The organism is Streptomyces blastmyceticus, from assembly GCF_039521185.1.
In the GTDB taxonomy this organism is placed as follows: domain Bacteria; phylum Actinomycetota; class Actinomycetes; order Streptomycetales; family Streptomycetaceae; genus Streptomyces; species Streptomyces blastmyceticus.
The window spans coordinates 1-41,550 of record NZ_BAAABW010000005.1 but is presented as its reverse complement, the minus strand read 5'-3'; the positions used below and the strand labels follow the sequence as shown (position 1 = coordinate 41,550).

Below are 41,550 nucleotides of genomic sequence, written 5' to 3'. Positions count from 1 at the left end.
CCCTTATGTCCGATTTAGTGGACTGGTTGCGTATCCCGACTGTGGCGTACGCCACAAATTAGGGCTTCTGTTTGCCGTTCGAAAGTGGCGGCGTCTAGCGTCAGGGCGGCTGCCCGTCAGATGTGAGTCGCATCCGCGGCCCCGGACAGTCATCGCCGAGTCCCCGTACGGCGCGAGCCAGGGGAGCCGGGGACCCACATGTCCCTGGGGTGAATCGGGCCCCTCTCCGGAGGGATCCGTAGGAGACCTTCCTGCTCCGAACCCGTCAGCTAACCCGGTAGGCGAGAAGGAAGGAAAGGATCAGCCGTACCCATGGCGTTCACTCGTCCCACCGGTAAGCACCGCCGTCCGAGCCGCGCCGTCCGCGCCGGGGCGAACGCAGCGGGCATAGCCACCCTCGCGGCCACCGGTGTCATGGCGGGATTCGCCGCTCCGGCACTCGCCGCCACCGACGACGCCCCGCGCGTCGAGGACACCGGCCTCACCCAGGCCATCGTCATCGGTGACGACACGGCCGACCGCGTCGGCGAGCAGGCCGAGATCCAGCGCAGCTCCGCGGACGAGACCGCCGCCCGCCTGCAGGCCGAGGCCGCCGCCAAGAAGCAGGCCGCCGAGGTCAAGCAGAAGGCCGACGAGGCCCAGCGCAAGCTGGACGCCGAGCGCAAGGAGCAGGAGCGCGCCGCCCGCGAGCAGGAGCGCAAGCGCCTCAACGCCTACGTCGCGCCGATCGACGGCTCCTACGTCTCCACCGCCTACAAGGCCTCCAGCGGCCTGTGGTCCTCCGGCAGCCACACCGGCATCGACTTCCACGCCGAGTCGGGCACCTCGGTGCACGCCGTGGGCGCGGGCACCATCGTCGAGGCGGGCTGGGGCGGCGCCTACGGCAACAACGTCGTCATCCAGCACAGCGACGGCACCTACACGCAGTACGGCCACCTGTCGTCCATCGACGTCAGCGTCGGTCAGACGGTCACCCCGGGCCAGCAGATCGGCCTCTCCGGCGCCACCGGCAACGTCACCGGCCCGCACCTGCACTTCGAGGCCCGCACCGGCCCGGCGTACGGCTCCGACATCGACCCGGTCGAGTACCTGCGGTCGCACGGCGTCAACGTCTGACGCACCGTACGGCCCGTCTTTCACGGCCGTATCGCGGAGTTCCTCCGCAACCGGGCCCCGGTCACCGACCGGGGCCTTCGTGTTGGCCAAAAAATACCGATGACTTCACCGGCGCCATCGGAAATTCCCGGCGCCTGCAATAGAGTCGCCCGACAGGCGTCAATCGGCCGCGTTTCGCGGGGGTCAATGCGGAGGTTCACCCATGCGGGGCCGTACGTGAACGGCTATGACAACCCGGTGCCGGACAGCCGCGGAATTCCCACGCAGGCCGTGTGCACCGCGATCCGTGACGACATCGTCTCCGGCGCGTTCCCGCCCGGCAGCAGGCTCATCGAGGAGCTGCTCGCCCGTCGCTACGGCGTCTCCCGCGTGCCCGTGCGCGAAGCCCTGCGCACCCTCGCCTCCGAGGGGTTCGTGACCACGCGCCGCCACGCGGGCGCCTGCGTGGCGGAACCCACCGAACACGAGGCCGCCGACCTGCTCGACGTCCGCGCCCTGCTGGAGCCGCTGGGCGCCGCGCGCGCCGCGCAGCGCCGCACCGAGGCGCACCTCAAGGTGCTCCGTGGCCTGGTCAGACTCGGCCTGGAGCGCGCACGGGCCGGCCGGACCGGCGAACTGCGGCCCCTGGACGACTGGTTCGACGAGACGCTCGCCCAGGCCACCGGCAGCCCCAGCCTCGCCGCGCTGCTCACCCAGCTGCGGCTCAAGATCGCCTGGGTGTACGTGGCGGAGCCGCCCCTGCGGCCGGTGCGCACCTGGGAGGCGCACGGCGCCCTCGTCGACGCGATCGCCCGGGGCGACGCCGACCGCGCGCGGGCGCTCGCCGCGACGCGCGCCGACCGCGCGCCGGGCGAATACCGGCTGCGCAGGCCCGCCCGCCAGGCCCGGGTGCGGAATCCGAAACAAACGGTGCGCACCGCGGCGGCCAGTTCCTGACAACAGGCCGATATTCGGGGTGTGTTGCCGTCTTGTTGCCGATGGAATTCACGCGGGGCGCGCACGGCGCGAAACCCGGCCCAAGGAGGCGCGATACCGGCCGCGCGGAAGTGCGGAAAGCGAAGGGGCCCGGGAAAACGAACAGCGGGGCCGCGGTGGCCCCAATCGGCCGCCGCGGCCCCGCCGTGCGGGATCGCTGACGAATCAGACGGTCTCCGGGAGCTCCTCGAGACCCTCGGCGACCAGCTTCGCCAGACGGTCGAGAGCCGCCTCGGCACCCTCGGCGTCCGAGGCCAGCACGATCTCCTCGCCACCCTGGGCGCCCAGGCCCAGCACGGCCAGCATGGACGCGGCGTTGACGGGGTTGCCGTCGGCCTTGGCGATCGTCATCGGGACGCCCGCGGCCGTCGCCGCACGGACGAAGATCGACGCGGGACGAGCGTGCAGGCCCTCGGCCCAGCCGACATTGACGCGGCGCTCAGCCATGGTGTTGCCCTTCAAGTCGTTATTGGTTGTCTAGACCAGTGTCTCACGGGGTCCGCGGTGCTCCGGCTGCCCCCACCTTCCCCGGTCCCGCCCACCCGCGCGAGCCGGGCCGGTTGTCGGTGCCCGGCCTTACGCTGGCCCCATGCAGACGCCGTCCGAGCACGCGTACCCGACCCACTGGGAAGCCGATGTCGTGCTGCGCGACGGCGGCACCGCACAGATCCGTCCCATCACCCCCGACGACGCGCAGCGCCTGGTCAGCTTCTACGAGCAGGTCTCGGACGAGTCGAAGTACTACCGCTTCTTCGCCCCCTACCCCCGCCTCTCCGACCGTGACGTGCACCGCTTCACCCATCACGACTACGTCGACCGGGTGGGCCTCGCCGCCACCGTCGGCGGCGAGTTCATCGCCACCGTCCGCTACGACCGCATCGGCCCCCGCGGCCTGCCGTCCTCCGGCCCGGACGACGAGGCGGAGGTCGCCTTCCTCGTCCAGGACGCCCACCAGGGCCGCGGCGTGGCCTCCGCCCTGCTCGAGCACCTGGCCGCCGTCGCCCGCGAGCGCTCCATCCGCCGCTTCGCCGCCGAGGTGCTGCCCGCCAACACCAAGATGATCAAGGTGTTCACGGACGCGGGCTACACACAGAAGCGCAGCTTCGAGGACGGCGTCGTCCGCCTGGAGCTCGACCTGGAGCCCACCGACCGCTCCCTCGCCGTCCAGCGCGCCCGTGAGCAGCGCGCCGAGGCCCGCTCCGTGCACCGCCTCATCGCCCCCGGCTCCGTCGCCGTCATCGGCACCGGCCGCGAGCCCGGCGGCATGGGCCGCGCCGTGCTGAGCAATCTGCTGGCGGGCGGCTTCACGGGCCGGGTGTACGCGATCAACCGGGCCTTCCCCGAGGGCCCTTCACGGCTCCAGCCCGAAGGGGTGCCCGCCCACCGCTCCGTTCTCGACATCGACGAGCCCGTCGACCTCGCGGTCGTCGCCGTCCCCGCCGAGCAGGTGCCCTCCGTCGTCGCCGAGTGCGGCGAGCACGGCGTGCAGGGCCTGGTCGTCCTCGCCGCGGGCTACGCGGAGAGCGGCGCCGACGGCCGCGACCGGCAGCGCGAGCTGGTGCGGCAGGCCCGCTCGTACGGCATGCGCATCATCGGGCCCAACGCGTTCGGCCTGATAAACACCGCCGCCGGGGTCCGGCTCAACGCCTCCCTCTCGCCCGAGCTGCCCAGCGGGGGGCGGCTGGGCCTCTTCAGCCAGTCCGGGGCCATCGGCATCGCCCTGCTGTCCGGGCTGCACCGGAGGGCCGCCGGGCTCGTCGGCATCTCCACCTTCGTCTCCGCGGGCAACCGCGCCGACGTCTCCGGCAACGACTTCCTCCAGTACTGGCACGACGACCCCGACACCGACGTCGTCCTCATGTACCTGGAGTCCATCGGCAACCCCCGGAAGTTCACCCGGCTCGCCCGGCGCACCGCGGTCCGCAAGCCGGTCGTCGTCGTCAAGGGCGCCCGCCACGGCGGCGCCGCCCCCACCGGGCACGCCGTGCCCACGACCCGGATCCCCGACGCCACCGTCTCCGACCTGCTGCGACAGGCGGGCGTCATCCGCGTCGACACCGTCACCGAGCTGGCCGACACCGGCCTCCTCCTCGCCTCCCAGCCACTGCCCGCCGGGCCGCGCGTCGCCATCCTCGGCAACTCCGAGTCCCTCGCCCTCCTCACCTACGACGCCTGCCTCACGGACGGCCTGCGCCCCCAGCCGCCGTACGACCTCACCACCGCCGCAGAACCCGCCGACTTCCGCGTCGCCCTCGACGACGCCCTGGCCGACGACGAGTGCGACGCCGTCGTCGTCACCGCCATCCCCTGGGTCGGCGACGCCTCCGCGGCGGACCTCGCCGGCGCGCTGCGGGAGGCGGTGGCCGCGTCCCCGGCCGTGAAGCCGGTCACCGTCGTCCACCTGGAGATCCCGGGCCTGGCGGAGTCCCTGGCGGCGCCCGAAGAGGGCGCTCCCGCTTCCGGTACGGCTCCCGCCACGGGTGACGCCCCCGCCGACCGGACTCCCGCCGTGCGGATCCCCGCCTACCCCGCCGCCGAGCGGGCCGTGCGGGCGCTCGCCGAGGCGGCGCGGTACGCCCGGTGGCGGCGGCAGGCCGCCGAGCCCGGCCGGGTGCCGGAGTACGACGACATCGACGAGGCGGGCGCCGCCGCCGACATCGACGTGCTGCTGGCCGCCCACGGCGCGACCCCCGCGCCGCTCACCGGCCCGCGGGCCGTCACTCTCTCCGCCCCCGACACCCAGCGGCTGCTCGCCCGCTACGGGATCGCCGTGCTGCCCGCGCTGCCCGCCCCCGACCCCGACAGCGCCGTCCGCGCAGCCCACCGGCTCGGCTTCCCCGTCGCCCTCAAGCCCACCGCCCCGCACCTGCGCCACCGCGCCGACCTCGGCGGCGTCCGGCTCGACCTGGGCGGCGAAGCGGAACTGCTGCGCGCCTACGCCGAGTTGACCGAGCTGCTCGGCAAGCCCGAGGAGACCCGGTTCGTGGTCCAGTCGATGGCCCCCCGCGGCGTCCACACCGTCGTCCGGGCCGCCATCGACCCCGCGGCGGGCGCCGTGCTCTCCTTCGGCCTGGCCGGCGCGCCCTCCCTGCTGCTCGGCGACACCGCGCACCGCCTGGTCCCCGTCACCGACCGCGACGCCGCGGAGCAGATCCGCTCCATCCGGACCGCCCCGCTGCTCTTCGGCTGGCGGGGCACGACCCCGGTGGACACCAGGGCCCTGGAGGAGCTGCTGCTGCGCGTCTCCCGGCTGGTGGACGACCATCCCGAGGTCGTGGGCGCCGACCTGGAGCCGGTGATCGTCGCCCCCCACGGCGTCCACGTCCTGGGCGCGTCGATACGCCTGGCCCCGCCGCCGGTGCGTACGGATCTGGGGCCGCGCAGCCTGCCGGTGGTCTGACCGGGCAGACCACCGGGCTCTTCGGCATGGGCCGGCCTCGGGCCCCTCCCACCCCTGGCCCTGCGGGCCGCCGCTTTCGGGTGCGGGTCCGCTTGCGCCTGCGGCGGGCGGTCTCAAACTCCGGCCGGGCTGGATTTGCCGCACGTGATCCTCGACCCATGGCACGCGCGGGCGGGCCTGTCGCGCCCCGTAGGATGGGCGTATGGCGAAGACCGGTACGACGACCCAAGGGCTCCGCGCGGCTATCGAGCGCAGCGGCTATTACCCGGCCCTTGTGGCCGAGGCGGTGGAGGCCGCCGTGGGCGGGGAGCCGGTCGCGTCGTACCTGGTGCACCAGGAGACGACGTTCGACTCCAACGAGGTCCGCCGGCACGTCACGGTCCTCGTCCTGACGGAGAACCGCTTCATCGTCAGCCACACCGACGAGCAGGCCGCCGACGGCACCTCCCCCTCGCCGTACGCCACGACGTCCACGGAGTCCGTGAAGATCGACCGGATCTCCTCCGTCGTCCTCAGCCGCGTCGTCGCCAACCCCGAGGCCTACACCCCGGGCACCCTGCCCCGCGAGGTCGTCCTCACCATCGGCTGGGGCGCGGTGTCCCGGATCGACCTGGAGCCCGCGGCCTGCGGCGACCCCAACTGCGACGCCGACCACGGCTATACGGGCTCGTCCACCGCCGACGACCTGAGCCTGCGCGTCAGCGAGGCGGGCGACGGACCGGACACCGTCCGGCAGACCCTCGCCTTCGCCCAGGCGCTCTCCGAGGCGACCGCGGCGACCGCCCGCTGATGCCCCAGGTGACCACCGCGGGCCAGGCCTGGCACGACCCCGCCCCGCTCGACCCCCGCTCCGCGCCCCTCCCGCGCTACGGCACCGGCTCGCTCGCCGACCTGCTGCCGTCCGTCGCGGCCGGCCTGGGCGTCCCCGGCATGAGCACCGGCCTGGAGCTCGCCCCCGCCGACCGGGTCTGCGTCTTCCTCATCGACGGCCTCGGCTGGGAGCTGCTGAAGGCCCACCCCGCGGAGGCGCCCTTCCTGCACTCCCTGCTGGGCACGTCGATGAACGGCACCGGGCAGCCGATGACCGCCGGGTTCCCCTCGACCACCGCGACCTCCCTCGCCTCGGTCGGTACGGGCCTGCCGCCGGGCGCCCACGGCCTGCCCGGCTATACGGTCGCCGACCCCGCCACCGGCCGGCTGATGAACCAGCTCCGCTGGCGCCCCTGGACCGACCCGCACGTCTGGCAGCCCTACCCGACGGTTTTCCAGCTCGCCGACGCGGCCGGGGTCCACACCTGCCAGGTGTCCGCCCCCGACTTCCAGCACACCCCGCTGACGAAGATCGCGCTGAGCGGCGGCACCTTCCACGGCCGGCTCTCCGGCGAGGACCGGATGGACCTCGCCGCCGACCGGCTCGCCGCCGATGACCGCGCGCTGGTCTACACCTACTACAGCGACGTGGACGGCAAGGGACACCGCTTCGGCGTCGATTCCGACGAGTGGCGCGGTCAGTTGATGTACGTCGACCGGCTCGCCCAGCGGCTCGCCGAGCAACTGCCGCCCCGCTCGGCGCTGTATGTCACCGCCGACCACGGCATGATCGACATCCCCTTCGACCCGGAGTCGCGCATCGACTTCGACGAGGACTGGGAGCTGCGCGCGGGCGTCGCGCTCCTCGGCGGCGAGGCCCGTGCCCGCCACGTCTACGCCGTGCCCGGCGCCGCCGCCGATGTGCTGGCGGTCTGGCGCGAGGTGCTCGGCGAGCAGATGTGGGTCGCGGGGCGTGACGAGGCCATCGAGGCGGGCTGGTTCGGCCGGCCCGGCGACGGCGTGGACGGCCGGGTGTACGGGCGGATCGGCGACGTGGTCGCCGCGGCCCGTGACGACATCGCGATCGTCGCCACCGAGACCGAGCCGAACGAGTCCGCGATGGTCGGCCTGCACGGCTCCATGACGCCGGTGGAGCAGCTGGTCCCGCTCCTCGAAGTGCGCTCCTGACCCGCCCGCCCCTGTTTCCCCCCTCCTACGTACGAAAGGCATTGGCTTCCCCATGCCCGAGCTGGTGTTCTTCTCCGGAACCATGGACTGCGGAAAGAGCACCCTCGCTCTTCAGATCGAGCACAACCGCTCGGCCCGCGGCCTCCGCGGTGTGATCTTCACGCGTGACGACCGGGCCGGGGAGGGGCGGCTGTCCTCGCGGCTGGGGCTGGTCACGGACGCGGTCGAGGCCACCGAGGGCATGGACATGTACGGCTACCTCGTCGACCTGCTGTCGAAGGGCGGCAAGGCGGACTACGTGATCGTGGACGAGGCGCAGTTCCTGGCGCCGGAGCAGATCGACCAGCTCGCCCGCGTCGTGGACGACCTTGGCCTGGACGTGTTCGCCTTCGGCATCACGACGGACTTCCGCACGAAGCTGTTCCCGGGCTCGCAGCGGCTGATCGAGCTGGCCGACCGCATAGAGGCCCTGCAGGTCGAGGCCCTGTGCTGGTGCGGCGCCCGGGCCACGCACAACGCGCGCACGGTCGGTGGCGAGATGGTCGTCGAGGGCGCCCAGGTGGTCGTCGGCGACGTCAACCGCCCCGCGGAGGAGACCGGTTACGAGGTCCTGTGCCGTCGCCACCACCGCCGCCGCATGACGAGTGCCGCCGCCCATGCCGGTGCCCTCTCCCCGGACGTCCTGCCCGCGCTCGACGTCAGCTGAGCTGCCGGCGGACCAGCTCGTGGAAGAGCCCGCCCGTGGCGGCGAGCAGTTCGGCGGGCGGGCCCTGCTGGACGATCCGGCCGTCCGCCATGGCGATCACCCGGTCGGCGTCCATGATCGTGGACAGCCGGTGGGCGATCACGACGCGGGTGGCGCGCAGGGCGCGGGTGGACTCGATGACCACGCGCTGCGTTTCGTTGTCCAGCGCGCTGGTGGCCTCGTCCAGGAAGAGGACGCGCGGTTTGCGGACGAGGGCCTGGGCGATCATCAGCCGCTGGCGCTGGCCGCCCGAGACGGTGCCGCCGCCGTCGGACAGCATGGTGTGCATGCCCATGGGCATGGCCTTGATGTCCTCGGCCAGGCCCGCCATCGCGGCGGCTTCCCACGCCTCGTCGAGTGAGAACAGCTCGGCGCCGCGGATGCAGTCGAGGACGGAGCCCGAGAAGGGCTGGGCGTTCTGCAGTACGACGCCGCACTGGCGGCGTACGGCCGCCTGATCGAGCGCCGCCAGGTCCTGACCGTCGTACAGCACGCTGCCCGAAGCCGGCTTGTCGAAGCCGATGAGCAGGCGCAGCAGTGTCGACTTGCCGCAGCCGCTGGCCCCGACGACCGCGACGAACTCGCCCGGGCGGATCCGGAACGACACGTCGCTGAGGACCGGCGGGCCGTCGTCGGTGTAGCGGTACGACAGGTTCCGGGCCTCGATGTCACCACCCAGCCCCCCGGGTTGGACGCTGGAGCCACCCACCTCGGGGTTCTCCTGGAACACCGGCTTGATCTGCTCGAACATCGGCTGCACGGCGGCGGCCGAAACGAGCGCGCCGGTCAGCTGGGTGACCGAGGACAGCAGCATCGTCACGGCGGTGCTGAACGTGAGGAACCCACTGGCCGACATGCTGCCCCGGGCCGGGCCGGCCAGCAGCATGAACATCACCAGCGTGCACAGCGGCAGACAGACCGCGTTGAGCACCGCGACGACGTTCTTGATCCTGCCGATGCGCTGCTGCAGCTCGCGGGTACGGGCGAACTCCCGCGCCCAGGCGGCGTAGGCGAAGCTCTCGGCCGCGGCCACGCGCAGCTTGGGCAGCCCGCGCAGGGTCTGGAACGCCTGGTTGTCGAGCCTGTTGCCCAGCTCGATCAACTGCCGCTGGTAGCGCAGCTGCCACAGCCCGAGCCCCAGGAACACCGCGCCGACGACGAGCAGCATGGCGACCGCCGCCATCGCCAGAGGCACGCTGTGGACGAGCAGCAGTGCGAGGTTCACCGCGCCGACGGTGCCGGCCTGGAGGACGACCGAGCCGATGCCGGACAGCACCCGTCGGATCGAGCTGATGCCCATGGCCGCGCCGGCCAGTTCGCCCGTGGAGCGGCCTGCGAAGAATGTCGTGGGCAGCCGCAGCAGCCGGTCCCACACGGCCGGTTGCAGGGTGGCCTCGATGCGCCCCTCCATGCGCAGGACGGAGATGTTCTGCAGCAGCATGAAGGCGGCCGAGACGACGCCGGTCGCGATGAGCGCCAGGGCGGTCTGCACGATGAGGCCGTTCTCGGCGGCCGGTACGTACGCGCCGAGCACCCTGCCGGTGGCGATCGGCACGAGCGAGCCCAGGCCGACCGCGACCAGTCCGCCCAGCACGAGGCCGCGCAGCTCCCTTCCGGTGCCCTGCACGCTGAAGCGCAGCACCGCCGACAGGCCCAGCTCGCGGTCGGGCAGGGGGCGGTAGAGCATGACGGCGCGCGGTTCGAAGGCGGCCTCGTTGCCCTTGCCCACGCGCTCGCGCGTGCCGGTGGCCGGGTCGACGGCCTCGTATCCGCCGCGCCGCCACAGCAGCGCGACCGGCGTCCCGTCCTCTTCGCGCCGGCCCACCAGGGGCCCGCTGTTCTCCCGCCACCAGCGCCCGCCGAGCCCGACGGTGCGGGTGCGGATCCGCGAGGCGAGCGCGATGCGTTCGACGGGGTCCGTCCGGCCGGAGTCGGTGCCCGCGCCGCCGGGCCGGGACAGGGTTATGCGGGCCTCGTCGGCGACCAGGCGGCACACGGCGAAGGCCGCGTCATCGCTCGTGCCGCGGCCGCGGCCGCGACGGGACGTCCTGCCGGACCGGCCGATGGAGGCCAGCAGCGCCCGGTCCGCCTGGGCGCGGGCGGCCTCGCCGGCCTCGATGCCGGCCGCCGTACGGTCCTCGTGGGCGCGTTCGAGCTGCTCGATCCAGAGGTCCAGGGCGTACAGCAGGCGGTGCTGCTGGTCGACCATGCCCTGCCACATCGTCGCGTCGACGAGGAGGGTGCCGGCCGGGTGTCCCTCGTAGGCGGCGCCGTACCGCACGCTGCCCGGGGCGATCTGTATCCAGAGGATGTCGTCGTCCGCCGCGCCCTGGCCGGTGGCGGTCCGGCTCTCCAGCGGTGCCTGGTACAGCACGCGCAGGCCGCGGCCGACGCCGAGCGCGAAGGCGTCCTCCAGGGGGCTCGGCGCCGGGTCGGCGGCGGCGTACCCCCACGGGTCCGCGCCGTACTCGGGGCGGTACAGCTCGCGCAGTTCGATGCGGCGCAGCAGGCAGCCCTGCAAGGGCCGGGCGATCAGGGTGTGTTCGGGGCCCTCGGCCGGGCCCAGCAGCAGCGTGCCCGCCGCCAGCCGGCCGAGGAAGTGCCAGTGCCCCGTCTGTGCGGCGTCGACGGCGAACAGGTCCAGCTCGCCGTCCACGACGAGCCACAGGACGAGCGGGCCTTCCAGGGACAGGCTGCGCATGCCCGCGCAGTCGACCGCCGAGCCGAGCCCGCCCAGGGCCGCCACGACGGAATCGGTGGCGGGGGCCGGGGCGTGGTACGGAGTCGTCACCTCAGTGCTCCTTGATCAGTTCGGCGTACGCGCCCTGCGCGGCGATCAGGTGCTCGTGCTGCCCGCGCTCCACGACCGTGCCCCGGTCGAGCACGAGGATCTCGTCGCTGTCCCGCACGGTGCTCAGCCGGTGGGCGATGACCACGCAGGCGCAGCCGCGGCGCCGCAGGTTGTCGATGACGATCCGCTCGGTCGCCGCGTCCAGGGCGCTGGTCACCTCGTCCAGGACCATGACGCTGGGGCGGCGCACCAGGGCCCGGGCGATCTCCAGGCGCTGGCGCTGGCCGCCGGAGAAGTTGCGGCCGTCCTGTTCGACGCGGCTGTGGATGCCGCCGGGGCGGCGGGCGATCACGTCGTACACGGCGGCGTCCTCCAGGGCGGCGACGACGGCCTCGTCCGGGATGGAGGGGTCCCACAGCGCGACGTTGTCGCGGACGGTGCCCTCGAAGAGGAAGACGTCCTGGTCGACGAAGGAGACGGAGGCCGCGAGCGCGCCGCGCGGGATGTCCTCGCGTCGCATCCCGTCGATGCGGACGGTGCCTTCCCAGGGGGCGTAGAGGCCGGATATCAGCCGGGAGACGGTGGACTTGCCGCTGCCGGAGCCGCCGACGAGCGCGATCTGCCGCCCGGGGCCGACCGAGAGCGAGAAGTCCTTCAGCAGTGGGGCGTCGAGGGGGCTGTAGCCGAAGGTGATGTTCTCCAGCTCCACGTGGCCCTTGAGACGGCGGGTGGCGGCGGGGGGCTCGCGCCGCGTGTGGAGCGGGTCGGCGGGGAAGTTCTCGACGTCCTTGAGGCGGGCGACGTCGGCAGCGAAGTCCTGGATCCGCCCGGCGACACCGTTGAGGCGGGTGATCGGCGCGGTGAAGCCGGTCACCAAAGCCTGGAAGGCGACGAGCAGTCCGACCGTGAGGTGGCCCTCGACCGCCCGCAGGCCGCCGATCATCAGGATCAGCGCGCTGTTGAGCGCGGCCAGCGTGGGCGCGGCGATCGCCAGCCAGGCGCTGGGCACGCCGAGCCGCTGCTGCACGTCGAGGGTGACCGCGTGCTGCCCCGCCCAGCGGCGGAAGAAGCCGTTCTCGCCGCCGGTGGCCTTCATCGTCTCGATGAGCGTCAGGCCGCTGTAGGAGGTGTTGGTGAGCCGGGCGCTCTCGGCGCGGAGCTTCTGGGTGCCGGTGGCCCGTACGCGGACCACGATCCGCATGGCCACCACGTTGAGCAGCGCGACCAGCACGCCGACGACGGTGAGTTGCGGGTCGTACGTCCACAGCAGCACCGCGTAGAGGACCACGACCACCGCGTCCACACCGGCGGCGGCGAGGTCCCTCGCCAGGGTCTCGGCGACCGCGTCGTTGGACCGGAGGCGCTGGACCAGGTCGGCCGGGTTGCGCTGGGAGTAGAAGGTGACCGGGAGCCTGAGCAGGTGCCGCAGGAAGCGGGCGCTGCTCAGGGTGGAGGAAATGATGCGCCCGCGCAGGAAGTTGGCCTGTTGCAGCGCCGTGAGCGCCGCGGTGAGCACCAGGGCGGCCGCCATCGACGCGAAGAGCACGCCCAGCGGGGCCGTCCGGTCGCCGGTCAGGAACATGTCGATGTACGTACGGCTCAGCGCGGGCACCGCCGCGCCGACCACCACCAGCAGGATGCTGGAGAGCACGGCGGCGAGCATGGTGCCCGACGTGCCGCGCAGGCGGGCGGGGACGGCGCCCATGACCCCGGGCCCGCGGCCGGTGCGGCGGAAGCCGTCGTCGGGCTCGAAGGTGAGCACGACGCCGGTGAAGCTCGTGTCGAACTCCTCCAGGGGGACGAACCGCCGCCCCTTGGCCGGGTCGTTGACGTACACGCCCCGGCGGCCGAAGCGGCGGCCCATCCCGTCGTGGACGACGTAGTGGTTGAACTCCCAGAAGAGGACGGCCGGAGGGCGCACTCCGGCGAGCGCGGCCAGGTCCATCTGCATGCCCTTGGCCCTCAGCCCGTAACCGCGGGCGGCCTTCAGGAGGTTGCCCGCGCGGGACCCGTCGCGGGAGACGCCGCAGGCGATGCGCAGTTCCTCCAGGGGGACGAAGCGGCCGTGGTGCCCGAGCACCATGGCCAATGCGGCGGCGCCGCACTCCACCGCCTCCATCTGCAGGACGGTGGGGGTGCGTACGGCCTTCTGCCTCCTGCCCCCGGGGGCGGGCGCGGGGCGGTGACGCCCGTTGTTCCTGCCGGCGGGTTCGGGGCGCCGGCGACGCGGCGCGCTCACGGGAGCAGCCAGTCGACGGGGCGCTGGGCGGCGAGGTGGACGGCCGCGGCGACCGGCGTCGTGGAGTCGACGGCGTACGGGGGCCCGTCCTTGGAGGACCACCGGTAGCCGGACCTGGTGGCGGAGGAGCGCTCCAGCTGTACGAGCACGGCGACGGGGTTCCCCCGCTCGGAGAACTGCGCGGCCAGCCGGCTGTCGCCGAGGAAGCCGCCGAGCTGTGCCTGCGTCTGCGGTGCGCGGCCGACCGCCTCGACGCGGCCGCGCAGCACGCCGAACCGCTGCTGGGGGACGGACTGGACGGTCAGGTCGACCTGGGCGCCCACGGGGATCGACCCGCTGCTCCCGCCGGGGACGTACAGCATGGCCACCATCGGGTCGTCCGGTTTCGTCGCGCGTTCGACGGTCGCCACGTCCGCGCCGGTCGTGACGACCGCACCCGTCCTGGCGGCCAGGGTCGTCACCCGCCCTCCGGCCACGGCGCGTACGGTCCGGTCGCCGCGGTCCGTGCTGACCTTGAGCAGGGGCGCGCCCGGGGACAGCACTTGGCCCTCTTCGGCGAGGACCGCGGTGACCTGTCCCGCGAACGGGCTCTGCAGCAGGTAACTGCCCTCGGCATGGGTGAGGATGCCGGGTGCGCTCAGCTTGGAGGACACGGATCCGGTGAATGCCCAGAAACCGGCGGCGGCCATGACGGCGACCGTGACGGCCAGGGCGAGCCGGCCCTGCGGGCGCGCGAAGCGTACGGGCAGATCGAGCTCTTCGGGCGATTGCAGCTTGGAAAGCGCCTTTTGGCGGAACTGCACGGACTATTCCTTCGCTGCATTCGTGAGGCGGGTGCTGAATTGTGCCGGTGAAACCCGCTGGGCATGTGGGCAGCCGTGAACCCCGGAACAGGGGAGATTCCGGGGTTCACGGGCTACGGATATCGGGTCAGAGGCCCGCGACGCCGACGTGGACGCCGACGATGCCCTCGACCTGACCGGCCACGGCGGGCACGGCCTGGACCGTCTGCAGGGAGGTCACCGTGCCGAGCACGTTGTGAACGTCGCCGGTCACAGCGCCGAGGAGGCCGCCGGAGATGCCGACGCCCCCGGACACGGCGTCCAGCTCGGTGTCGGTGATCTCGCGGGTCTCGATGTCGTTACGCATTGTTTTGCGCACCCTTCATTTGTCCGGTTGTTTCTGAATTGCATTGGGTGGACCGGGGGGAAACGGTCCGACCACTTCCCGCATTGGCCCGGTCGAAAACGACCGCCGTTCTGAGAACCGCCGCGGTGCGCAGATACAAGCACGTGATCGGGTGGCGCGGCCAACCGCGTCGACGTCTCCGAGGTGGTTCGAGCATCGCGCTTTCCGATTCATTTACCTGATCACCACAACTCCTTCACTGGAACGAGTAACAGAATCGACGGGTCCTTCGCCCTCGGGGGAGGTAGTCGGGCATAGGCCCATCAAGCGCGTCGGGCATAACCGGCATAACAAGGAGCGGCGGGGGAGACGCGTCCTCGGCGCACGCGGCTTGTGAAGATTTATTGAAGCGACGCTCGGCGACGAGGCCGCCACGGCGGGTGGCCTCAGGGTGCGGGCATGGTGGTGACCTTCTTGCCCTTGTCGTCGACGGCGAACCACAGCCCCTGCTTCCCCTGGCCGTTGACGTCCCCGGCCTTGCTGTCGCCGGTGAACCAGTACACGGGCCAGCAGTCGACGGCGAGCTGCTCGGTGCCGTCGGGGCGGGTCACGGTGGAGACGAGCTTTCCGGGGATGTCCCGCACCTTGCTCTTGTCCACGGGCTTCGCCGGCTTCCACGTGTCCAGGCACGCGTCGGTGCAGGCGAACTTCATCGGCCACGCGCTGTCCTTGTTGAAGCGGTACAGCGTCCGGCCCTGACCGTCCACGAGGATCCTGCCGAGCCCGGCGCTGTCGGAGACGGAAACCGGGGCGGCGGGCTGCTTCCCCTCGTCGGTCTTCCCGCTCGCCTTCTTCCCGTCGGGCGCGAGCGCGTTCCAGGTGCCGCCGACGCCCTGGCCCTTGGTGTCGCCGGGCGCCGTGTCCTTCACATAGCGGTAGACGGGCCAGCCGCCCAGGGTCAGTTGCCTGGAGCCGTCGGCCCGTACGACCTCGCCCAGGGCGGAGGCGGCGATCCCGGTGGAGGCCGAGGCGCTGCCCGCGGGGACGGGGGGCCACGCCTTCGCGCAGTCACCGTCGCAGTGGGAGGACGGCGGTTTCGCCGTGTCCTTGTCGAAGCGGTAGAGGGTGAAGCCCTTGTCGTCGGTGACGACCTGGCCGAGGTCCGCCGTCCGCCGCACGGCCAGCTTGCCGCCCGCCGCCCCCATGCCGTCCGCGCCCTTGCCCCCGCCGTAGCCGTCGGCGGACCCCGATCCGCTCCCGTAGCCCTTGCCCGCCTCCGAGCTGTTGGCCGCCGGCCGGGTGTCGTACCCCTGGTCCTTCGCCGAGGGGCTGCCGTCGCACGCCGTCGCCAGCACCATGACGGTGAACGCCGTACCTGCCAGGGAGATCTGTCGCCGCTTGTTCATGTCCGGGTGTTCCTTTCCACGGGGGGAGGGGTCGGCGGATGGTCCGCCGACGCCGGGAAGTACGGGAGGGGCTCCGCGAGCTCTCAGCGGGACCGGGAAATTGTCACGAGACGCCAAAAATCCGTCAGGAACCGTCAGTTGTCGCCTCGGTCGGCCGATTGGAGACGCAGCGCCAGGGCGGGGCAGCGCCGTACCGCGCGCAGGGCCCGCGGCCGCATCCGGGCGGGCACGGCGATGGCGGCCCGCTCCGGGTAGTTGTCCGGGCCCAGCCGCAGCAGACCGGGCAGCAGATCCGCGCACAGCCCGTGCCCCCGGCACAGCGTCCAGTCCACCAGGAGCCGCTCCTCGGGCAGCGCGCGACGGGCGCCCGCCGGGGCGGGTCCGCGCACGCCGCCGGGCAGCGGCAGCACTCCCAGGACCGGCCGCCCGCAGCCGGTGCCCAGCGCGTGCGCCTCGAAGTCCTCGGCGAAGACGGCCAGCGACGAGGCCACGAAGCGGGCGGTGCCGTCCGGGTGCGCGCAGGCCCCGCGCCGCTCCACCGCCCGCATCCGGGCCCGTACGCCCTCCAGGGCCCGGCGCCCGCCGCCGTGCGCGGCGTCGAAGAGGCACTCGGCGAGCGCGGGCAGCCCCACGAAGCACGGACCGCACTGCCCCGCCGACTCCGCCGCCAGCCACCGCGTCACCCGCGCCGTCTCCCCGACCGGACACGTCGACTCGGGAAGCGGCAGCAGCGCGCCCGCGCCGAGCGTCGCGCCCGCCGCCGCCAGGGAGTCGCGCGAGACCGTCGCCGTACGGGCGTCCGCCCCGGACAGCCAGGCGCCGTGGTATCCGCCGACCAGCACCCCCTGGCCCGGCCCGGTGCCGCACAACTCCAGCGCGTACGGCAGCGGAAGGCCGGTCGGCGTCTCCACCACGTGTGCCCCGGCGACGGTCAGCAGGACGGTGCCGGGCTCCTCCGGCAGGCCCAGTTCGCGGAAGGCCGGGGCGCCGAGCCGCGCCGCGACGGCCAGCTGCGCGTACGTCTCGGTGTTGGACACCAGGGTCGGCGCCCCGCCCAGCCCGCTCTCGCTGGAGCGGACCCCGCGCCCGGACGGCAGCGCGGGACCACCGCCCACGCCACGGACCAGAGCCGTGCCCTCGCCGGTGACGAACCGTTCCGGCAGCCGCACCACCCGCACCTCAGGCTCGCCCGCCCCGCGCTCGGCCACCGCCTGGCGCACCGACCGCTCCACGTCCGCCCGTGTCACCCCGACCACCACCTGCCGCGCACCGAGCGCACCGGCCGCCAACAGCGCCCCGTCGAGCACCAGATGCGGCACGTGCAGCAGCAGCGCCGTGTCCTTCAGGCAGCCCGGCTCGCCCTCGCTGCCGTTGACCACCACCTCCGCCGCGCCGCCGGTGTGCCGCGAGGAGGCGAGCACCGCGCGCAGTTTGCGGGCGAAGGGGAAGCCCGCCCCGCCCCGGCCGCGCAGCCCGACGCCCTCCGCCAGCGCGGCCAGATCACCGGCGGACAGCTCCGGCGGCGGGCCGTGCAGCGCCAGATGCGCCGCCCGGTCCAGCCACGGCCGCCGGTCCAGGCCCGTCAGCAGCCGGGGCGTGCCGACGGCCGACAGCGTCGGCACGGGCCCGGTCACGCGTTCACTCCGCCACCGTCGCGGGCCCCGCGCAGCCGCACCACCAGCGCGGCGGCCACGCCCGCCACGCACAGCGCGTACGCCGCCGTCACCCAGCCGCCCGCCGGGCGGCCCGAGTGCAGCCCGTGCAGCAGCGCCGCGCCCCAGGCCGGGTAGGCGCACATGTGCAGGGCCCGCCAGGCGCGCGACCGGCCGCCCGAGGCGAAGGCGCCGCGCACCGCACCGGTGACGGCGACCGTCACGAAGACATAGCCGGCGAGCGTGCCGAACCCGACGAGCAACGGCCGGGCCCGGTCGGTGAACGGCACGGCCGCGGCCGCGGCGCCGACGTGCCCCTCGGCCACCTTCACCCAGATGTGCAGCGCGAGGAAGCCGAGACCGGCCACGGCCAGGCCGCGGTGGACGCCCTGGGCGAGCAGCCGGTGCGCGGAGCGCAGCAGCATCCGGTCGGCGGCGGCCAGCCCCCACAGCACACTGGCGGTGAGCGAGACGAGCGCGAGCACTCCCGCACCGAAGTCCAGGAACTCCTGTGCGTGCTCCGCCACTTGGGAGCGGGCGGCGACGGCGAGCAGCAGCAGGATCGCCGCGGGCAGGGCCGGCCTGGGCGACGGCCCCCTCCTCGGACGGGAGCGCGCCCGTCGCCGGGAAAAGGCGAAGACCGAACGGGGGCCGGGCGGCGGTCCCGTGGGCGGGGGAGGGCCCGGGGGCGGGAACGTCGGCGGAGCCGTCGGTCGCGGCGGTGCCGCCGGGGATGTGTGTGACGCGGACATAGGAGCCTCCGGCGGGCGTCCCCGGCGGCCGGGGCGCGCCCGCGTTCCTGAGAAATCCGGAAATCCCGCGCATCGGCATAATTCGCCGGGCGGTCGAATGAACAGCAGGATCCTCGGACTTCGCAAGTCCTTCATAAGCTTTATCGCGCTGTGACAAATTCGCGCTTGGCTGTCCCCATGGCGGCGGCGGGCTGCTGATGATGCCCACTCAGGCGAGAGGTCCGAACGCCCGTCCCGATCCCCTTGTCCGGTGCAGATGTCCGGAGGTAGACGATGTGCGAAATGCTGAACCGCATCTGGTCACGACCACGTGGCGAATGGACTCGCATCCTGAGAAAGGAACTTCCCGCCGTCGCGGCCAAGGTGGTCGATGAACTACTGTGCAATACCCCGGTATTCGCGGATATCGTGGAGCGAATCGGGAAGGATGCGGCGCAAGCGGCGGTCGAGCAGGCGCTGTTGCTGGCACTGGGGCTCAGGAGCAAAGCGGACGGCATCCGCTCGTCCCTGTCGACGCCCGAGCCCCGGCCCGCGACCGGCCTGGCCGTCACCGCCCTGCCGGACGCCCGGGCACGGCAGGCGCTGTTCGCCGCGCTCGCCGACGACCGCTGCCTGCCCAAGGAGGTTCTGGCCGAGCTCGCGCGCCAGGCGGGCTGGCCGCTGCCCGACCGGGCCCGTGCCGTCGTCCTCGGCGCGGCCTCCTCCAACGAGGCGCCCCAACTGGCCCTCCAGCTCACGGCGGCGCTCGGCCAGGGGCTGCTGGGCACCGTCGACACCGACGTCTGCCTGATCGTCCCGGACCCGGGCCCCGAGGCGCGCTCCGAGCTGGTGACCGTGCTCGGCGGCCGGGTGGCCGCCATCGGCCACTCCGCTCCCGTGGCCGACGCCGCCTCCTCACTGCGCTGGGCGCGGCGGCTGCTCGCCCTGGCCCCGGCCGGCGCGGGCCCGAAGGAGCGGCTCGTCTTCGTCGACGACCACCTCTCGGACCTCCTGCTGCTCCAGGACGAATCCCTCGCCCGCGCCCTCTGCGCCCGCTGGCTGCGCCCGCTCGAAGCGCTCACGCCGCGGCAGAGCGAGCGCCTCGAAGCGACCCTCCTGGCCTGGCTGGAGAGCGGCGGCGCACCCGAGGCCGCCCGTGCGCTCCAGGTCCACCCGCAGACGATCCGCTACCGCCTGCGCCAGATGGAGAAGCTCTTCGGCCCGGCGCTGCGCGACCCGCGCATGCGCTTCGAGCTTGAACTGGCACTGCGCAGCCGGCGTCTGCTGGCCCAGTCGCGGAGGCTGCGCCGCCGCGTCCAGGGCCGGGGCCACGCCCTCGCCGCCGCCGTCCACCCGCTGGGACTCGCCAGGCAGGCGCGCGTCAACGGCCTGTGAACCCCCGCGGCACGCTGCGGCGGCCCCGGACCTCGAAGGTCCGGGGCCGCCGCGTTCCCGGCGCCGGGCGGCAGGTGCGGTTGGGGAGCACCCGGCGCCGGGGGCATGCGGGGCGCTCAGCAGCGCCGCCCGCCGTTGACGCAGGACACCGCCTTCGCCATCAGCGCGTCCGGCATGACGTTGATGAAGTCGCCGTGGTCCGTCACCGGCTTGTGCAGCTGCTCGGGGAAGCTGTCCACGGCGAACGGAGTGCCGGCCGGCACTGCGTAGGTGATGCGCTGGACGAGCTGCGGCACCGCCCGGAAGCCGCGCGGGCACGAGCCGTCCGCCCCGGCGAAGGCGACGTGGGTGCGGTGGTTGGCGCTGTCGACGGAACGGCCGTCCCAGCAGCTCTGGAAGGCCAGGGTGCGGACCACGTCCGAACCGCCCGGGCAGATCGGGTACTTGTCCTTCAGCTGCCGGTTCTCGAAACCGGTGCAGCTCCACGAGGCATTGGCATTGCCCGGACCGCTGGTGAACGCCTTCGCGTCACCGGTGATCACCCTCAGGAAGCGCGGCATCGCCGAGACCTTCGACACCGGGCTGCCGCGGAACTGGATCGCCACCGACGAAGGCCGCAGCACTTCGCCCATGTTGCCGTCGTGCCCGCCACCGGGGGCATGGGCGTCCGGCGCGGCCTTGCCGTCCAGAAGCCGCAGAACAGGCCAGTAGTGGGTGGAGAGATCACCATTGGTACAGGTCGTTCCGGCCGCGGCGAGTGACGCATTCGAGGAGAAGGCATTCGTCGACACATTGCCGACGTAGTCATGAGTGTGGTGGGCGCCATTGCTGACACCGGGGGTGACGATGACGTTGTCCGAGTTGAAATGGCCGTTCTCGTTGCGCCCGCAGGAAGAGGTGAACGTCCCGGCGGAGCCGCCGGAACCGACTGCCGGATTCTGCTTCGTGGGCGCGGTACGGATGTCGGCGAAGTCGGAAGGGGACGGACCGCCGGGCATGGCCCGCGTCAGGACGGCGGTGCCGGCGCCGGCACGCGCGTCCGCCGTACGGACCTGCCGGGCCGTGCAGCCGCTCAGCCCCGGCAGATCCGACGGCCGCGTCGACCGCTCCGCGATGGCGTCGGCCATCCGGCCGATCGTCGTGGAGCGGTGCTGCTTCAGCTCGCCGAGCACGGCACCGCTGTCGCCGCCGGGCGCCGACGCCTGCTCGTACGCCTGTGCCACCTGGGCGTCGAGTTCCGCGAGGCCCGCGGAGACCCGCTGCCGCGCCGGGTCGGGCACGTCCCGCAGCCGGTCGCCCACGTCCGGACAGGCGATGGTCATGGCCGTCGCCGGGTCCGCCGCGTGGTCCGCCGAGGAGGTGCCGGCCGGCCGGTGGGACCCTCCGGCCGAGGCGTGGGCGGCGACGAGCGCCGTCCCGCCGCCGCCCAGCAGCAGCGCCGCGACCGCGAGCAGCACCCGTATCTTCGTGGACGTGCGGCGCTTGTGGCCCTGTCGTGTCGTGGGGGTCATGGCATCACTTCATTTCCTCGTCGCTGTGCTGAGCCGTGCTCTGCTGATCCGGAGCCGGGGACGGCTGATCCGGAGCCGGGGACGGTGCGGGCATCCGGCCCCGCGTCCGGGGGATGCCGGTCGCTCCGGTGTCCTCCAGGACGGTGATGTGGTCGAGGACGACGGTGTTGGCGCGCGTCGCCAGCTCCCGGACCAGGGAGTTGCCGGTCCGGTCCCGCACGAGCGCCACCAGGCCGAACACCTTGCCGTGGGCGGCGCGGACCAGTTGGGCGAAGACCCGGTCGAACTCGGCGCCCCGGGCGGCGTCCATCCGGTCCAGCCATCCCTGCTGCTGCTCCGTGGGGCGGCCCGGCAGCGTGATGTCCAGGGACCTGGCGGCGTCGAGGGCGCGGCGGTCCAACTCACTGTGCCCGCCGACGAGATGCTCCCCGGCGGTCCGTACGCTGTCGCTGGTTCCGCGCTCCTGGGCCAGGCGGCCCGCGGGCTTCTCCCACAGGCCGGCGAGCCGGACCTTGCGCACGAAGTCCCGGTCCAGGGCCGTCAGCGGTCCGAACGCGGTGTTCCGCGTCCCCGCGCCGTCGTCCTTCCAGGCCGGGGCGTCGGCCGCCGCCGACCGGGCACCGCCGAACAGGGCCACCGGCACCAGCAGCGCCACCAGCGTCGCGGCCAGCGCGCCGACCACGAGCCAGGTGCCGAGCGCCCGCCCCGCCCCGGGCCGCCCGCCTTCGGGTCCGGCCCGCGGGGACAGGGGCCTCAGGAAACCCGCTCTCATGGCGCGGGCCGGTCGCACGGGACGCATGGCGCCGCCTCCCTCGATCCTCGACTGTCGGTCGAATGGCCAGCGACGCTAGCCGCACGGCCGACCCGGCGGAGGAGGGTTCTCCGCATCTGACAAAACGAGGACCACGGGATCGGGAGGCTGTTACCGTGCCCCGGGAGTCGCCCTTGACGGCCTCAAGGCGCATGCAGACATGGGGATTTGACGATGTGAGAACGGGACCTCGCCGTCGTGGGCGTCAACCGGCCCGGGACGGCGGTGGGTTACGAGGTGCTGCGTCAGCGGGCCGTCCGCAGCAGGGTGAAGACGGCGCCCTCCGGGTCCGCGACCGTGGCCACCCGCCCGGCCGGGCTCTCCCGCGGGGGCCGCAGCACCTGCCCGCCGAGCTCCGTCACGCGGCGCGCGGCGGCATCCGTGTCCGCCACCTCGAACGACGTCATCCAGTGCGGGCCCCGCGCGGGCGGCAGCGCCGTGCCGACCCCGTGGATCGCGGCCACCGGCCGCCCGCCCAGCCGCAGCGTGACGTAGTCGGAGCCGCCCGCCTTCGCGGGTTCGGTCTCATATCCGAAGAGCGCCTGGTAGAACGTGACGACCGAGGACGTCCGACGGGTCACCAGTTCGTGCCGGACCGGTGTACCCGGCGCCCCCACCAGCTGGGGACCCACCAGCCGCTGCCCCTGCCAGACCCCGAACGACGCCCCCGTCGGGTCCGTGGCGAGCACCAGCCGCCCCGCGTCCTCCGCGGACAGCGGGCCCACGCCGACCGTGCCGCAGGAGGAGCGGATACCCTCCGCGGTCCCGTCCGCGTCGTCGCTCGCGAGATAGGTGGTCCACGCGGTGGGCAGCCGCCGTCCGGGCCGCAGCCCGCCGATGCCCGCCACGTCCCGGCCGTCGATCGTGGCGCGCACGTACGGGCCGAGCCGGCGGGGTCCGGGGTTGTAGTAGGCCCAGCCGAACAGGCCGCTGTAGAAGTCCTTGATCGATTCCAGGTCGTGTGCCAGCAGGCCAGTCCAGCACGGAGTGCCCGGTGTCTGCCTGGCCTCCCCCGTGCTCTGCCGCCGGGGGGAGCCCCAAACCTCGGTCATCGCCACTCTCTCCTCGGACCATCGTGGTGGCCGCGCGTCCCGCGCCGGTCTGCGGCGCGCGGGTGGTACGGGACGGGGCACGTCCAGATGTTTGCACCACCTGCCGTGACGCGCCCCCCGGCCGCGCCGGGACCCACGGGTTCCCGCAGGAGAATGCCCGAATTGACGTTTCGGTTCCGTTTCGGCGCCGTTGCCGTCCGGTGTCAGGACCGCCGCCAGTATCGAGCAGGTGTACGCGGTCCCGCCAGAGGGCCCTCCGCGTACGACGGTTACGCCAGGATGGGGACCATGAAGCCCATCATCACCGCAGTCGAACTCATGAACGTGGCGGCCGGGGAGCGGCCGCCGGTCCTGCTGGACGTCCGCTATCAGCTGGGCGGCCCGCCCGGCCGCCCGCAGTACGAGGCCGGGCACATCCCCGGCGCGGCCTATGTGGACCTCGACGCCGAGCTCGCCGGCCCGCCGGGGGCGCGCGGCAGGCACCCGCTGCCGGCCGTCGAGGCGTTCGGGGCGGCGATGCGCCGGGCCGGGGTGCGGTCCGACCGCGAGGTCGTCACCTACGACGGCGGCACGGGCTGGGCGGCCGCCCGCGCGTGGTGGATGCTGCGCTGGGCCGGGCATTCCTCCGTACGGGTACTCGACGGCGGACTCGCCGCGTGGACCGCGCGGGGCGGGGCCCTCGCCACCGGGGCGCCGCCGGTCGAGGAAGGGGACTTCGCACCGGAGCCCGGGGCGCTGCCGCTGCTCGACGCCGACGGCGCGGCGGCGCTGGCGCGGCGCGGTGTGCTACTGGACGCCCGGGCGGGGGAGCGGTACCGCGGCGAGACCGAGCCGATCGACGCGGTCGCCGGGCACATCCCGGGCGCGGTCTCCGCGCCGACGACCGAGAACGTGACCGAGGACGGCCGCTTCCGGCCCGCCGAGGAGCTCGCCGCGCGCTTCGCCGGGCTCGGGGCGAGCGGCGAGGTGGGGGTCTACTGCGGCTCCGGCGTCTCCGCCGCGCACGAGGTGCTGGCTCTCGCGGTGGCGGGCATCCCGGCGGCCCTCTACGCGGGGTCGTGGAGCGAGTGGTCCGCCGACCGCGGCCGCCCTGTGGCGACGGGCCCTCAGCCGGGCTGACCGGTACGGCCGTTCGGTGGACGCGACAGCGCCCGGCCCCGACGGGCCGGGCGGTGCTGCCGGGTGCGACGGGCGCCGCGGGTGCCTGCGGAGAGAACGGGCGAGGCGTGCGCCACCGTGTCCCCGACGGCTGCCGGGGGCTGACGGATGGTTACTCCTCTTGTCGTTCTGTCGTCACTCCTGTTTCTTGCGCCGGGTGCCGAAGACGATCTCGTCCCAACTCGGCACCGCGGCCCGGCGGCCGGGCCGGACGCCGTCCGCCTCCGCCTGACGGTCCGTGGTCCCGGTGAGCCGGTCGCGGTGACCGGCCACGGAACGCGGCATCAGCACGTCCGCGTACGCGGCACCCGCACCCGCGCTCGCGGCCGGGGGCTCGACCGCCTCCGACTCCTCGTCCGTCTCCTCGCTCACCGGTGCCACCTGGGGCGGCTCCGGCACGACCATGTCGCCCCGGAAGCTGGGCACGGCCTCCAGCAGGCTCGTCAGGGAGTCCCGCTCCTTGGCCGTGTCCTCCGCCGCGGCGTCGGTGTCCGCCTCCGCCGGGGGAGCGGGCGGTGCGGGCGTGGGGCGGTCCAGCGTCCGGTCGAGGGGCCGGTCGCGCGGCAGCCGGGCGATGCGCGGCACAAAAGGAAAACTCGGCTCGGGCGTGTCGTCGGTCTCGCCGATGAGCGCCCGCGCCTCGTCGTCCATCGCCTGGACGATCCGCCTCGGCGGGTCGAACGTCCAGCTCGCGGCCCGCGGCTCGCCCGCGGCCCGGTAGACGAGCAGCACTTCCCAGGTGCCGTCGTCGCGGCGCCAGGAATCCCACTGGGAGCTGTCCTTCTCGGCACCGCGCAGCACCAGTCGCTCCGCGACCGCCTCGCCCAGCGGCGGGCCGGTGTTCTCACCGGGACGGCGCACGGGCGTCTTGCGGGCGCGCTCGGCCATGAAGGCGCGCTCGGCGAGCACCGGGCCCTCGAACCTGCGGACCCGCTCGACGGGGATGCCGGCCAGCTGCGCGACCTCCTCGGCGGAGGCACCTGCGCGTATACGTGCCTGGATGTCGCGGGGGCGGAGATGGCTCTCCACCTCGATCTCGATCTGGCCCAGGCGAGCACGGTCGTTGCGCACCGCGGCGCGCAACCGTTCGTCAATGGGAAGGGTGTACTCCGTGCTGTCCGCAGCCTTGAGCACCAGCCGTGTGCCGTCGTTGGAGACGGCCACGACACGCAGTTCGGGCATGGGGACCTCCCGGGTGGTGCCTGCCGACGTCACCTGCGTCGCTGCTTCCGCTAGTCGAGTGTGGCCTGCCCGGGTGCAGCCTGCCACAACATTGCCGAGTTGACGGGGCGAGAGCCGCCTGGCCCCTCCCGTTTGGGTCCGGGCAGCCGGACGGGAGAGCGGGACCAGGGCTCGCCACAGTACTCCATTCGGGCCACGGGGGGTGGATCGGCGCGCCATCGAAGTTCACGCGGGAGAAGGGAGTTGATCCAGGCCATCCGGGCGGACACCCACCGAACGGGTGTCGAGGTTCACACAATCGCCCGAATCGGAACTGTTCGTTACGCTCGAATGTCTCTTCTAGCTGCAAGAGGGATCGAAGGGCTACACAGAGGCGGGAGATGGACGGCAAAGGCGAAAGCGAGGCAAAACCGAAGAAGAAGCGTCTGGAGCTGAGCCTCGCGCAGGTCGCCGGGAGCGCCCTCGCGGCGGTCGTGGCCGCGCTGCTCGCGGGCAAGCTGGGGGTGTACGGCACCGTCCTCGGCGCCGGCGTGGTGAGTGTCGTGGCCACGTCGGGCGGCACGATCTTCCAGCACTTCTTCAAGCGCACGGGCGAACAGCTCCGCGAGGCGACCGCCCAGGCGGCCAAGCCGACGCTGCGCCAGGTTCCGGTGCGGGACGCCGGGCGCGCCGTGGGACGGCTCGGGCCGGACGCCACCCCCGACGCCGCCCGCACCCAGCTGCTCGGCCAGGTCGACGCGACGCAGATGCTGCCGGGTGTCGACGGGACACGGTCCTTGCCGGCCGAGGATGCGACACAGCTGTTGCACGGAGCGGGCCACGCGCCGGAGCTTCACTCGCACGCGGGCGCACACTCGGATCCGCACGCCGGTGCGTACTCAGAAGAACAGATCGGTGCTCCGAGCGACGAGTACACGCCGGGCATCACCCATGGCACACGGATGCGGGGCTGGAAGCGCCCGCTGCTCGCGGCGGGCGCGGTCTTCGCGCTCGCCATGGGCACCGTCACCGCGGTCGAGCTGGTCAGCGACAAGAGCACGGACGGCACGAAGGGCTCCACGACGTTCGGCCAGCTGGTCGGCGGTGGCGGGAAGTCGGAGAAGCAGCAGGAGCGGACGCCCTCGCAGAACCCCGACCCGGGCCGTTCGCAGGACGGCGGCCAGGAGCCGGGCAAGGGCGGGGACGGCGGCGCGTCGCCGGACCCGGGCTCGACCCCGCGGGGCGGCGGCGCGGACAAGCCCTCGCCGAACCCGTCGACCTCGCCCGGCACGGGCGGCACCTCCGGCGGCTCGACGCCCGACCCGAAGCCGAACCCGTCCAACCCCACGCAGACGCCCGACGGCGGCAAGGGCGGCACCGACGGCAAGGGCGGCACGACCACGGGCGGCCAGGGCACGACCGGCACGACCGGTCAGACCGACCCCAAGCCGCCGCAGGGCCAGAACGCGGCGGCCGGCACGGGCACGGTCACCCAGGGCACGCTGTCGTAGGGCTCTCGGCAAACGCCGGACGGGCCCGGGAGTACGCGACCGCGTACTCCCGGGCCCGTCCGGCGTTTGCCCGGAGGAATCTCAGCCCAGGACCCGGCGCAGATACGCGTTGCCGAACACCCGCTCCGGATCCAGCCGGTCCCGCAGGGATGTGAATTCCGCGAAGCGCGGGTACACCCCGGCCAAATAGGCCGCGTCGCGGCCGTGCAGCTTCCCCCAGTGCGGCCGCCCGCCGTGAGCCGTCATGATCCGCTCCGCGGCCGAGAAATACGCGTGGTGCGGCGTGCCCCGGTACATGTGCACGGCCACATAGGCCGTGTCCCGCCCGTACGCCGTCGACAGCGGTATGTCGTCCGCCGGAGCGGTCCGTACCTCCACCGGGAAGCTGATCCGCAGCCGCGACCGCTCGACCGCCGCCCGCAGCTCGCGCAGCGCCGCCACGGCGGCCTCGCGCGGCAGGGCGTACTCCATCTCCAGGAAGCGGACCCGGCGGGGGCTGGTGAAGACCTTGTACGCGACATCCGTATACGTACGGGCCGACAGGGCGCGGCCGGCGATCCGGGCGATGCCGGGGACCGCGGCGGGCACGGTGCGGCCCACGGAGCACACGGCCTGGAAGAGGCCGTTGGCTATCAGCTCGTCCTCGACCCAGGCGGCGGCCCGGCCGAGGGGAGCCGCGGGGCCCGCGCTGCGGTTGTTGCGCTTGGTGGTGCAGCCGGTGGTGTGCGGGAACCAGTAGAACTCGAAGTGCTCGTTCTCGGCGACGAACCGGTCGAACTCCGAGGTGACCCGGTCGAAGGACATCGGCTCCTCGCGCGCCCGCAGGAGGAACTCCGGCTCCACGGCGAGGGTGATCGCGCTGATCACGCCCAGCGCGCCCAGGCCCAGCCGGGCCGCCGTGAAGACCTCCGGGTTCTCCCGCGGCGAGCAGGTGAGCACCGAACCGTCCGCCGTCACCAGCTCCAGAGCCCGGACCTGGGCGGAGAGCGAGGCCGAGTCGCGGCCCGTGCCGTGGGTGCCGGTGCTGACCGCGCCCGAGACGGTCTGTTCCATGATGTCGCCCATGTTGGCCAGCGACAGGCCGTGCGCGGACAGCGTGGTGTTCAGCTGCCGGAGCGTGGTCCCGGCGGCCACGGTCACCGTCCCGGCCGCCCGGTCGACCGCCCGCAGTCCGGTGAGGCGCTCCGGGCGGATCAGCAGCCCGTCCGTGGCGGCCGCCGCGGTGAAGGAGTGGCCGGTGCCGGCCGCCTTGACCTTCAGGCCCTCCGCGGCGGCCCGCGCCACCGCCTCGGCGAGCTCCGCGGTGCTCGCCGGTGCCACGGTCCGCGCGGGGTGGGCGGTGACGTTCCCCGCCCAGTTACGCCACGCGCCCCTTGTCCCTGCCCTTGTCCCGGCCCTCGCGCTGCTCGTGGTTCCGGTCGTTCTCGTCATGTGCGTCGGACCCTCCCCTTGCCTGCGGCGCGGGTCCCCCCGGCCGCTGCGGCGCCGGCCTGCGCAGCCGGCGGTAGCCGAGGAACGCCACCACGGCCGAGAGCGCCCCCGCCACCATGCACACCACGTACCCCGCCGCCGCCCCGGACGCGTCGACCACCAGGCCGGCGGCGGACGACCCCAGCGCCACGCCGACCGCGAGCCCGGTGCTCGTCCAGGTCATGCCCTCGGTCAGCTGCGCGCGCGGTACGTGCTGTTCGACGAGGGCCATCGTCGTCACCATGGTCGGCGCGATGGACAGGCCCGCGACGAAGAGCGCCACGGCCAGGAACGGCAGGTTCCCGACCAATTGGAGGGGGATCATACTCACGGCCATCGCACAGACGCCCAGCAGGAAGCGGCGGGCGGGATCGCCCTTGAGCCGCAGCAGTCCGAAGACGACGCCCGCGAGGCACGAGCCCAGCGCGTACACCGAGAGCACCAGGCTCGCCGACGCCTTGTGGCCCTGCTCCTCGGCGAAGGCGACGGTCACCACGTCGACCGTCCCGAAGATCGCGCCCATCGCCACGAACGTCGCCACCAGCACCTGGAGCCCGGGCGAGCGCATGGCCGAGCCGCGCTGGTGCTGCTCGCGGGGGTGCGGCACCGGCTCGGTGGCGCGCTGCGCGGTCAGCCAGAGGACGCCGACGGCCAGGAAGCAGGCGGCCAGCAGCGGGCCCGCCTCGGGGAACCACGCCGTGGACAGCCCGATCGAGAGGATCGGGCCGAAGATGAAGCACACCTCGTCGGCCACGGACTCGAAGGCGTACGCGGTGTGCAGCTCGCGGCGGCCCCGGTAGATCGCCGCCCAGCGGGCCCGCACCATCGAGCCCACGCTGGGCACGCAACCGACGGCGGCCGCGAAGACGAAGAGCGTCCAGTCCGGCCAGCGCTGCTGCGCGCTGAGGAGCAGTCCCGCGACCGCGACCACGCAGACCAGCGTCGCCGGGCGCAGCACCCGGCGCTGCCCGTGCCGGTCGACGAGCCGGGATATCTGCGGGCCGAGCACGGCCGCGGAGATGGCCAGGGTCGCGGAGAGGGCGCCCGCCAGCCCGTACCGGCCGGTCAGCTGGGACACCATCGTCACGATGCCGATGCCCATCATCGACAGCGGCATCCGGCCGAGGAACCCGGCCGCGGAGAAGCCCTTGGAACCGGGGGCGGCGAATATTTCGCGGTAGGGACTGGGCAAGGGGGCCGCCAGGGGATCGGGGGGTGAACCGGGGAGGGTGACAGACAGTGAGGGTGCCGGTAAGGGATGTAAGTGGCCGATACAGCTTACGTGCGTACATGCGTGCGATGCACGGCCATTTCCTGCCTGTCAGTGGCGGGTGGCAGGATCGGACCATGTCGGATCAGCCAGCAGACCAGCGAGCAACAGCCCCCTACGACGCCCTGTTGCTGCTCTCGTTCGGCGGCCCCGAGGGCCCGGACGATGTCGTTCCGTTCCTGGAGAACGTCACCCGCGGCCGCGGGATCCCCCGCGAGCGCCTCAAGGAGGTCGGGCAGCACTACTTCCTCTTCGGCGGCGTCAGCCCGATCAACGACCAGAACCGCGAACTGCTGGCCGCGCTGCGCGAGGAGTTCGCCGCGCACGGCACCGACCTGCCGGTCCACTGGGGCAACCGCAACTGGGCCCCGTATCTGACCGACACGCTGCGCGAGCTGACCGCCGCCGGGCACCGCCGCATCCTCACGCTCGCCACCAGCGCGTACGCCTCGTACTCCGGCTGCCGGCAGTACCGCGAGAACCTCGCCGACGCGCTGGCCACCCTGGAGGGCGAGGGCCTCACGCCGCCGCGCGTCGACAAGCTGCGGCACTACTTCAACCACCCCGGGTTCGTCCGGCCCATGGTCGACTCGACCCTCGCGGCGCTCGCAGCCCTCCCCGAGGACGTCCGGGCCGGCGCGCACCTCGCCTTCACCACGCACTCCATCCCCACGGCCGCCGCGGACACCTCCGGCCCCGCCGAGGGCCACGGCGACGGCGGCGCCTACGTCGCCCAGCACCTCGACGTCGCCCGGCTGATCGCCGACGCCGTCCGCGAGGAGACCGGCACCGAGCACCCATGGCGGCTCGTCTACCAGTCCCGCAGCGGCGCCCCGCACATCCCCTGGCTCGAACCGGACATCTGTGACCACCTGGAGGCCGTCCAGGGCGAGGGTGCCAAGGCGGTGGTGATGGTCCCGATCGGCTTCGTCTCGGACCACATGGAGGTCAAGTACGACCTCGACACCGAGGCCACCGCCAAGGCCGCCGAGCTCGGCCTGCCGGTCGCCCGCGCGGCCACCGTCGGAGCCGACCCGCGCTTCGCCGCCGCCGTCCGCGAGCTGGTGCTGGAGCGCGCCGCCACCGAGCGCGGCCTCGCCCCGCAGCGGTGCGCGCTCGGCGCGCTCGGCCCCTCCCACGACCTCTGTCCCGTCGGCTGCTGCCCGGCGCGTGCCCCGCGCCCGGCCGCCGCCGGTGCCGACAGCCCGTACGCGTAAGGAGCACTGTGAGCGACATCCCGAAGGACGAACTCCTGGCCGTGGCCCTCGAGGCCGCCGACCGGGCCGGCGCCCTGCTCAGGGACGGCCGCCCGGCCGACCTGGGCGTCGCCGCGACCAAGACCAGCCCCATCGACGTCGTCACCGAGATGGACATCGCCGCCGAGAAGCTGATCACCGGCTTCCTCGCGGAGCGGCGCCCCGCCGACGGGGTGCTCGGCGAGGAGGGCGCGAGCAGCGCCGGCACCAGCGGCGTGCGCTGGATCATCGACCCGCTCGACGGCACGGTCAACTACCTCTACGGGCTGCCCTCCTGGGCCGTCTCCATCGCCGCCGAGGTGGACGGCGAGGCCGTCGTGGGCGTCGTGGCGGCGCCGATGCGGGGCGAGACGTACCGGGCGGTGCGCGGCTCCGGGGCCTTCCTCGGCGACCGGCGGCTGGGCGTGCGCCCCGCGCCGCCCCTCGCCCAGGCCCTGATCGGCACCGGCTTCGGCTATCTCACCTCCCGCCGGGCCGCCCAGGCGGAGGTCCTGCGCACCCTGCTCCCGGAGGTCCGCGACATCCGGCGCGGCGGGTCCGCCGCCATCGACCTGTGCGATGTGGCCTGCGGCCGGCTCGACGGCTACTACGAGCGGGGGCTCAACCCCTGGGACTACGCGGCAGGGGCCCTGATCGCCCGCGAGGCGGGCGCGCTGACGGGCGGCCGCCCCGGGGAGCAGGCATCCACGGAACTGACGGTGGCGGCCGCCCCCGGCCTCTTCGGGACCCTCCAGGACCGCCTGGAGACCCTGGGGGCCTGGCACGACTGACCCGATGGCCGGACACGGCGAACGCCCCCGCACCTTCCGGTGCGGGGGCGTTCGATGCGTGGATCGGCCGGTGCGGCTGCCGCTAGGCGGCGCTCACTTCGACGCCGTGCTCCGCCGCGAGGCGGTGCAGGTCCTCCAGCGCCGCCTGCTCCACCTCGGCGAGGAAGTCGTCGCCCGACCTGCGGGCCTGGTCCAGGTCGGACCGGGTGCTCTCTATGCGCTGCAGAATGCCAGCGGTGAACGCGTCCATAGTGCTGCGCCCCCTCCAGGGTCGGCTCACGGCGGCACGGGGGTGTGCCTGGGGGTCACCCCCGGCGGGACCGGGGGAGAGACGATCGCACCCTGCCCCTTCGGGCGGCGGCGGCTCGTGACGTGCCGCTGCTCGGGCGTGATCGCGGGTGTGCAGTCGTCTTCCCCACCGCCGTCCGCGGGGAAACCTGCGGCCGCCGGGCAATCCGGAATCACACCGGAACCACGCGGGAACCCCACGCCCGCCCACCGCTGCCGCCCATGCCCCTTACAGCCGGTTTACCGGCGGAGGAGGCAGGATGGATACACCCCACCGGGGAACCACATGCCTGCCCAGACCAAGGGCTCCAAGGGAAGGACCAACGCCGTGCGCGTACTCGTCGTCGAGGACGAGCAGCTGCTCGCCGATGCCGTCGCCACCGGATTGCGCCGGGAGGCCATGGCCGTCGACGTCGTGTACGACGGAGCGGCCGCGCTGGAGCGCGTCGCCGTCAACGACTACGACGTCATCGTCCTCGACCGCGACCTGCCCCTCGTCCACGGTGACGACGTGTGCCGCAAGGTCGTCGAGCTGGGCATGCCCACCCGCGTCCTGATGCTGACCGCCTCCGGCGACGTCAGCGACCGCGTGGAGGGCCTGGAGATCGGCGCCGACGACTACCTGCCCAAGCCCTTCGCCTTCAGCGAGCTCACCGCCCGCGTCCGCGCCCTCGGGCGCCGTACGACCGTGGCGCTGCCGCCCGTCCTGGAGCGGGCCGGCATCAAGCTGGACCCCAACCGCCGCGAGGTCTTCCGCGAGGGCCGGGAGGTGCAGCTGGCACCCAAGGAGTTCGCGGTGCTGGAGGTGCTGATGCGGAGCGAGGGGGCCGTGGTCTCGGCCGAGCAGCTGCTGGAGAAGGCCTGGGACGAGAACACCGACCCCTTCACCAACGTCGTCCGCGTCACGGTCATGACCCTGCGCCGCAAGCTCGGCGAGCCCGCGGTGATCGTCACCGTGCCCGGCTCCGGCTACCGGATCTGACGCCCGATGCCCGCCACCCCCGCGCCGCCGGCAGCCCCGCACACCCCGCCGAAGCCCACCTGGGACCCCCGCCAGCCCGTCGTACGGCCGTTCCCCTGGCTGCGCCCGACCATCCGCATACGGCTCACCCTGCTCTACGGCGGGATGTTCCTGATGGCGGGCGTCCTGCTGCTCACGATCATCTATCTGCTGGCCGCCCACGCGCTGGACGCCGGCAGCACGCCGCTGATCAAGCTGAACAATGGCAGCCAGGTCACCGTGCCCGACTCCAGCCTCTGTCCTGCCCTGCGCCCCGGCCTGACGGCCGACGAGGCGAACAACATCCTGAGCAACTGCACGAGCCACCTGCGCGCCCTCGCCCTCGACAGCCTCCTCAAGCGCTCCCTGCTCGCCCTCCTCGGCCTCGCCGTGATCGCCTTCGCCTTCGGCTACGCCATGGCGGGCCGGGTCCTCTCGCCGCTCGGCAAGATGACGCGCACGGCCCGCAGGGTCGCCGCGACCGACCTCTCGCGCCGTATCGAACTGGGTGGCCCGGAAGACGAGTTGAAGGAGCTCTCCGACACCTTCGACGAGATGCTCGACCGGCTGGAGCGGGCGTTCACCGCGCAGCAGCGCTTCGTGGCCAACGCCTCGCACGAGCTGCGCACCCCGCTGGCGATCAACCGCACGCTGCTGGAGGTCCACCTCTCCGACCCGGGCGCGTCCCCCGAGCTCCAGCAGCTCGGCAAGACCCTGCTGGCCACCAACGAGCGCAGCGAGCAGCTCGTGGAGGGCCTGCTGCTGCTCGCGCGCAGCGACAACGAGATCGTGGACCGCAAGCCCGTGGACCTCGCGGAGGTGGCCTCCCAGGCCATCGACCAGACCCGTGCGGAGGCCCAGGCCAAGGGCGTGGAGCTGCGCGGCACCCGGCAGCCCGCGGTCGTCCAGGGCAACGGCGTGCTCCTGGAGCGCATCGCGCTCAACCTCGTGCAGAACGCCGTGCGCTACAACACGGCCGACGGCTGGGTCGAGGTCACCACGGAGGCCCAGCCGGGCCGCGCGGTGCTGGTGGTGGAGAACACCGGCCCCATCGTCCCGGCGTACGAGGTGGACAACATCTTCGAGCCGTTCCGCCGCCTGCGCACCGAGCGGACCGGCAGCGACAAGGGCGTGGGCCTCGGTCTGTCGATCGTCCGCTCCGTCGCCCGCGCGCACGGCGGCAGGATCACCGCCGAACCCCGTGACGGGGGTGGATTGATCATGAGAGTGGTACTTCCCACCTGAGAATCTCTGCGAGAATGGGGCGGCCGCAGGTTCGCTTTGGGCGGAATTTTCATGGTCCGCCCCTCGCCGGTGGCGTGTGTGATCGCTCACATGCGCAAACTTTTGGCCATCCACTCTCCGTGATCATCGGGATCGACGGAACGCCGGGAAAATGGGGGTTTCCGGGGGTCCTGATCACGGGAAGTACACGTGATGGCGTATCCACATGCGGCATCCGGACCGTGTACGGTCCCGTTCGCCATCCATCCCCATCACCTCTTCAGGTGTGCGGTTGGGTGTCGATTGAGTAACAGACCTTGATGTGAGGCAAAATCTCCGCCTCGGGTCGGGCACAAGTCCGGCCTCTCACGCGTTACGTGCGCTGGAGACACCGCAGACACCCAGAGGGGGAGAGCGACATGGCAACGGACTACGACACCCCACGCAAGACCGACGATGACGTCAACGAGGACAGCATCGAGGAACTCAAGGCCCGGCGGAACGACAAGTCCGCTTCAACGGTCGACGTCGACGACTTCGAGGCCGCCGAGGGCCTCGAGCTGCCCGGCGCGGACCTCTCCAACGAGGAGCTGTCCGTCCGGGTCCTGCCGCGGCAGGCCGACGAGTTCACCTGCATGAGCTGCTTCCTCGTGCACCACCGCAGCCAGCTGGCCCGCGAGAAGAACGGCCAGCCGATCTGCCGCGACTGCGAGTGAGGAGCGGGTCTGCATGGCAGGCTCGATCCCGTTTCGCAAGCGGCGCTCCCGGCGGTCCGAACTGACCACCGGACCGGAGGGTGACGCCGCGCGGCAGAAGGGTGCCGACGACGCCGACGAGACCGTCGGCGCCGTGGACACCACCCCTGCCGCCGGGGCCGGCACAGACGTCGAGCGGGGCCGTGCGGCCTCGCTCGCCGCCGTTGTCGGCCGTGGCGCCAGGAAGGGCGGCCGGGGGGCGAAGGCGGGCCTGACCGCCGTGGCCGACCGGATCGTCGCGAACGCCCCGCGCATCCCCGTGCGCGACCTCGCGACCCTGCGCGAGCAGTTCCCGGGCCTCGGCCCGGAGGAGCTCGCGGACAAACTCGTGGCCGGCGCCGCGTACGGCACGTCCACCGTGGGCGCCGGCGTCGGCGCCGCGGCCATGCTGCCGGTCCCGCCGGCCATGCCCGCCGAGCTGGCGGCCGAGATCGTCGGCGTCGCCGCCGTGGAGTTCAAGCTCATCGCCGAGCTCCACGAGGTCTACGGCCTGCGGGCCCCCGGCGCCGTGCGCCAGCGCGCGGTGGCCTATCTCGGGGCGTGGGCCGACGAGCGCGGCATCGACGTCACCTCACCGCTGACCGTCAACGCGGCCCTCGGCGGCCAGCTGCGGCGCGAGCTGCGCCAGCAGGTCCTCAAGCGCACCTTCCGCAATCTGCCCAACCTCACGCCCTTCATGATCGGCGCGACCGTGGGCGCGGTGATGAACCGCCGTGACACCAAGAGGCTCGCCGAGAAGGTCCGCAAGGACCTGCGCACCCGGCAGGTGTCCTGGGACGCCCTGCCGCCCGCCGGGCAGCCGGAGCCCGGCGCCCGCTAGCTCCTGGTGCCCTCAGGCCCGTACGGCCGCGAGAGCGGCCGCCAGGCGCTCGGGGAAGCGGGTGGAGAGATAGACGTACGGCGTGGGGTCGGCCGGGTCCGTGACCTCGACCCGCAGAGCCGTCGGGATATAGCCGCGCAGCAGCATGAAGGCGCGGGTGTCGGCCTTGTGCGTGCGCCAGGCGCGGGCCTCCTCAGCGTCCAGGACCTCCGCCGTGCCCAGCGCCGTCACCGGGATCCTCGCGTCGCCGGCGACGAGTGCGCCGCCGACGACCCGGATGCGCGCCGAGCCGTACGAGCTGACCGCGATCGACGCGAGGGCCGCGCCGCCGACGAGCCCGCCCAGCATCGGTACCGTGCCAAGCGGCAGCAGGATCAGTGCCATGGCGACCCCGACGAGCGCCGCGATGAGCCACCAGGATCGGGGCGCGGTCAGGCGTTCTTCGTAAGGCTGCATGGGCCAAGCCTGCCACGGACGGGACCGGGCCCTGTTCTCGCGGGTAAGGTCAGCCCCTGTGAGTGGACGAACGACAACGCCGACGCTGCCGCCCGGGGCCGAGCCGCCGGTGCGGCACCCCGACGCGCCCGCGCCCGGGGAGACCATCGGGGCGCACTATGAATACTGCTTCGGCTGCGGCGGGGGCGTCCCGCACGGTCTGCACGTGGAGGTGCGCGCCGGCGAGGGCGTGAGCGTCACCGCGGAGTTCCGCGTCAAGGAGGCGCACCAGGGTGCCCCCGGTCTCGCGCACGGCGGTGTGCTGGCCACTGCGCTGGACGAGACGCTGGGCTCGCTGGGCTGGTTGCTGCGGGTGATCGCGGTGACCGGGCGGCTGGAGACGGACTACGTGCGGCCCGTGCCGGTGGGCACCGTGCTGCACCTGGCGGCCGAGGTCCGCGCGGTGCACGGCCGTAAGATCTACGCCACGGCCACCGGCCGGATCGGCGGCCCGGAGGGCCCCGTCGCGGTCCAGGCGGAAGCGGTGTTCATCGAGGTCAAGGTCGACCACTTCATCGAGAACGGCCGTGCCGCCGAGATCCAGGCCGCCCTGGCCGACCCCGACCAGGTGAAGGTCGCGCGAGCTTTTGAGGTGAACCCGTGAGCCGTATGCCCCTGGACGTGCTGATCCGCCGGGTCGACCCGGAGGTGCCCGTCCCCTCCTACGGTCACCCCGGCGACGCCGGCTGCGACCTCGTGACCACCGAGGCCGCCGAGCTGGCGCCGGGGGAGCGGCTGGTGCTGCCCACCGGGGTGTCCATCGCGCTGCCCGACGGCTACGCCGCCTTCGTGCACCCGCGTTCGGGTCTCGCCGCCAGGTGCGGGGTCTCCATGGTGAATGCCCCGGGGACCATCGATGCCGGGTACCGTGGAGAGATCAAGGTGATTGTGGTCAATCTGGACCCGCGCGAGACCGTGCGGTTCGAGAGGTTCGACCGCATCGCCCAATTGGTTGTCCAGCAGGTCGAGAAGGTCCGCTTCCATGAGGTGGCGGAGCTTCCAGGCTCGGCACGGGCCGAAGGGGGCTTCGGGTCCACCGGTGGCCACGCTGCCGTGGGGAATGGATTCGCTTCGGTCGTCAGCGACCGGGAAGGACAGTGACGTGTTCGGTCGTCGCCGCAAGCGCGGGGAGGACGCCGTCGACCAGGTCGACGACGTGACCTCCGAGGAGTTGGCTGAGGACTCCCTCTCCAACGCGTCCGCAGAGGACATCGCGGCCGAGAGCCGGGTCCGGCTGGAGCCGGAGCCGCGCCCCGAGGGGCCGTGGGACCTCTCCGAGGTCCGCGACCCCGCAGAGGGCCGGGTGGACCTCGGCGGACTGTTCGTGCCCGGGGTCGAGGGCATGGAGCTGAGGGTCGAGGTCGCCGGTGACGCCATCGTCGCCGCGACGGTGGTGCTGCGCGACAGCGCCGTGCAGCTCCAGGCGTTCGCCGCCCCCAAGCGCGAGGGCATCTGGCACGAGGTGCGCGAGGAGATCGCGTCCGGCATCACCCAGCAGGGCGGTGTCGTGGACGAGGTCCAGGGCCCGCTGGGCTGGGAGCTGCGGGCCCAGGTGCCGGTCGCGCTGCCGGACGGCACCCAGGGCGTCCAGCTCGTCCGCTTCGTGGGCTGTGACGGCCCGCGCTGGTTCCTGCGCGGTGTCATCTCGGGCCAGGGCGCGGTGCAGCCGCAGACCGCCGGGCTGCTCGAGCAGATCTTCCAGGACACCGTCGTCGTGCGCGGCGAGTCCCCGATGGCGCCCCGCGACCCGATCGTGCTGAAGCTGCCGGACGACGCGCAGATGGTCGCCGAGGGCCTCCAGCAGCCGGACGAGGACGGCGGCTCGCGCTTCGCCGGCGGCGTGGACCGTCTGGAGCGTGGCCCGGAGATCTCCGAGGTGCGCTGAAAAACGCTCGTCAAACGGCTGGATCGTGCCGTTCCGCTGGGCCGCAACCCCGATTCGGGGTTGCGGCCCAGCGGCGTTTTCGCAGGTCAGAGCGGTATGCGTATGGAAACCGTCAAGGGGGCGCTAATGGCCGTATGAGAGGCGTCAACGGGGCGCTCGCGGCGCGACAACAGAGGTTTCCTTTGGGAGTCCGTTCATATCCGAACTCTCTAGGAGCACACGATGGCCGACGTGGCCTTCGTCGTCACCACGATCGCGGTCTTCGCGCTGGTGGCTCTCGTCGCCAAGGGGGTGACCAAGCTGTGACCGTCGAGAACATCGTCGGCCTGGTCGTGGCCGTCGCCCTGCTGGGCTACCTGATCCTCGCCCTCGTTTTCCCGGAGAGGTTCTAGCAAAGATATGAGCCCCGTCCTTTCCGGAGTCCTCCAGCTGACCGCGCTCGTCGTGGCGCTGGTGCTGGTCTACCGCCCGCTGGGCGACTACATGGCCCGCGTCTACAGCTCCGAGAAGCACCTGCGCGTCGAGAAGCTGATCTACCGCTCGATCGGCGCCAACCCCAACGCCGAGATGCGCTGGCCCGCCTACCTGCGCGGCATCCTCGCCTTCTCGGCGGCCAGCCTGCTCTTCCTGTACCTGCTCCAGCGGATCCAGGGCATCCTGCCGCACTCGCTCTCGCTCGGCTTCACGGCGATCAGCCCGGACCAGGCGTTCAACACCGCCGCCTCGTTCGTCGCCAACACCAACTGGCAGTCGTACTCGGGCGAGCAGGCCATGGGCCACGCCGTCCAGACCCTCGGCCTCGCCGTCCAGAACTTCGTCTCCGCCGCCGTCGGCATGGCCGTCGCCGTCGCGCTCGTCCGGGGCTTCGCCCGGGCCCGCACCGGCGAGCTGGGCAACTTCTGGTCCGACCTGGTGCGCGGCACGATCCGCATCCTGATCCCGATCTCCGTGATCGGCGCGGTCGTGCTCGTCGCCTGCGGCGCGATCCAGAACTTCGCCGGCATCCACGACATCGGGCAGCTCGCCGGCGGCACCCAGCAGGTCAACGGCGGCGCCGTGGCCTCGCAGGAGGCCATCAAGGAGCTCGGCACCAACGGCGGCGGCTACTTCAACGCCAACTCCGCCCACCCGTTCGAGAACCCCAACGCCTTCACCAACCTCTTCGAGATCTTCCTGATCCTCGTCATCCCCTTCTCGCTGACGCGGACCTTCGGCAAGCTCGTCGGCAACGTCAAGCAGGGCTACGCGATCCTCGCGGCCATGGGCGTGATCTGGCTCGGCTTCACCGCGCTGATGATGTGGACCGAGTTCCACCACGGCGGCGCGGCCCTGCAGGCCGCGGGCGGTGCGCTGGAGGGCAAGGAGCAGCGCTTCGGCATCGGCGGGACCTCGATCTTCGCGACCTCCACCACGCTGACCTCGACCGGTGCGGTGGACGGCTTCCACTCCTCGTTCACCGGCTTCGGCGGCGGCATCGCGCTGCTCGGCATGATGCTGGGCGAGATCGCGCCCGGCGGCGTCGGCTCCGGCCTGTACGGCATGCTCGTCATGGCGATCATCGCGGTGTTCATCGCGGGCCTGATGGTCGGCCGTACGCCCGAGTACCTCGGCAAGAAGATCGGCACCCGCGAGATCAAGCTCGCCGCGTGCTACATCCTCATCACCCCGACCCTGGTGCTCGGCTTCACCGCCGTGTCCATGGTGATGGCGACCCCGCCGCACTCGATCCTCAACGTCGCGGGCAACTCGGTGGACGGCAGCGGGGCGCACGGCTTCTCCGAGGTGCTCTACGCCTTCACCTCCGGAGCCAACAACAACGGCTCCGCCTTCGGCGGCCTCAACGCCAACACGCAGTGGTACAACACCACGATCGGTCTCGCCATGCTGCTGGGCCGCTTCCTGCCGATGGTCTTCGTGCTGGCGCTGGCCGGCTCGCTGGCCGAGCAGAAGCCCGTCCCCGAGACCGCGGGCACCCTGCGCACCGAGAAGCCGCTCTTCGCGGGCCTGCTCGTCGGCGCGATCCTCATCATCACCGGCTTGACCTACTTCCCGGCACTGGCCCTTGGCCCGATGGCGGAGGGACTCTCATGAGCACGACCACCCCTGTCCGTACCGCCCCCGAGGAGCCCAAGGACGAGCGTCCGCACGGCTCCGAGGAGCCCGGCCGGGTCTCCGGCGGTCTCTTCGACCCGGCGCAGCTGGTGAAGTCGCTGCCGGACGCGTTCCGCAAGCTCGACCCCCGGGTGATGGTGAAGTCCCCGGTGATGTTCGTGGTCGAGGTCGGCTCGGTGGTCACCACCGGGCTGGCGCTCAAGGACCCCGGCGCCTGGTTCGGCTGGGCGATCACCATCTGGCTGTGGCTGACCGTCATCTTCGCCAACCTCGCCGAGGCCGTCGCCGAGGGGCGCGGCAAGGCGCAGGCGGACACCCTGCGCAAGGCCAAGACCGACACCGTCGCGCGCCGCCTGAACGGCGGCACGGAGGAGTCGGTGCCCGGCACCGAGCTGCGCGTGGGCGACCTCGTCGTCTGCGAGGCCGGGGACATCATCCCCGGCGACGGCGATGTAGTCGAAGGCGTCGCGAGCGTCGACGAGTCCGCGATCACGGGCGAGTCGGCCCCGGTCATCCGCGAGTCCGGCGGTGACCGCTCGGCGGTCACCGGCGGCACCAAGGTCCTCTCCGACCGCATCGTCATCAAGATCATGACGAAGCCGGGCGAGACCTTCATCGACCGGATGATCAACCTGGTCGAGGGCGCCGCCCGGCAGAAGACGCCGAACGAGATCGCGCTCAACATCCTGCTGGCCTCGCTCACCATCGTCTTCCTGCTGGCCGTCGTCACGCTCCAGCCCTTCGCGATCTACGCGCACGCCGAGCAGTCGATGATCGTGCTCGCGGCCCTGGTGGTCTGCCTGATCCCGACCACCATCGGCGCGCTGCTCTCCGCGATCGGCATCGCCGGCATGGACCGGCTCGTCCAGCGCAATGTGCTGGCCATGTCCGGGCGCGCGGTCGAGGCGGCCGGCGACATCTCCACGCTGCTGCTCGACAAGACCGGCACCATCACCTACGGCAACCGCCAGGCCGCCGAGTTCGTCCCGGTCAAGGGCACCATGGCCGCCGAGGTGGCGGACGCCGCCCAGCTGTCCTCGCTCGCCGACGAGACGCCCGAGGGCCGCTCGATCGTCGTCCTCGCGAAGGAGAAGTACGGCCTGCGCGAGCGCCACGAGGGCGAACTCGTCGGCGCCGAGTGGATCCCCTTCACCGCCCAGACCCGGATGTCCGGCGTCGACGTGGACGGGCGCAAGGTCCGCAAGGGCGCGACCGGCTCGGTCCTCGCCTGGGTCACCGAGCGCGGCGGCCGGATCGCCGAGGACGCCACCAAGCTCACCGACGACATCTCCCAGGCCGGCGGCACCCCGCTGCTCGTCGCCGTCGAGGACGAGAAGGGCGCGCGCGTCCTGGGCGTCATCCACCTCAAGGATGTCGTCAAGGAGGGCATGCGGGAGCGGTTCGACGAGCTGCGCCGCATGGGCA

37 protein-coding genes and 1 riboswitch are annotated in these 41,550 nt (G+C 72.9%); of the genes, 21 read left to right on the top strand and 16 right to left on the bottom strand.

Annotated elements, in window-relative coordinates:
* The first annotated feature begins 143 nt into the window (after positions 1-143).
* Positions 144-299: riboswitch (cyclic di-AMP (ydaO/yuaA leader) on the top strand.
* 13 nt (positions 300-312) lie between these two features.
* Together ABD269_RS05475 and ABD269_RS05470 are read left to right on the top strand one after the other, a co-directional pair.
* On the top strand, positions 313-1,116 hold the full coding sequence (locus ABD269_RS05475; protein ID WP_301891852.1) for a M23 family metallopeptidase: 804 nt from the start codon (positions 313-315) through the stop codon (positions 1,114-1,116).
* Between the two features lie 270 nt (positions 1,117-1,386).
* Positions 1,387-2,052, top strand: a complete 666-nt coding sequence (locus tag ABD269_RS05470) for a GntR family transcriptional regulator (protein WP_425572841.1) — start codon at positions 1,387-1,389, stop codon at positions 2,050-2,052.
* A gap of 204 nt (positions 2,053-2,256) precedes the next feature.
* On the opposite strand, the gene ABD269_RS05465 is transcribed toward ABD269_RS05470, so the two are convergent.
* Positions 2,257-2,538, bottom strand: coding sequence for an HPr family phosphocarrier protein (locus ABD269_RS05465; protein WP_046925618.1), 282 nt, complete (start codon positions 2,536-2,538; stop codon positions 2,257-2,259).
* Between the two features lie 142 nt (positions 2,539-2,680).
* Here ABD269_RS05465 and ABD269_RS05460 point away from each other — a divergent pair, with 142 nt between their 5' ends.
* From ABD269_RS05460 to ABD269_RS05445, 4 genes are all read left to right on the top strand, one after another.
* Complete coding sequence (locus tag ABD269_RS05460) at positions 2,681-5,491, top strand: bifunctional acetate--CoA ligase family protein/GNAT family N-acetyltransferase (protein WP_344116603.1); 2,811 nt, start codon at positions 2,681-2,683, stop codon at positions 5,489-5,491.
* A 202-nt stretch (positions 5,492-5,693) separates the two neighbouring features.
* The gene (locus ABD269_RS05455) at positions 5,694-6,281 is read left to right on the top strand and encodes a DUF5998 family protein (protein ID WP_301891849.1); all 588 of its coding nucleotides are present in this window, start codon (positions 5,694-5,696) and stop codon (positions 6,279-6,281) included.
* Positions 6,281-7,489, top strand: a complete 1,209-nt coding sequence (locus ABD269_RS05450) for an alkaline phosphatase family protein (RefSeq protein WP_301891848.1) — start codon at positions 6,281-6,283, stop codon at positions 7,487-7,489. Before ABD269_RS05455 ends, ABD269_RS05450 begins: the two co-directional genes overlap by 1 nt.
* 52 nt (positions 7,490-7,541) lie before the next feature.
* Positions 7,542-8,195, top strand: a complete 654-nt coding sequence (locus tag ABD269_RS05445) for a thymidine kinase (RefSeq protein WP_301891847.1) — start codon at positions 7,542-7,544, stop codon at positions 8,193-8,195.
* Here ABD269_RS05445 and ABD269_RS05440 read toward each other — a convergent pair.
* From ABD269_RS05440 to ABD269_RS05410, 7 genes are all read right to left on the bottom strand, one after another.
* Entirely contained in the window at positions 8,188-11,025 is a 2,838-nt protein-coding gene (locus ABD269_RS05440; RefSeq protein WP_344116599.1) for an NHLP bacteriocin export ABC transporter permease/ATPase subunit, read from the bottom strand. The two genes, ABD269_RS05445 and ABD269_RS05440, sit on opposite strands and share 8 nt — an antisense overlap.
* Before the next feature lies 1 nt (position 11,026).
* Entirely contained in the window at positions 11,027-13,144 is a 2,118-nt protein-coding gene (locus ABD269_RS05435) for an NHLP family bacteriocin export ABC transporter peptidase/permease/ATPase subunit (RefSeq protein WP_344116720.1), read from the bottom strand.
* A gap of 116 nt (positions 13,145-13,260) precedes the next feature.
* On the bottom strand, positions 13,261-14,067 hold the full coding sequence (locus ABD269_RS05430) for an HlyD family efflux transporter periplasmic adaptor subunit (RefSeq protein WP_344116597.1): 807 nt from the start codon (positions 14,065-14,067) through the stop codon (positions 13,261-13,263).
* 127 nt (positions 14,068-14,194) lie between these two features.
* Positions 14,195-14,413, bottom strand: a complete 219-nt coding sequence (locus ABD269_RS05425) for a hypothetical protein (protein WP_344116595.1) — start codon at positions 14,411-14,413, stop codon at positions 14,195-14,197.
* A 425-nt stretch (positions 14,414-14,838) separates the two neighbouring features.
* Positions 14,839-15,798, bottom strand: coding sequence for an SCO0930 family lipoprotein (locus ABD269_RS05420; RefSeq protein WP_344116593.1), 960 nt, complete (start codon positions 15,796-15,798; stop codon positions 14,839-14,841).
* Positions 15,799-15,932: 134 nt separating this feature from the next.
* Positions 15,933-17,432 (bottom strand): NADH-ubiquinone oxidoreductase-F iron-sulfur binding region domain-containing protein, encoded by a 1,500-nt coding sequence (locus ABD269_RS05415; RefSeq protein WP_344116591.1) that lies wholly within the window; start codon positions 17,430-17,432, stop codon positions 15,933-15,935.
* On the bottom strand, positions 17,429-17,977 hold the full coding sequence (locus tag ABD269_RS05410) for a hypothetical protein (RefSeq protein WP_344116589.1): 549 nt from the start codon (positions 17,975-17,977) through the stop codon (positions 17,429-17,431). Before ABD269_RS05410 ends, ABD269_RS05415 begins: the two co-directional genes overlap by 4 nt.
* A 633-nt stretch (positions 17,978-18,610) precedes the next feature.
* Between ABD269_RS05410 and ABD269_RS05405 the strand changes: the two genes are divergently transcribed.
* Positions 18,611-19,576 (top strand): PucR family transcriptional regulator, encoded by a 966-nt coding sequence (locus ABD269_RS05405; RefSeq protein WP_344116587.1) that lies wholly within the window; start codon positions 18,611-18,613, stop codon positions 19,574-19,576.
* Positions 19,577-19,692: 116 nt separating this feature from the next.
* On the opposite strand, the gene ABD269_RS05400 is transcribed toward ABD269_RS05405, so the two are convergent.
* From ABD269_RS05400 to ABD269_RS05390, 3 genes are all read right to left on the bottom strand, one after another.
* Positions 19,693-21,087 carry a DUF1996 domain-containing protein gene (locus ABD269_RS05400; protein WP_344116585.1) on the bottom strand — a complete coding sequence of 465 codons (1,395 nt, stop codon included), beginning with the start codon at positions 21,085-21,087 and terminating at the stop codon, positions 19,693-19,695.
* Between the two features lie 4 nt (positions 21,088-21,091).
* Positions 21,092-21,886, bottom strand: coding sequence for a DUF4142 domain-containing protein (locus ABD269_RS05395; protein ID WP_344116583.1), 795 nt, complete (start codon positions 21,884-21,886; stop codon positions 21,092-21,094).
* Positions 21,887-22,143: 257 nt separating this feature from the next.
* On the bottom strand, positions 22,144-22,950 hold the full coding sequence (locus tag ABD269_RS05390; RefSeq protein WP_344116581.1) for a VOC family protein: 807 nt from the start codon (positions 22,948-22,950) through the stop codon (positions 22,144-22,146).
* A 288-nt stretch (positions 22,951-23,238) separates the two neighbouring features.
* On the opposite strand from ABD269_RS05390, the gene ABD269_RS05385 reads away from it, so the two are divergent.
* A complete protein-coding gene (locus tag ABD269_RS05385) occupies positions 23,239-24,069 on the top strand; it encodes a sulfurtransferase (RefSeq protein ID WP_344116579.1) in 831 nt (276 codons plus the stop codon).
* A 174-nt stretch (positions 24,070-24,243) separates the two neighbouring features.
* Here ABD269_RS05385 and sepH read toward each other — a convergent pair whose 3' ends face one another.
* Positions 24,244-25,323 (bottom strand): septation protein SepH, encoded by a 1,080-nt coding sequence (sepH, locus tag ABD269_RS05380; protein WP_344116577.1) that lies wholly within the window; start codon positions 25,321-25,323, stop codon positions 24,244-24,246.
* 347 nt (positions 25,324-25,670) lie between these two features.
* On the opposite strand from sepH, the gene ABD269_RS05375 reads away from it, so the two are divergent.
* Positions 25,671-26,780, top strand: coding sequence for a hypothetical protein (locus ABD269_RS05375; RefSeq protein ID WP_344116575.1), 1,110 nt, complete (start codon positions 25,671-25,673; stop codon positions 26,778-26,780).
* A gap of 81 nt (positions 26,781-26,861) precedes the next feature.
* Here the strand turns inward: ABD269_RS05375 and ABD269_RS05370 are convergent, their stop codons facing one another.
* On the bottom strand, positions 26,862-28,211 hold the full coding sequence (locus ABD269_RS05370; RefSeq protein ID WP_344116573.1) for a D-arabinono-1,4-lactone oxidase: 1,350 nt from the start codon (positions 28,209-28,211) through the stop codon (positions 26,862-26,864).
* Positions 28,138-29,442 (bottom strand): MFS transporter, encoded by a 1,305-nt coding sequence (locus tag ABD269_RS05365; protein ID WP_344116571.1) that lies wholly within the window; start codon positions 29,440-29,442, stop codon positions 28,138-28,140. The genes ABD269_RS05370 and ABD269_RS05365 overlap by 74 nt, the downstream gene beginning before the upstream one ends.
* Positions 29,443-29,597: 155 nt before the next feature.
* On the opposite strand from ABD269_RS05365, the gene ABD269_RS05360 reads away from it, so the two are divergent.
* Both ABD269_RS05360 and ABD269_RS05355 read left to right on the top strand, forming a co-directional pair.
* Positions 29,598-30,737, top strand: a complete 1,140-nt coding sequence (locus ABD269_RS05360; RefSeq protein ID WP_344116569.1) for a ferrochelatase — start codon at positions 29,598-29,600, stop codon at positions 30,735-30,737.
* 8 nt (positions 30,738-30,745) lie between these two features.
* The gene (locus ABD269_RS05355) at positions 30,746-31,546 is read left to right on the top strand and encodes an inositol monophosphatase family protein (protein ID WP_344116567.1); all 801 of its coding nucleotides are present in this window, start codon (positions 30,746-30,748) and stop codon (positions 31,544-31,546) included.
* 82 nt (positions 31,547-31,628) lie between these two features.
* Here ABD269_RS05355 and ABD269_RS05350 read toward each other — a convergent pair whose 3' ends face one another.
* On the bottom strand, positions 31,629-31,796 hold the full coding sequence (locus ABD269_RS05350; RefSeq protein ID WP_162890385.1) for a hypothetical protein: 168 nt from the start codon (positions 31,794-31,796) through the stop codon (positions 31,629-31,631).
* Positions 31,797-32,162: 366 nt separating this feature from the next.
* On the opposite strand from ABD269_RS05350, the gene ABD269_RS05345 reads away from it, so the two are divergent.
* The 4 genes from ABD269_RS05345 (at position 32,163) to ABD269_RS05330 (ending at position 35,633) form a co-directional block, all read left to right on the top strand.
* Positions 32,163-32,816: a response regulator transcription factor gene (locus tag ABD269_RS05345; protein WP_116215978.1), complete on the top strand. Its 654-nt coding sequence runs from the start codon at positions 32,163-32,165 to the stop codon at positions 32,814-32,816.
* A gap of 6 nt (positions 32,817-32,822) precedes the next feature.
* Complete coding sequence (locus ABD269_RS05340; RefSeq protein WP_344116564.1) at positions 32,823-34,079, top strand: sensor histidine kinase; 1,257 nt, start codon at positions 32,823-32,825, stop codon at positions 34,077-34,079.
* A gap of 398 nt (positions 34,080-34,477) precedes the next feature.
* Positions 34,478-34,774: a DUF4193 domain-containing protein gene (locus tag ABD269_RS05335; protein ID WP_116214298.1), complete on the top strand. Its 297-nt coding sequence runs from the start codon at positions 34,478-34,480 to the stop codon at positions 34,772-34,774.
* A 13-nt stretch (positions 34,775-34,787) separates the two neighbouring features.
* Positions 34,788-35,633 carry a hypothetical protein gene (locus ABD269_RS05330; RefSeq protein WP_301891828.1) on the top strand — a complete coding sequence of 282 codons (846 nt, stop codon included), beginning with the start codon at positions 34,788-34,790 and terminating at the stop codon, positions 35,631-35,633.
* Between the two features lie 12 nt (positions 35,634-35,645).
* On the opposite strand, the gene ABD269_RS05325 is transcribed toward ABD269_RS05330, so the two are convergent.
* Entirely contained in the window at positions 35,646-36,089 is a 444-nt protein-coding gene (locus ABD269_RS05325; protein ID WP_344116561.1) for a DUF3093 domain-containing protein, read from the bottom strand.
* Positions 36,090-36,147: 58 nt separating this feature from the next.
* Between ABD269_RS05325 and ABD269_RS05320 the strand changes: the two genes are divergently transcribed.
* From ABD269_RS05320 to kdpB, 6 genes are all read left to right on the top strand, one after another.
* Positions 36,148-36,732 (top strand): PaaI family thioesterase, encoded by a 585-nt coding sequence (locus ABD269_RS05320; protein WP_240351561.1) that lies wholly within the window; start codon positions 36,148-36,150, stop codon positions 36,730-36,732.
* The gene (dut, locus tag ABD269_RS05315) at positions 36,729-37,229 is read left to right on the top strand and encodes a dUTP diphosphatase (protein WP_116214302.1); all 501 of its coding nucleotides are present in this window, start codon (positions 36,729-36,731) and stop codon (positions 37,227-37,229) included. The genes ABD269_RS05320 and dut overlap by 4 nt, the downstream gene beginning before the upstream one ends.
* 70 nt (positions 37,230-37,299) lie before the next feature.
* A complete protein-coding gene (locus ABD269_RS05310) occupies positions 37,300-38,013 on the top strand; it encodes a DUF3710 domain-containing protein (protein WP_425572840.1) in 714 nt (237 codons plus the stop codon).
* A gap of 302 nt (positions 38,014-38,315) precedes the next feature.
* Positions 38,316-38,405 (top strand): K(+)-transporting ATPase subunit F, encoded by a 90-nt coding sequence (gene kdpF, locus ABD269_RS05305; RefSeq protein ID WP_116214304.1) that lies wholly within the window; start codon positions 38,316-38,318, stop codon positions 38,403-38,405.
* 7 nt (positions 38,406-38,412) lie between these two features.
* Positions 38,413-40,104, top strand: a complete 1,692-nt coding sequence (gene kdpA, locus ABD269_RS05300) for a potassium-transporting ATPase subunit KdpA (RefSeq protein ID WP_301891819.1) — start codon at positions 38,413-38,415, stop codon at positions 40,102-40,104.
* The coding region (kdpB, locus tag ABD269_RS05295; protein ID WP_344116549.1) for a potassium-transporting ATPase subunit KdpB at positions 40,101-41,550 on the top strand (1,450 nt) is incomplete at its 3' end. The genes kdpA and kdpB, both read left to right, overlap by 4 nt.

Coding starts and splice junctions, on each gene's coding strand:
- ABD269_RS05475 (WP_301891852.1), top strand. CDS start 313: ATGGCGTTCACTCGTCCCACCGGTAAGCACCGCCGTCCGAGCCGCGCC.
- ABD269_RS05465 (WP_046925618.1), bottom strand. CDS start 2,538: ATGGCTGAGCGCCGCGTCAATGTCGGCTGGGCCGAGGGCCTGCACGCT.
- ABD269_RS05460 (WP_344116603.1), top strand. CDS start 2,681: ATGCAGACGCCGTCCGAGCACGCGTACCCGACCCACTGGGAAGCCGAT.
- ABD269_RS05455 (WP_301891849.1), top strand. CDS start 5,694: ATGGCGAAGACCGGTACGACGACCCAAGGGCTCCGCGCGGCTATCGAG.
- ABD269_RS05450 (WP_301891848.1), top strand. CDS start 6,281: ATGCCCCAGGTGACCACCGCGGGCCAGGCCTGGCACGACCCCGCCCCG.
- ABD269_RS05445 (WP_301891847.1), top strand. CDS start 7,542: ATGCCCGAGCTGGTGTTCTTCTCCGGAACCATGGACTGCGGAAAGAGC.
- ABD269_RS05435 (WP_344116720.1), bottom strand. CDS start 13,144: ATGGAGGCGGTGGAGTGCGGCGCCGCCGCATTGGCCATGGTGCTCGGG.
- ABD269_RS05425 (WP_344116595.1), bottom strand. CDS start 14,413: ATGCGTAACGACATCGAGACCCGCGAGATCACCGACACCGAGCTGGAC.
- ABD269_RS05420 (WP_344116593.1), bottom strand. CDS start 15,798: ATGAACAAGCGGCGACAGATCTCCCTGGCAGGTACGGCGTTCACCGTC.
- ABD269_RS05400 (WP_344116585.1), bottom strand. CDS start 21,087: ATGACCCCCACGACACGACAGGGCCACAAGCGCCGCACGTCCACGAAG.
- ABD269_RS05395 (WP_344116583.1), bottom strand. CDS start 21,886: ATGCGTCCCGTGCGACCGGCCCGCGCCATGAGAGCGGGTTTCCTGAGG.
- ABD269_RS05390 (WP_344116581.1), bottom strand. CDS start 22,950: ATGACCGAGGTTTGGGGCTCCCCCCGGCGGCAGAGCACGGGGGAGGCC.
- ABD269_RS05385 (WP_344116579.1), top strand. CDS start 23,239: ATGAAGCCCATCATCACCGCAGTCGAACTCATGAACGTGGCGGCCGGG.
- ABD269_RS05375 (WP_344116575.1), top strand. CDS start 25,671: ATGGACGGCAAAGGCGAAAGCGAGGCAAAACCGAAGAAGAAGCGTCTG.
- ABD269_RS05370 (WP_344116573.1), bottom strand. CDS start 28,211: ATGACGAGAACGACCGGAACCACGAGCAGCGCGAGGGCCGGGACAAGG.
- ABD269_RS05360 (WP_344116569.1), top strand. CDS start 29,598: ATGTCGGATCAGCCAGCAGACCAGCGAGCAACAGCCCCCTACGACGCC.
- ABD269_RS05350 (WP_162890385.1), bottom strand. CDS start 31,796: ATGGACGCGTTCACCGCTGGCATTCTGCAGCGCATAGAGAGCACCCGG.
- ABD269_RS05340 (WP_344116564.1), top strand. CDS start 32,823: ATGCCCGCCACCCCCGCGCCGCCGGCAGCCCCGCACACCCCGCCGAAG.
- ABD269_RS05335 (WP_116214298.1), top strand. CDS start 34,478: ATGGCAACGGACTACGACACCCCACGCAAGACCGACGATGACGTCAAC.
- ABD269_RS05330 (WP_301891828.1), top strand. CDS start 34,788: ATGGCAGGCTCGATCCCGTTTCGCAAGCGGCGCTCCCGGCGGTCCGAA.
- ABD269_RS05325 (WP_344116561.1), bottom strand. CDS start 36,089: ATGCAGCCTTACGAAGAACGCCTGACCGCGCCCCGATCCTGGTGGCTC.
- kdpA (WP_301891819.1), top strand. CDS start 38,413: ATGAGCCCCGTCCTTTCCGGAGTCCTCCAGCTGACCGCGCTCGTCGTG.